Raw genomic sequence first — 57,671 nt, 5'->3', positions numbered from 1 at the left:
GGCGCGGTGCTGCCCGTGCGGATAGAAGAAGAAGAGAAGGAAATCCGCATCCAGCGCCGCTGACGCTGGTTCGCTCCCCTCCCGGGGGAGAAGGTGCCCGTAGGTCGGATGAGGGGACGAAGCAATAGTCTTGCGCGTCGAACAGATTCGCAGCCCGTCCTGCTTTTTTTCAACCGGACATGGGGTATCCATTTCTGCGTGCGTATGTCTCCCGACCGGTCGCGAAACTGCAACGCGACCCCGACCAACGCCAGCCGGAAGGGGAACACCATGGGGAACCGCAAGTCGCAAGTTCGCATCAGTACGTTGTCGCGCTATCTCATGCTGTCCCTGGCCGTCATGGCCGGCGGCACGGCACCGCTGACCAGCCTCCACGCGCAAACGCCGCAGCCAGCCGCCAGCGCGGTCGAGTTCGACATCCCGGCGGGCGAACTGGCCGCGGCACTCGACCGCTTCGCCGAACAGAGCGGCCTGCAGGTCGTCAGTGATCAGTCCTTGCAGGGCGTCAAGACGCCGGCCCTGCGCGGACATTACGCGCCAGAGGAGGCGCTGAGGCGGCTGCTGCAGGGAAGCGGTTTCGGGTACGAGCGGCTCAATGCGCAGACCCTGGTCCTGAAGAAGCAGCCGGTTTCAGCAAGGCCGGAGCCGCAAGCCAGGACACGCAATGCGCCCGCAGCTACCCAGCCGGCTGAACCTGCAACCCGGGATCTGGACAAGGTCACGGTCACCGGTAGCCGCATCCGTGGCGGCAGTACGCCGTCGCCAGTGATCACGATCGGCGCGGAGCGTATCCGGGAAGAGGGCTTCACCGACCTTGGCGAGGTGGTGCGCAGCATTCCGCAAAACTACAGTGGTGGGCAGAATCCCGGAGTCACTCTCGGCGCAAGCGGCGGTGGCTTCCAGAACCAGAACATCACCGGCGGTTCGGCGGCCAACCTGCGTGGCCTGGGGCAGGACGCCACGCTGACGCTGCTTAATGGCCGGCGCATGTCCTACGGCGGCTACGACCAGGCGGTCGACATCGGCGCGATCCCGGTCGAGGCCGTGGAGCGCATCGAGATCGTGACCGATGGCGCGTCGGCCATCTATGGTTCCGACGCCGTCGGCGGCGTCGTCAACGTGATGCTCAAGCGCGACTTCGACGGCGTGGCCGTGGGCATGCGCTACGGCGAGGCCACGGAGGGCGGCATGGCCACCCGCGAGTACATCGCCACCGCAGGTGCCGCCTGGTCCACCGGTGGCCTGATCGCGACCTGGAAGAAGGCGTCCAACGATCCGATCTACTCGGACCAGCGCGACTACACACAGGGCATGTACGGTCAAACCACACTCTATCAGGGAGGCGACGTGCTCAGCGGGCTGTTCAGCATGCATCAGTCCTTGGGCGATTCGATCGAGTTGCAACTCGATGCGCTTCGGACTGAGCGCGAGAAGATCACGCAGTACGGATACGCGACCAACTACATCCGGTATCCGACCGATACGACGACGAATCTCGTGTCCCCGAGCCTGATCGTTTCCTTGCCGAAGGATTGGACGCTGAATCTCAGCGCAGCAGTCGGCAGGGACAGGACCAATTTTCTCGCGCACCGGATCGACAGGGCCACCGGCGAGACGACTTTGAATCGTCCGTTCAGCTACGGCAACAAGAGCCGCACGTACGAAATGGGCGCCGAGGGTCCACTGTTCGCAGTGCCAGGTGGCGATGCGAGGCTCGCGGTTGGCATGGGCTACAGACACAACGAGTTCCTGTACCTGTACGAGCAAAGATCCGCTGCAGACGGCGACGAAAGCAGTCGCTTCGCGTATGCCGAGCTGGACTTGCCGCTGGTGGGTGCGGACCAGGACGTCGCGGGCGTCCACCGGCTCGGACTGACCGGTGCGGTACGTGCCGAGGATCACGACAGCTACGGCCAGGTCACCACGCCGAAACTCGGACTGATCTACTCGCCAACCGCCGACTGGACGCTGAAGACGTCCTGGGGCAGGTCGTTCAAGGCGCCGACGCTTTACCAGCGCTACATCGGCCAAGGCGGCTATCTCTATCCCGCGACCACCTTCGGAGGTGCCGTTGGCGACATGGTGCTGTATCTCAACGGCGGCAATCCCGCATTGGCGCCGGAGCGGGCGCGCACCTCAAGCGCATCGCTGGCGTTCCATCCCGAGTCGCTGCCTGGTCTGGAGACGGAACTGACCTGGTTCTATGTCGACTACACCGAACGCATCACCCAGCCGATCATCAACTCCAGCCAGGCGCTCCTCGATCCTGTCTTCGAGGGGTTCATCGGTTACTACCCGACGCCTGAAGAGCAAGCCGCACTCATTGCGAGTCTTTTCGAGTTTGCAAACTACACCGGCGCACCCTACGACCCCGACAGTCTGGCAGCAATCATTGACAACAGGTTCGTCAATGCGTCGCGGCAACGGATGAAAGGTGTCGATCTGTCCGGTTCCTATCGATTCGATCTTGCAACGGGTCGAATGACAGTCCGCGGTTCGGTCAGCTGGCTCGACAGCGAGCGCGCCCTGACCTCGACATCGGGTTATTCCGAGGCGAGCGGCATCCTGTTCTACCCGGCAAGGATCGCCGGTCGGGTGGGGACTGTCTGGAGCCAGGGCGGCTTCACCGCCTCGCTGTTCGGCAACTACAAGAGTGGCGTGACCGATACGGTGAACGGGATGGAAGGGGGGGCGTTCGTCACCTTCGACACCACGTTGCGTTACGACACCGGCGCTGGCGACGGCGTGTTTTCCGACGTGGCGTTCGAGTTCTCGGCCCACAACCTGCTCAACCGGGCGCCTCCGTTGTATGCGGCCACGGTGTTGCAGAACGCCCCCTACGACTCGACGAACTATGCCGCGATCGGACGGTATCTGAGCCTTTCGGTGTCGAAGCGCTGGTGAGGACGGCGTCGTCGTCCGACGCACGTGCTTCGAATCCTGTGATGCCAAGCCGAGACGATGGCGGCCAATGCTCCGCTGCGCCCGCGTGGCCTGTCGAAATCTGTTCCGGGAGAACTGAATATGTCGAGTCGATCGTCGCAGCACGTCTTTCGGACGCGACGCAACATCCTGCTTGGATTCGCAGCCTGCGCGTCTGCCGGCGTGGCATGGCGGGCGCTGGGTTCCGATCGTGATGTGCCGGACGCTACCCTCCTGGGACGGGATGTTGCCGACCGGTCCGGGACGGGCACCGATGGGCGCCGCCCGTTTGCCTGGACGGATGCGCTGAAACGCGAGGACATCCATGCGGCCGAGGTGTCGGCCAGGGGCGATGTCGCGCTGGTGACCATCCGAGCGCTGGGCGCCGAGGGGGTGCATTTCGGCAATGCACGAACAGCGATCGCAAAGCGCGGTGAAGTCTGGCTGTGCAATGCCGACCTGTCTTCCTGTCGCAAACTCGATCTGGATGAGCGTTGGGTCTGGGCGCCGGTCTTCTCGCCCAGCGGCAAGCAGCTCGCGGCCCTGACGACTGGTGGCGATGGTCGGGTCGGACTGGTGGTCTGGGACGTGGCGACCGGGCAGGCGCGGCTGCACGACGGTGTCAATGTCGACATCTACGGCAGGCTCAAGACCATGGATCGAGAAGATCAAGCGCCACTGGGCTTTGTGCAGTCGCCGCTGCAATTCGCCTGGGTCGGCGAAGACCGTATCCTGTTCATCGCTGCGGGCGAAGACGAAACCCAGTTCGAACTGGACGGCCCCTCATCGGCGGCGACCTATGGCCGACTGCGGAGCAAAGCATTCAGTGGCGAGGCCTCCGTCCGCACCTGGTCGCCACAGGGTGAGACCTGCTTCATCGGTCGACGGCTGATGTGGCTGGAGACGGCGACCGGTGCGACGTCATCGCGGTACGTCGGCGACATCCGCGGCGTTTCACTGTCCGGCGATGCGCAATGGGCCGCCATACTGAGGGCGGATGGACGCGTCACGATCGATGCCGATGCACGGCAAAACCCTCCTCTCCGATACACCGGTCCCGCCGATGATCCGATGGTGTCGTGTTCGCTGGTCTGCGTTCGGCTGGAGGATGGCGCGACCTTCGACGTGCCGGAGTTCGTCGCGGTGGGGAATGCGGCGCCGAGCCGGCTGCCGGTCTGGTCCTGGGATTCACGGCGGATCGCCATCGCCTCGCGGCTGAGTTATTCACCCGCACCCTCGACCGGCGACGATGCCTGCTTCGAAGTGGATGTCGATACCCGGTCGATCCGACGATGGCCGGCGGCATCGGCAGCCGATGCCGAGTTCGTCGCTGCGCTGGTTGCGGCGAACGACGCAGTGGATGTCGAGCGGGTGATCCGGGGTCGAGTGCCGGTGGTGAGTCCGCCCATGGGTTCCGTGGGCCAGATCAGCGCCCGGTCCTGGGTGCTTGCGCCGGGGATCGTAGTGAAGTGGGTCGGAGACTCGTTGCATCTTGTGCAAGGGGCGGACGAGCACCTCCTGGCCGACAACTGCAGCGCCGTCGCATCGCCGGTGACGCTGTCCGACGGCAGCTCCCTTGTCGTCGTGCCGCGCCAGGATGGAAGCTTCGAGGCGATCACCCTGGTCGATGGGCGTCATCGGACGCGCGTGATCGATCTGCCGACAGGTGCGACCATGTTGTGCGCGGCCGGGGATGGACGCGTGCTGTGCAAGCAGGATGCGGACGATGGCAGCAGGATTTACGTTTCCGCGTCGGGCCGGCCGGCAGCCGCGTCGCCGTTCGTCCTGAACCGGCATCTTGCCGAGGTCCGGCGCCCGCACGCGCGGGAGGTCGTGCGGATCCTGCCTGACGGAAAGCGTCTGGTCGGGATTCTGCTGACGCCGACCAACAAGCCTGCGGGCGAGAAGTCGCCCGTGATCCTCTGGGCCTATCCCAACTCCACGCCCTCCCTGGAGGGGTGGATGACCCACATCAATGATTCCACTGCCGTGATCTATCCGTTCCAGCATCTGCTGGCGCAGGGCTTTTCCGTGTTCCAGGCGCCGCTGCCGATGAGGGAACGCCCAGACGATGCGGATCCGCTGGACTATGTCGCGAACGCGATCATTCCGTGGCTGGATGTCCTGGACCAGCAGCCCGAGATAGAACCCGGACAGTACGGGGTCTGGGGCCATTCCGATGCCGGCTACGCAGCACTGGCGCTCGCGGCGACGACCGACCGGTTCAAGGCGATCGCCGCTGCATCCACCTTTCCGGATCTGGGCGCCACGATTTATTCGGCGAACATGTCCATGCAGGCGCTGGACTGTGCAGCCCACATCATCCAAGGCAGCCGGTTCTATTACGAGGCCGAACAAGGCCAGCCCTATCGCGTGGGCGGCAACCTGTGGCGGAACCCCGAGGGCTTCGTCCGCAACAGCGCACTCTTCCGGCTGCAACACGCGGTCACGCCCACGCTGCTGATGGTGGGCGAATACGATGCCGCGCCAAGGTCGATGGAGCAGGTGTACTCGGTGCTGCACGGCAAGGGCGTGCCCGTGGAACTGGCCTATTACTGGGGCGAAGGCCACGTGATCACGAGCCCGGGCAACCTCCATGACCTGTGGACCCGTAGCGAACGTTTCTTCCGGCGCCATCTCCTGTCGGGTTGAACACGAACATCGGGTTCTGCGGGGCCTGGCAAGCCGTGCATGTCGAAAGTGAATTGCAAGGGGTTACATGAAAAATCAACTTCGTACCATCGTGTCTTTCAGTCTGGCGATGTCATTGCTGCTGTTCACCAGTGCAGCGGTATCGCAGGATGAACCTCGGCAGTCGGTTTCCGATCGGACGGTTGATAACTCTGCCTCTTCCGAAGAAAAGACCAGCCTGCCGCTGCGGCCTGAACGCTCGGTGGAGTTCACCACCAGCGAAGGCACGTGGACGTCGCTGGATGTTTCCCCGGATGGGCGCACGATCGTGTTCGACCTGCTGGGCGATCTCTACACGCTGCCCGTCGAAGGCGGGCGTGCCACACCACTCACCCACGGCCCTGCCTACGATGCGCAGCCACGTTTTTCGCCGGATGGTGGCCAAGTGGTGTTCGTCAGCGACCGGGCCGGCGCCGAGGACGTGTGGCTGGTCGGCGTGGACGGACGCGACCCGGTGCCAGTCACGCGCGATCCCTACAGCCGCTTCATTTCCCCGGGTTTCACGCCCGATGGCCAGTCGATCCTGGTGTCCCGCGCCGCGCCGCAGACGTACGGCAAGTCGATCGAACTCTGGCTCTATCATCGCGCCGGCGGCAAGGGCGTCGCGGTGCTGCCGACCGAGTCCACGCCCGGTATGCCGCGCGACGAATGGAACAACGCGGTGGGCGCGGTCGCATCCAAGGACGGGAGATTCTTCTATTACGCGTACGCGCGCGGCAACCGGACCAACTTCTCCACCACCGCGGGCACCTTGCTGGCCAAGCCCTACTGGCAGGTCAAGCGGCGCGATCGCCTTTCGGGCGAGGAAGAGACGCTCACTGCCGCCCAGGGCAGTGCGATGCGGCCGGCGTTGTCGCCGGACGGGCGCTGGCTCGCCTACGCGACCCGCAACCACGCGGTCACCGATCTCCGCTTGCGAGACCTGCGCACCGGTGAGGAGCGCACATTGATCGCCGGCGTGCAGCGCGACGACCAGGACTCCTTCAACCCCGGCTCCGACCTGTTGCCGGGCTATGCCTTCACGCCCGACGGTGCCGCGGTCATCGCCGCCTACGACGGCAGGATCCACCGGATCTCCGTGGCGGACGGCACCGCCCGGGCGATCCCGATGGAGGTCCCGGTGTCACTGTCGCTGGGCCCCGACATCGCAGTGCAGGCACGCGTTCCCGAGGGGCCTGTCGAGGCTCGTATCGTGCAGCGCCCCGCGTTGTCTCCGGACGGTGGGAGGCTGGCCTTCACCGCTTTCGGGCAGTTGTACCTCCAAGCATGGCCGGGCGGCGTCCCGCGGCCACTGACCAGCGGTACCACGGGTGGCTATCAACCGGCCTGGTCGCCGGATGGCAGGTGGCTGGCATACGTCACCTGGTCGGGTACCAAGGGCGGCGCGCTCTGGAAGCGGCGCGTGGATGGCACCGGCGCCCCGGTCCGGCTCACGCGCGATGACGGTTACTACCGCGACCCGGTCTGGTCGCCGGACGGCAAGCGCCTGTTCGCGTTGCGGATGTCCCGGCAAGATTTCCTGGGACGGCATGCGGACCTGGAGATGAGCGGTGACCACGGCGACGGGCATGCGCATGGCCGCGAGGATGCGGCGGACGATGGCGCGGCTTCCACCGGGCCGGACCTGGTCCGGATCGATCATGACGGCGGCGGGATGCGGATCCTCGGCCGTGCACAGGGCCTGACCCGTCCGCACTTCGGTCCGGATCCGGGCCGCATTTTCTTTTCCGGCGGTGGCGGCAATACCCTGGCGTCGATGCGGCTCGACGGCAGCGATCGCCGTACCCACCTGCGGATCAGCGGCCCCGCGATCGGCAGCGAGTACAGCCGCGACGAGAAATCGACCACGCTCCTCAGCCCCGACGGTCGCCACGTGCTGGCGCGCTACCGTAACCGCGCCTACCTGCTGCCGATGTCGTGGACGGGGCTCGCCATGCCCCTGGTAATCGATCTGAAGGGGGCTGCGCTTCCGCTGCGCGCACTTGATCGCTTGGGCGCGGACGACATCGCCTGGGCCGCGGACGGTCGTCGTGCGAACTGGGTGCTGGGCAATACCCTGTTCGAGGCGCCGGTTCTGGATGATGGCGGGTTCGCGGGCGCGGACGCCGGCACGATCAAAGCTTCGTCGACGGCGATCCACGTCCAGCGACCACGTGCGCATCCGCGTGGCGCGGTCTTGCTCAGCGGCGCGCGCGTGGTGTCGATGAAGGACGACGAGATCATCGACGATGCCGACCTGCTGATCGTCGACAACCGCATCGCGGCACTGGGGCCGCGCGGCCGGGTGGAGATTCCGTCGACGGCCGAACGCATCGATGTCTCCGGCACCACGATCGTGCCCGGATTCATCGACCTGCATCCGCACATGCTGCAACTGCGACGCGGCGTACTTGACATGGAGGCCTGGCCGCTCCTGAACTATCTCGCGTATGGCGTCACCACGGGGCGCGATCCCCAGACGAACACGGTGGATGCTTTCGTCTACGAGGACCTCGTCGAGACCGGCGATATTCGCGGCCCTCGATCCGTCTCGACGGGACCCGGCATCTTCAGTACCAACGATTTTTCGTCCTACGACGATGCGGTGGCGATGGCCACGCGCTACCGCGATTTCTACCGGGTTGACACCATCAAGTCGTACTTGGTTGGCAATCGCCGGCAGCAACAGTGGATGGTGGCGGCCGCGAAGCAGGTCGGGTTGATGGCTACGACCGAGGGCAGCAGCGACTTCCGCATTGGCCTCACCCAGCTGCTGGATGGGTTCAGTGGTCACGAGCACATCCTGCCCTATGCGCCGCTATACGACGACGTGGTGCAGTTGCATGCGCGATCAGGCATCGTCTACACGCCCGTGGTGCTGATGACGTACGGCGCGCCTTTCATGCAGGGGTTTGCGCCGTACCTCCAGCAGCCGGGGCTGTACGAAGACGACAAGCTCAACCGGTTCTATCCGCCCGCGATGATCGAGCGCAGGAAATACGCCAGCTACTGGAGCCCGCCGGAAGAGAGCTACACGCAGCCGCAGGCCGAATCGGCCGCCGCGATCGCACTGGCCGGTGGACAGGTGTGCGTCGGCAGCCATGGCGACTTCTCGGGCCTGGGTTATCACTGGAACCTCTGGGTGCTGGTCGACGGCGGGCTGACGCCGCACCAGGCGCTGCGCTCCGCCACGACATGCGGCGCGCGGGCGCTGGGTTATGAGCGTGACCTCGGCAGCCTGGAGCCGGGCAAGCTGGCAGACCTCGTCGTGCTGGATGGCAACCCGCTGGACGACATCGAGCACACGGCAGCGATCCGCTACGTGATGAAGGACGGGCGGCTTTACGACGCGAACACGCTCGATGAAGTGTGGCCGAATGCCGTCCAAGCTCCCCGGATGTGGTGGCACGATGAACAATGAGTTTCCCCACCCCAGGGGTGTATCGCATCTTTCGTAGGAGCGGCCCATGACCGCGATGCTTTTTTACGGCGGTCCGAAGCCAGTCCATGGCGATTTGGCAGCAGGTGACTGTGCAAGTGGTCGGTGCGCTGCCGACCTTCGAGGTGCGCCTGCGCGCACCGGCCTCTCTGGCACCGGACGGCCCCTTACCGCTCGACACTCCGTTGCTCGTGGTAGCCGACACGCATGGCGAGTACGGGATCCTTGCCGCGCTGCTGCGCAAGCAGGGTATCGTTGATGATCGACTGCGCTGGACGTTCGGGACCGGGCATGTCGCGTTCCTCGGCGACGTGTCGACCGCGGCGCGCACCAGACCGAGATCCTGTGGCTGATCTACAAGTTGCAAGCCAAGGCGGCCGAGGCTGGCGGCGCGGTGCATCTGTTGCCGACTTTCGTGATGAAGTCCTCTGGGCCACTCAGAACGCCGCAGGAATACACCATGTCCATCGCCGCTACCAAGACCATCAACTTCCGGGCGCCCGCCGCCAAGCAGGCGTTGATCGACCGTGCCGCGGCGCTGTCGGGCAAGAGCCACACCGAGTTCATCCTTGGCGCCTCCTGCGAAAGCGCACGCGAAGTGCTGGCCGATCAGACCCACTTCGTGGTCAGCCGCGACGTCATGCGGCGCTTCAACGCACTGATCGAAGCCCCTCTGGCCAAGCCCGAGACGCTGCGCCGGCTGCTGAGTACGCCGGCGCCTTGGGAACGCTGAGCGTTGGCAATCAGTCCGCCCAGCCCGCTGAACGACACGCACTGACTGGACGACTTCCGCTGCACGCGGCCTGCTCAAGGATGCCGTGTTGCGAGACGCAGTCACCGCGCAGGCGCACATACTGACTTCTTGAGGATGTCACGCCCGGCGCCGGCCGCATGAAGAATCGCACACCACTGCCGGAAAGCTGTGCTCGGCAGGACAGGCCTGACTGGCTGTCGGCACATCTCCGCGCCACCGCGATCCCCCCCCCCCGGAACGACGCTGCCATCGGGCAACTTTTCCCGCGAGTAGAGATAAATCAACGCTTGTTGTCCCGGAATGTGACGACGATCGTTTGGATGTACACCGATCACATGAGAAATTCGGGTCTGCGCCTCGAGAGCAAGCCATCGGCCCACCAGTCACACCAACGCCGTCATCGAGCGCAATCCACCGCCTCATCCTGTTCTGGAGGAGGCCACGCTACGCAGACACGGAGTCCGGCGATGTGTGCAGACCGCTCCAAAACCGCTTTCCTCTACGGCCAGGTCCGACGTGGACTTCAATCGGGAATTTACATTCCCGGGCAGCGGATCGATCCGATTGAGCTCGCAGCGCAATTCAATATCAGCATGACACCGGCCCGACTCGCGATGCATCGTCTTATCGGCGAACGCCTGATCTCCGACCACGCGCGCAACGGCATGCAGGTGCCGCTTCCCAACGAACTGGCCCTGTGGGAGCTCTATGACGTGATGCAATACCTGCTGCAGATCGCCTGCGACCTGATCAAGACGCGCCGCCCTGCCGGCAGCGGCCTGCCCCTCATCGCAACGATCGAGGACGATTTAGTGAAACTGACCTGGAAGCTCTTCGATGCGATCGCCGCCGAGGCAGGACATCGGGAGCTTCACCAGCACGTGAAGCTCGCCAATGATCGCCTCGCGTCGATCAGGCGCGCCAAGCAACACATGATCAGTGACGCCCACCAGGAACTCTCGGAGCTGCTCCAGCATTGGCATCGGCGCGACGTCCCTAGTCTCGAGTCCGCACTCGCGGCCTATCACGAGCGCCGCAAGCAACTTGTACCCAACATCGTGTCCGCGTTGAACGTGAAGGCAGAACGCCTGCATTGAACCTGCAGAAGAACTGGCATTTATGCCTCGATTCGCCGACTCACGTCACAGTCCCAGATGATTTCCTGGTGATCACCTAAAGATCACTTGAAGATCAGAAATCACCGCTCCTACGCTGCAATTGCCATGGAATCGCCATGGCGCAACCAGCAGGAGAAGGACATGAACGTCAGAAACGACAACACCGCACGTCCGGAAGTGCAGGACGACATCATCGAGCTTGGTGTGGCGAGTGTGGACACGCATGGTCCCGGCCTACGCGGCGAGGACGACGGGGCTCCCATTTTTCCAGGCATCTCGGAAGAATGAGCCCTCACTGCATGCATGAAACGAGGCGCACCGAAAGGTGCGCCTCTCAGTGGTGAATCCGAAATGTTCTACAGGCTGCCGGACAACCTCTCCTACTGCCAGGTGGATGATCACCTGGTCTTTCTCGACACGAGAAAGGACCGATATTTCCGCCTCTCGAGCGCTATGGAGCGCGCATTCCTCGCCTACATGAAAGGTGGCCCCGATCCAGGAATCCCCCCATCCGTGCTGATCGACCACAACATCCTCGTTCCATCCTCGGATGCCACTGTAAACGTGCCTGCTCCTTCAGTTCCTTGCCCCACCCGCAGCGCGGTGGAGGAATCACGAAGCAACGACCCGGTCGATATCTCAATGCTCCTGGATGTGTTCTCTGTTGTCTGTTCGATGCGTGCCCAACTAGCAGCACGAAACCTCAATAACATTCTCAGTTCGCTGTCCGCTTACCGGCAAAGCAGAGCACATAGCCCAGCCGTCGCCGCAACCCATACCGAGGCAGAACATCTTTCGCAGGTTGCCGTCATGTTCTGGCAGGTACGTGTCTATGTCCCTGTCACGCCGCGCTGCCTGGTCGACTCACTCTCTCTGGTCAAAGTGCTCGCCCGTCGAGGCTTGTACGCGAATATCGTTTTTGGCGTTACTAGCGATCCGTTCGCGGCCCATGCATGGGTTCAGGCCGGCGATCTTGTACTGAGCGATACGGTCGGCCACGCGACCTCCCACACGCCGATCAGGATTGTGTAATGGGGTACCGATACATTGCGCTGATACAAAGTCCAGGCCGGAAGTCTGACGTCAGCCTTGCCATCGAGCAGTCACTTAGCCGGTCGGGGCTACAGCGCCACCCAACGGCAGGCGCCATACAGCTGTTTGCTGCCCCGGACACACCCATCCTGACACTCGCCGACGGTGTGATCATCATTGGTCATCTGTTTGAACGCAGCGGCACGCGCATTGTCGACGGGCTCCAAGTCCCGATCTGCCCGGGAACCGCCCGACCATTCAAATCGTTGCTCGACGATTATTGGGGTGAGTATCTGGCTATCCAGTCGATCGCCGGTCAGGAGACTGCGGTGGCCGTCATTCGAGATCCATCCGGGGGTATTCCCTGCGTTTATTCGACCCTTCAGAACGGCTCCGCCTTTCTGACTTCCGACGTCTCTCTTGCGGAGAGCATCGGCCTGTATCGCAGGCGGGTCGACTGGGACAACATCAGACACAGCCTGAGCTATCCCAATCAAACGACGTCACGCACCGGACTAGCAGACGTCAGCGTGCTATTGCCAGGCTGCATGCTACGGCTCGCTGGCGAGAGAGTGTCCACTGATCAGGACTGGAACCCCTGGGACTTCGTTTCCCCAGCCCGCCGACACACCAACCATCGGGAAGCCTCCGCCGAGCTCCGGCAGACGGTGGAATCCGCAGTCAGAGGCTGGGCCGATGTCGATGACTCCATCTTGCTGGAGCTGTCTGGAGGACTTGATTCATCCATTGTCGCTTCATGCCTGCGAGGCACGTCCGCGCGTATCACATGCTGCACGCTTGTGACTCCCACTCCCGGAGCGGACGAGCGGCAGTATGCCTCGCTGATAGCAGATGAGCTGGGAGTTGAGCTCCAGACGGAAATGCTGGATTTCGAGCAGGCAAGATTCCGCTTTGTTCCACCATGCAGTACGGTGTCGCCACGGATCGGCGCGCTTCAGTATGCGATCGACGGTGCCATGAGCGCTGCGGCGGACCGCAACGGTGCCACAAGCTTCTTCAGCGGATCAGGTGGCGATACCGTGTTCTGCTACTTGACCAACGCCGCACCGGCGGCGGATGCCCTCAGGGAAAGAGGTCTCGCCGCAGGATTCTCTGCAATACGGGATTTGTCCACACTGCATCAATGCACCTTGTGGAACGCTGCGAGATTGACCCTGAAGAAGCTCCTACGTCCACCGAAGGCGCCACGCAGCCCTTCCAGCACATTCATCCATCCGTCAAGCATCGCCGCTACTCCTGACGACCATCCCTGGTTCAATGCGCCCGCCGGCGCGCTGCCCGGAGATCGAGAGCGCATAGCGGGTCTCGTCGATACCCATTTATTCAGGGAAACCGCTCCCCGCGCGGTGCATCGGTGGCGACGGACGCCATTGCTCGCCCAACCGGTTGTCGAAACCTGCCTCAGGACGCCGTCCTGGATGTGGATAGCGGGGGGTGAAAATCGCGCCGTCGCACGCGCCGCATTTTCGGACGTCTTGCCAGAAGCAGTTCTGAAGCGCCGGAGCAAAGGAAACTTCATTAGCTATCTCGGTGGTGTCTATCGGCGGAAGAAGGTTGGAATGCGTGACTTCCTGCTCTCTGGATTGCTGCAAGAGCACCGACTTCTGAATGCCACGGCACTGAATCGCTTCATGGATCGAGAGGACCTGCCGATCCGGGACGGATCGTTCCTCGAGATCTTCGACCTATGCACGATCGAGAACTGGCTGCGCCATCAACGCTGACTATCCGCCCGGCTGATTCGCCAGACCCGCCCTTCCGTCGCGCCGGGCTTTCATCTCACGCCACCGCGTGTACTGTTCCTGTTTTGAGAAGGCAGGATCCTCGTGATCGAGCAGCCAGAATTTGAACCAATCAAGATTTCTCTCATAGACAGCAAGTTTGTGCCTCGGCTGGAACTTGAGATGGCCCTCTTCCGGAAAAACGTGGAGCTCGGCCTGGCGGTTCTTGATCAACGGGATGGCGTAGTCCATGGATCGGACGTACTCATGCTCCGCGAGTTGCATCAGGATGGGGGCATCAACCGTCGCAAGATTGTGCGCCATCGACTGCTTGCGCCACCGCTCAGGCGTCTCATCGGGACTACCCAACTGCCTGTACTTACGCACTGCCGAGTCGAATGAACCATCATGAAGATGGCGCAGCGCGTATCCCAATGGGGTCAGGGCTACTGAACTGACCGACGCCGCCGAGAGCAGATCGGAGTTGACGACCGTCCACAGTGTCACTTCAGTGCCCAGGCTGAGTCCGCCCATCCCGACTCGGGTGCGGTCGATCTCTCCTGCTGAAGACAACAGCTCCACTGCGCTCCTGACCACCGCGAGCCCTGACTCATAACGTTCCACTGCATCCAGCTTGAGCGGAATGTGATTGATGCAGAGCGCTGAGATTCCGCTTTCAGCCAGCGTCACCAGCGGCCATTCATCGCCAAGGCCGCCGCGGACGAATCCGGAACAATTGTAGTAGTTGACGAACAGCGGAGGCAGCGCACCATCGCTGCGCCGCGCTGCAAAAAACTGTCCGGTGACCGTTTGTCCGCTCTCATTTGTCCAGCGAAGAAACCGAGCCGGCACGCTGGCTGCGATCTCCAAAGCCAGGCCGGCATTCGGTTCAAACAGGACACGCCGTTGGCCGCTATCCAGATCGATCCGCTCCAGGCGCGGCGGACGGTCCGCTTCAGCGGCAACGCAGACCATCACCTGCGCGGAAACACCACAAGGACTACGCTCGTCACGCCCTCCGTTGATCAGACCGCGAGACGCTGCAACCGGATGTACGGTATCGGTCTCGAAATTCCAGCGAAAGATCGACTGCGCCGAGCCCTCGTCGCGATCCGTGACAGTGAATAGCACCTCCTGGTGATGGGGCCGCCATAGGGCGCTGGTAATCGCCTTGTCAGTACATTGCTCGTTCCCACATCTGATCGGCTCTCTGCCCAAGCCCAGCTGGACGGCGAGCGTCGCATAAGGCTGCCCATACATCCCCCGCCCATCGCCCGCACCCGTCAGCGTCGCGATCCGCCCAGTACGCGGGTCGCGCATTCCCTCGGATGCCTCGGCTTGCCCATCGGGCTGGGCAGGGATCACCCACGGAAGTGACGGCGCCTCGGAAGGTGCAAGCTCACGCCGCTGCCCTGTCACCAGATCCACCACCTTCCATCGACTTGGGACATCTGACAGCAATGAGGCGCGATGAAGCTCGATCCCATCGCGGTACCGCTGGGTCGCCGGCCGCCCCAGGATGTAGCCGGAGCGGAGGAGAGGCGGCCCGATAGGCACGGTGTCGTCGATGCGGATGCCATGATCGTATTCCGCTTGTTCCGCTGCACGCTCCTGTTCGCGGGTCGCGCCCACCGCGTAGCTCAACGTGCGGCCATCGGCGCTCAGTGAGAACGCCCGGACATCAGCGGGATCCAGCGTGACGGGCTCTGCCCGCGAGCCGTCAGCAGCTGCACGCCAGACATCGATGGCGCCGTTGATCATGGCCCCGTAATAGATCCAGCGCCCATCCGGCGACCAGACTGCAGGCGCCGGCGCGGAAACACCCCAGACCTCCTGCATGGCGAAGCCTCCGTCGCCTATGCGGCGCGGAGGCGCCGCGCCTTCAACATCTTGCACATACCAGGACGTCTCCAATGCATTCCGTTCGACGTGGGCGCGCTGCAGCCTGAATACCACGCTGTCCCCGTCTGGGGACATGACCACATTGGCGAGATCAGCCGTCTCCAGCAGCTGGCGGGGCGCCACCGCCTGGACAGGTTGCGCGCATGCGAGCACCCCCAACAACAACCCCCATACAGAGCGCTGAGGCTTCTGCCCGCTGTTCGATGTCAGTTCCATGCCAGTGCCCCCGTATCAAGACCGGATGGTTCGGTCGAAGTCACCAAGATCACCATTGCTTGGCTACCGACAGGCTCAGGAAGCGCCCGATCGCCGGGTAGTTCGTCGAATCGTACGGCGCGACGAAATCCGGATCTGATGTGGCATAAAGCGGAGGATTCCGGTTGAGCATGTTGTTCGCAGTCAGCGCAAACTGCAGGCGGGACCATGCATCGCGGCGTTCTCCTGCGTCGTATCGCAACGTGGCGTCGAAAGATGTGAACGAAGCTCCCTTCACGCCATCGCTGCGGTTACGCACTCCACTGAGGTAGCTGGCAAACGCCGAGGCAGAAACTCCACCTCGATTCCAGATGACACCCAGGCGACTGTTGACCTTTGCCGGGTTGTGCAGCGTGCCCGCAAGATCATAGGCGGACGGCATCCCCAAGGTCTGCTGGGTACTGTCGAGCCAGCTCGTGGAGCCCCGCAGCGTGAGCTGACCGGCGGGCAGCATGAACCGATACGAGCCGGACAGATCGATACCCTTGATCCGTTGCGTGGTGGCATTGACGAATCTCGCGTAGAACAGTGCGAAGACCCTGTCCGGATCGAAGAGTCCACTCGTGGTGTCGATCAGCACATTGGCCCCTGCGATTTCATCCAGCACGGTCGCGGATCCTGGCGAGAACACCACGAACTCCGCATAAACAGGATCGCGCAACACGTCGGCATAGTTGTTGATCGGCTGCACCACGCGATCGCCGTACGCGATGTAGAAGCCTGTCAGCTCCGCCTCCAAGCCCGGCAGCGACCGAGGATGCCAAGCCACAGAGGCGGACCAGGTGTCGGCTCGCTCCGGCGCGAGATCCGGATTTCCGCCACCAATGGCAACCACCGTCTCATCCGGCTGATAGCCGGTTCCGCCGAAGGGCCCCGGGGTGCCGATCTGGGCAAACGACGTACTGAAACGCTGGTGCAACGTGGGTGCCTTGAAGGACTTCCCCCAGGACGACTTCAGCGTGAAGCTCGCGCCCGGCCGCCAAATCAGACCAACCTTGGGGGTGGTGACGCTTCCGAAACTGTCGTAGTGCTCATCCCGCAATGCAGCCGTTGCCACCAGCCGCTCCGGTTGCGAATCGGCTGAGCCCGCGCCGATCAGCGGCAGGTTCAGCTCTGCGTAGGCAAAGCGGCTCCCTTCCCGGCCGTCGATGTCCATGACGCCCGTTAGCAGATTGACGTTCTCGAACGCGTTGTTCCGGTATCCAGTGCCAATCGCGAGACGCGCCTCTCCTGCGGCGGTTTCGAAGACAGGACCTTCAGCACCGATCTCGTACATACGGCTTTGGTTGCAGAAGCAAGCTTGGCGGTCCTGCACCAGAGCGCCAGTCACGCGATCGAGTCTTTGGGTGATGGTCCGGTGCTCGTCCCTGCCCCAGGATCCGCTCAACGACAGCGTCCAGCCATGCGGCAGGACGACATCGATGCCTGGCGCCACGAAGCGCGATGTCGTCTCCGGCGTCAGCCGGTTGTATGCGCTGTGGGAATTGAAGTAGTAGGCATAGTCCTGCTCGCGCCTGCTGCTTGACGCGTCCAGGCGCAAGTCGACGATTCCCTTCAACGACTGGTGCGCGCTGAGCAGGCCGCTGCGCAAGTCGCTGCCTGGGTAGATGGTGGTTGGCGCGGGCAGATGGCGGGTGTAGTCACGCTGTCGCGCATGGATGGGATCAATGGACACATTTTTGTAGGCCACCATCAGGCCACCGCTGTTCCATGTGGTCCCGGCAGTGCCCGTGTATTCCCGCGTCCCCAAGCCGCCCCCCGTGGCGGCGCCATAACGCGCCCCCAGGCGAACACCTTCGAAGTCACGCCTGAGCATCACATTGCCCACGCCGCCGACGGCATCGGATCCATAGATCGCCGAGGCGCCATCGGCCACGATCTCGATTCGCTCCACGGCTTCCACCGGGATCGCACTGATGTCGACCGCCTGCACAAAGCCGCCGTAGGACATACGGCGGCCATTCAGCAGCGTCAGCGTCGCGTCCGCCCCCAGACCACGCAGGTTCAGACCGGAGCCGCCTGTCACGTTCTGATTGGCAAGGCCTCCGCCGGTCACATTGCCCATCAACACACCCGGATTCTGCCCGCCAGAGAAGTTCTGCGGCACGCTGCGTATCACCTCGCCCAGGTCGGTGAAGCCTTCTTCTCGGATGCGCTCGGATCCAATCGCGATCACTGGCGAAGGCGTTGTACCGCCGCGGATACGCGTGCCAGTGACGGTCACCGACTCAAGATCCGTCGTGGGAGGCGTCCTGTTTGATGTCGTCGTAGGTGGAAGTGCTGGAGCGGGAACCGGCAGGGCTTCTTGCTCCGCATTCTCTTCCTGGTCTCCGGTCACGATGGTCGTGTCCGCGGCCGCTTCCTGCGCCAGAGCCATTCCGACCGTGCCGGTAACCATCGCGAGTAAAGCGATCGAAATGGCGTTGCGTAAGGTGCTTGTCTTCATGTGATGTCTTTATTCCCCATGGTTGCTCGTTCCCGTGGAATTCGGTTCTTCTCTACCCAGAAAACTCCCGATCTCGATGCGTCTCAAGTGCGCACGATGGAGTTCTGTTCGCTTTCCGCGATTGATCACGACAATGCGACCGTGATCGTTCTGAGCAGTTCAGAAAATTGACTCTTGTTGCATGCCACCAAGCCTGCCGGCTTAGCTCCTGATGTTCTACAGAATATGAATCTACTGGCTATCACTCTCTTTATTGATCTTGTCTTTGCAAGATTTTCTGATCAGCCGTTCTCAGCCGATATGACGAGTGAATAATTCGAGGAACTCGTTGTTTTCCGCTTGTCACCTGGCATAGATCTGTTCGAATCGTCGCCAAGTCCTGATTGGGAGTTTCGTAATTCTTTGGTTGCAGCTTCCAGGCGGAAGGCTCTACTCGACTAGCAGTCATGAAACCACCTACTCACATCGAGGCTGCAGCAGTTCAGTGACGCAAACACCGAGGGCCTTAGCTAGGCGCTCAAGGCGGTCAATGGATATGTTGGTGACGCAGCGTTCAAGCTGGGACACATACGTGCGGTGTAACTGCGCTTTCTCAGCAAGTCGCTCTTGACTGAGATTCTTGGATTCGCGCAGGCGACGAATGTTTGCCCCGATGTGGATGCGGGCACTTGGCGCGGATGATGTCGATGGATTTGCATGCATCCATCAAGTTTGTTCGAGCGTCATCCTTCGTTCTACAGATTATAAATCTACTGCTTATGTTCTACATTCAAGATTAGCTGTTCGAGCATCCTAGAAAGGAACCCGAGCTCGGGCGCATCAAGTTGACGCGATCACTTCATGATCGCCTTGGGTCTTAGCTCAAGTCTTCTGTATTTTTCTTTGTCGCAGCCAAGGCGCCCGCGAACACGTTTCAGCCGCCCAGGTGCGAGAGGCAAGAGAGCTGTCTCAGAAGCGGATAGCCAAAGCAGCTGAATCCGATCAGATTAGGCATCGCAGCATTGGCTCCGCATCTCTAACGCCTGATCAATGAACCTGTACGGTAGGCGTTAGTATTGAGATTCGCTATGGTGGAACTTTTGCAGTCTCTATGAGACAAAGAAAAGCCCCTAATTTCTTAGGGGCTGTCGCTCCAGCGCTTGATGGTGTGGTTTCCCGAAAACACCGACCCCCAGTCGGAGTCCTGCCTGACGATTGTCGGCGAGGATGTCTCTCTTCTTTATTGCGCTTTCGCGGGTGTCATGGCTTGGGCGACGGATCGATCTTGCGTCAATGCCCGGATCAGGTCTTTAGGGAAAAGTCCCTGCGGCTTGTAGGATTTTTCCTCTTCGTACAGAGAGAATGATTGGCAGCGGCACTCGACCGGCTAGAGCACAGCATTCGCACTACCAAGGACGCGCGTTCAACGCCGAAGCAGGTGATCCCTATCCTTGGACATGGAAGACCTACAACCATCGCGAAGCGATCACCCCAATCGGGCCGAGGTGGCCAACGCTTGTGAGGCATTCCATACAGAGCAAGCATGCCCGCTTTCGACCCAAAGCGGACGCGCCGAGCACCCTACGCTTCATCCTCAGGAACTGTCCCTGACACCATTAATCAACGACCATGCAGTGCGAAGGCCGCGTTTCGAACGGGTCGATGGGCGGCTCAAGATCCCAGAGAGACAAGCCATGCCCGAGGGAGCCACGTGGGGCTGGCACACTGGCTTTCTTGATTCATTCACCAGTACTGGAAGGATGCAGATGCAGGATCCCGCCAATCGCCCCACGCCGTCGCAATTCATGCGCATGTTGCGACCGGAGCTGTATTCGGACTCGGCGTCGCGGATCCGGTACCGCCTCAACGCGGAGGTACTTTCGCACCATCTGGAAACCATCACCGAGCGAAACCAGACGCAGGACTTCGAGTTGTTCTGCCGGAAGCTGTGCGAGCGAACGATTTGCCCCCATTTGCGTCCCGCAACGGGCCCCGAAGGCGGCGGTGACAGCAAGGCTGATACCGAAACGACACCGGTCGCGGAGGAAATCAGCAAGCTCACCTACGTTGGCACGGCCAACAGCGGCAGCAAGCGCTGGGCGTTCGCGTTCAGCGCTAAGAAGAAGTGGGCCGAGAAGGTCCGATCCGACGTGGCCGGCATCGCCGCCACCCATCGCGGCTACACGCGGATCATCTTCGTGACCTCGCGCGCGGCCCGCGCCAAAGACCGGGCCGCGCTGGAAGACGCCCTCTCCAACGAATACTGCATCCCAGTCACGATCCACGACCGCTCCTGGATCATCGAGGAAGTCGTCGAAAAGGACCGTCGCGACCTCGCGTTCCACTACCTGGGGATCGGCGAGGAAACCAGTGACAAGGACCTGGGGCCGTCAGATTACTCGCGCTCCCGGCAGCTGGACGAGATCGAACGGGAGCTCGCGGACCCGACGGCGTTTGTCGGCATGCCCATGCAGCGAGCCGCCGACGCCTTGGTGGCTGCCAAGCTGGCGCGCGGCGTGGAGTTGCCCCGCACCGACGTCGAGGGCCGCTTCTTGCGGGCGATCCGACTGTCCGATGACGGCGGTACGCATCGCCAGCAGCTGGTGGCCCGCTATGAGGCGCTCTGGACCGGAGTTTGGTGGTACGACGACATACCCTCGCTGCTGTCGGGCTATGACGCGTTCGAGGCCCTGGTGCTCGACGACAACCAGGCGTCAAATTTGGAATTGCTGTGCAATCTGGCGCAGGTCCTTTTCACCACGGTGATCACCGGCCAGATGACACCAGAACAAGTGCAACTGGAACCGCGAATCCGGCGGCTGTCCTCCAGGCTGGATGCGCTGGCAAAGGACGCGGAGCGACCGAACAACGCCCTCGAGGCGACGACGTCGCTCTTGGTCGTCCGGGTCAATCTGGCGATGCTCGCGCAGGATCGGACGACGCTCGCATCGCTGTGGCCCCAGTTCTGCGATGTGCTGTCAAAGGCGGAAGGGCTGGGTGAATTCGACGCCGCACGGCTGTCGCAGTTGATCGAGCGGTTCGGCGATGTAGCCGGTGACGATCAAGGCTATCGCGATCTGGTCGATCAGTTGGCAGACTTCACCACCAAGCGCACGGGCGAGAGCGAAGGTGCGTTGGTCCTGTTGCGCCGCGCCCGGCAGCTCGACTTTGACCAAAACATGGAGATGATCCGATTGCTGGGTCGTGCGGCGCGGCTGCTCTCCAAGAAGGAGCATGCGCAGGAGCAGGTGCGGGCGCTAGCAGAGCTCTCCGTGGCGTACAAGAGCGCCGGGTTGGCGTGGGCCGCCCGGGCGAGCGCGACGTCCGCGGCGGTGACGATGTTCGTGGACGCGGAGGATGGGAGTGAACTTCCCGCCAGCGTCTTCCCGATACTCATGAACGTCGCGTGGATGGCACTAGCGCTGAAGTACCTGCCCGAGGTGCTCGACACCATTCAGGTGGCTCGCGGCTGTCTGGCCGCACTGCCGTTTGACGAGGAGGCCGCGGTGCGTGCCCGCGAACAGCTGCAGGAGTTCGACCTAGTGCTTGCCTGCCAACTGGGCACACTGTCGGAGGCGGAACTGTCGTGCTTGCCGTCGATGCCGGACGTCCTACGTGGGCTGGACTTGCTTCACAGTTGGTCTGCCTTGATGTACCGACTGGGCTACGAGGACAAGCTCCGGGCGGAGGGGTGGATTCCCGCCAGTGAATCGGCAGACGACGTTGCCAAGCTCTTCGCGCAGATGGCCGCGCAGCCCACGGGCGTGGCCCGCTGGCGGCCGGCGGTACTCAATGACGAGCCCACACAGACGTGTGCCACGGCCGTGTTGGGCGTGCGAATCGATGTGTCGCACGAGCCCACCGACACCGCCATCATTGTCGCCGAAGCCATCGCGGGCTCGATCGAGGGGTTTTTCGCTACCGCGTTCGAGTTGGAGGCCTTCGGCCACGTCGAGCGATTCAATGTGTGCGTTGTGGAATCGGACACCCGCAACTTCGTTGTCGAGACCGATCTCGACCACATGAGAATGACCGTACATTGCCCCCAAGGGGTGTTCCCCGGGTCGCCCGGTGTCTATGCGGACTTCCAGCGCATGTTGTTCGAAGTGGCAACGAGGATTTTCTGGGCGACCTGCCACACCCAGAGCCACGGCGATGCGGGGGATCGTCTCTTGGGGGGCGATTCGGCAGCAGACAGGCTCGCCACGATTGCGTCCTTATGCTTGAGCCGGCATCGCATGTTTGGGGGGGTCGCGCGGCTGAAAAAATGGGACCAGCACGATCCGCACAAGTACGAGCTGCGCTCCGATCGTCCCACCGTGGTGGCGCAAGCACCATCAGCGCGTCCAATCGAGAAGGACGGCACTGACAAGGATGTGCCTCCGAAGGTCACCAACCACGACGACGTCGCGGTGCTGTCGGTGATCGATGTGCGCTTGTGGGATCAGGCCGGCTGGACAGGCACAGCGTTCGGCAGCTTTGGTGATGCGGTGCCGCCGTTCCTTGCACTGATGTTCAAGAACCAGCACGCCGCGACCAAGCTCTTCGAGCGCTGGCGGGAACGATTCGGAAGCAGGGATGAGTCGGAGGAGATCTACATCGGCATCGTTCGACGGTACTCAGCCGAGCATCCGGCGCACTACGGCATGGTAGTAACGTCTCGGCTACCGGACGATAGCGACTCGCGGACGCAATTCTCCACCCTTGTCTCGCGATCACAGTCGATGACGCCGGACAATGACGTCAACCTCAACCGGTTCCTGAAAGATTACGAGCGCATCGGTGCTTACTTGCTGATGCCGATGGTGTTGCAGGACGGTCAGGCGCAGCCGACGCTTCTCCGGAATATGTTCGTGCTCAAGCGCACGCTCCATGTAAAGCGGGCTGCCGACGTGGGGCCCTTCGACCCCGAGAATCTGTTCCTGGGGCCGCGGGGTCTGAGTCCACTGAAGCGATGAATCGACGTTTCGGGCTGGAACCGACCCGAAGTGGACGTTAATCTGCCTACAGGCGCGCGGCAGTGTCCAAGTCACTCTGCCTTTCCGTATAGCGAGGCGATCAAACAGCCTACTTCAGGCATCTCTGCCAAGATGCCCAGGGGAAATAGCAATGTCCATGCAGCGATACGTCGGTCAAAGGCTGTACCACTTGGTGGGTAGTCGGCAACCAGATGCCGACGAAGCGAATTTCGAGACCCTATGCGCGATCCTGCGTTCGATGGAGCTGAGGACCTGCGAGGTCGCGGGCCAGCGTGGAGGAATCCGTACCGTTCGAGACCCGAGTCGCCCGATCACCAATGGAGAACCGATCCAGCAGTCCGTGGTCTGTTTGTGCGACATTCCGAGGGAAGATCTACCGTTTCATGCGCGGCGCTATGGCCGTTTCGGTCTTGGCGTTTGTCGATCTGTGGTCGCCCAGTGGGGCGGCCGCCCAGTCATTTACATCCCGTTCTCCAGAAAATCTCACGGAACTTGGGGCGCCCGATTTCCGGCCCTAATTAACTCCATACTTGAGGGGCTCGATCGCTTCTTCCCTGACTCGCCGGACACTCGGTCGAAGCTCGAGGGTGCCCCGGCCCAGGACGCTCAGGAGGCAGCGGATGAGGCGAGTAGCCTGATTACTCGAGACGTCCAGGCTTTCCTAAAGTTCTGGGACGTCGATCTCCCCGAAGACCACCCTGAGAACTTCTACATGGAGCGGGAATGGCGCAAGTTCGGGAACCTTGGGCTAGCTTCGTGCCTTCAGGAGATAATCGCACCTCCTCAGTACCACGACGCGTTGCGATCAATCATGGAGAGCCTAAGAACTGGCGGGAGGTACCTCATCGGAGAGCTCGAATTCACGAGCGTTGCTGCCCGAGCATGAGTACTGGGAAAGCCGTGGCCGACAATTGCCGGGGGAAGAACTGGCTCAATCTCAATGAATGTGAAATCGAGCTTTAGACTATCTGCGGAGCAGGTAATCATCGACGTCTCAGCGAGACGGCACCCATTCCGGGTTCAAAATAACTTGAACAAGTACGACGATATTCCGACGCTGACAGACGACGATCGCTGGATCGTGGAGCTGTTGCGTCAAGAGAAGAACGACTGGAGTCGAAAGGGATTTGAATCCGCGTTACTGCACCTATCGTGCGCACATCGGATCGCCAACGTGGATCCAGAAATGGCGATGTTCCGCGCAATCACTGCAGAAGAAGAAGCGGCGACCGCATTGCTCAGGGCAGTCCAGTCTCTCGGCTATACCAACGCGTCCCGGCTGCGGGTTCGCAACCACGTTCACAAGGCCGCTGTGTTCCCATTTATCGCGTCCATCTCCAAGCATGCTTCTAATCTTAAGTTCAATGGTATTAGTGAGATTCGCCTTGGCGTGCCGAAGGAGGGAGAACGACCACGACTTACTTTGGCCTTTGTTCTGGACGGCGCCCGAGCTGGGCAATACGCACATCCGAACCCACCGCTGAATCTTCATCTGCGGGAAGGGGACGAGAAGTCCTTTCCGGACTACCGGCGCTATTTTCTGGAGGCGGTGGGACGTACTGGATATGAAGATCTGCGAAAGTACTTGGAAGTCAAGGCAAACGAGCGGAATCTGATCCTCTACGCGTCACAGCAAGGCCTCTTGAGGCTGAGGGAACTGCCGCCGGACTACCTGAGGTTCCAGAAGGTTCGCGTAATGGCAGTACTCAAGGCTGCGCTGCTCATATGGCCATACAACGAGATCCAGCCCTTCGTCGAGGAGGCTATCGAAGCCTTTCTAGGCTTGGTCGAGCGGTTGAGGGCTGAGCGAGGAGCTGAATTTGGATAGTACTAATGTGAGAGTAGTTGCGGGGAGCAACCTCAATGCGTTTCGTTGAAGCAGGCCCTGACATTCCAACCGATCTTATCGTTACCCAAGAACGGGGTGAAACCCTCTTTGTCTGTGGGGCTGGGGTATCGCGTACTGTCGGCCTTCCATTGTTTGGCGGACTGGTGGAGGGCGTGTATCGACGCCTGGGGGAAGACTGGGCGCACCATCTGGCCGAACGAGAGGGCATGGATGAAGGCGGGAGATTGCATGGCCAGTACGACAGGGTTCTGCGGTGCCTGGAACGTCGGTTGGCTGCATCTGAGGCGCCACGCAACCGAAACATGCAAGCACGCATCCGCGCTGCGGTTCGCGATGAACTCGCACCGCCGGAAGATGCGGACTTGTCCAACCACTTGGCTCTCTTGGACTTGTCACGAGATTCCCAAGGCCGCTCCCGATTGCTCACCACTAACTTCGATACGCTGTTCGAACGTGCTTGGATGAATGAATACGACGAGACCACGACAAGCTACGCTGGCATGGCGTTACCACGCCCGATGAGCGAAGGTTTTACCGGAGTGCTGCATCTGCACGGCAGGCTTGCTGATCCCTTGGTCGGCACTGTCGAAACGGATTTCGTCCTCACGAGTGCCGAGTTTGGCGATGCCTACCTCCGTACCGGGTGGGCCTCCAGATATGTCTACGACCTAGCTCGAACGCACACGCTTGTTCTTGTCGGCTATCAAGCGGACGATCCGCCCATGCGTTATCTCCTGGAGGCACTGGAAGCAGATCGTGAGCATTATCCTGATTTACGGAAAGTCTATGCCTTTGGCGATTGTTCTGCCGAAGATAGGGATCTCATGGATGCGATGTGGCGAGCGAAAGGCATCGAACCCGTTCTGTATCAGGTGGACAACGGCGATCATGTCGCGTTGTATGACACGCTGCGCGAATGGAAAACCTATGCAAGGGATCCTACCGCCTGGAGACGCGAGCGGTTGCGTAGCATGCTTGCAGACGATCCGGCCCCGTCGTCCGAAGGTCACATCGACTGCTGTCTGAAACTACTGGATCGCGGGGATGCGATCCAGCTGCTGGGAGAACTGTCGCTCGACACGGCTTGGCTCCCTGTCATGGTTCAGCGCGGCATGTTCCAGAAACAGTTGCCAGATGTGTGGATCGCAAGCCGGGTCGACGATCCAGAGATGATTCGCGCTTGTGCCGCGCTGACGCCTTTGGACGAGCAAACACGATGGCGCGTACAACGTGCACTGGATCAGATCGGCAACGGATTGACGGCCGTTAGGGAAAGGGCATGGCGCTTGTTTCTTAGCGTGCGGGCACCTGCCTCCAACCCTATGTTCGACGGCGGTTGGTACGGCTGGCGAGATCAGATTCGCCGCGGCCGGATCGACTTCCAGGCGCGCAATGTTATCGCCAGCATACTGACGCCGCGTATCAAGCTGGATAGACCTTTTTGGTGGCCGGACGAAGAAGAGGAGTCACCGGAAACCTTGCACAAGCTCGTCCGGGTCGATCTGGAGCCAGCCGATCATCCGCCACCGTCAGAGATACTGCAGATATGGCCGGATACCATGGACGCAGGGCTGGCCCTCTTCAGGACACTGGATCGATCCCTCGTCGAGGCTTTGGAGCAGGCATCGGATCTGGACATGACCGGTGGCTGGGATCGGCCCAGCCGGGACATTCCCTCGATCGCGAAGCACCATCAGAACACCCATCGTGGTGGATTCCGGCCCATCGTTCGAGCATTGGCGGATCTGTGGCAGCGCATCGCAGCGCACGACCCTGAGCGAGCACGGCTGTTGATTGGGCATTGGCGCGAATCGCCCTTCCTGTTGCTTAGGCGATTTCACATCTTTGCGTTGGCAAACGGATCCTGGCCGGCAAACGACGCCGCGCGGGCTGTACTTGCGCTCAATGACGATGATTTCTGGGACGACGACACCCAAGTAGAAGTCATGCGGCTGCTGGCAGGCCGGTGGGCCGAGTTCGGCGATGAAGAGCGCATCGCACTGGAGGATCGTTTGCGTACAGGAGTGCCAAAGACGCTGTTCCTGGACGAGGCGACGGCGGATGAGGATCGATGGCAATCGATTGTCGACAGATCGAGCTATCGCCGACTGCATCGAATCGCTTCCGCGGGCGGAGATCTGTCGCAGGAGTCGCGAGCGTTGCTAGCTGACATCGCGGCACGGCATCCGAAGTGGCAGCCAGAATCCGGTGATCGCGACGACTTCTCCATTTGGCACACCTCCAAAGTTGGACCCGATGGCCATCCCGAGCTGCTTGCCGGAATCGATGACGATCGGCTCGTGCAGGAAGCGTTTCGCCTTCAGCAGGAACGCCAATACGACGAAGGCGATCTCTGGCGAGTCTTCTGTAACGCCGACCCCGAGCGGGCATTACGGGGATTGAGGCACGAGGGCGATGCCGATCGCTGGGATCCGGACGCTTGGCGCTACTTGCTCTGGGCAGCAAGCGAGCAGGGAGATGACGGTTTCCAGCACGAACTGGCCGAACTGGTTCTCAGGATGCCCGATGCGACGCTGAAAGAGATTCTGCACGCTGCCGGCTCCTGGATGGTGCGTCAACGCGAGACCCTGGCGGAAGCCATCGAAGGCGGCGAGCCGCGCTTTCTGTCGGTGTGGGATCGGCTTGCCGGTCTGGCGTATGAGGATCAGGATGGCGCGGAAACAGAGTCTGGCTTTGACGGCGACCTGATCAACGAAGCGCTCAATCGGCCGGGCGGCGATCTGGCATCTGCGTTACTGGACGCGTTGGCGGCTACGAATCCAGCCGACAACAGCGGCTTGGGCGATGTGCTCGGCCCACGATTCTTGAGGCTTGTGGCGGCTTCCAATCGTGCAGGTCTTCTGGGGCGCGTCTATATCGCGCGCGCGCTTGCATACTTGGATGCCATTGATCCGGACTGGACCGGCGAGCACCTGGTTCCGAGGCTGGATTGGGCGCATGAGGAAGCGTTGCCATTGTGGCAAGCCTACGCTCACGGGCGGATAGGGCATGCGAGGCTCTTCAATGCGCTCAAGCCTGCCATGCTGCAAGCCTTTGAACGCAGGAGTCTGTCCGCCCGGGCGCTCGAAGGCGTGTTCGTGAAGCTGTTCTCCGTTGCTGCTTGGCATCTGAAGGGCCAGGGTGCGGAGTATGCGCTGGCCCCTACGGAGGTGAAGCGGGCACTTGCCGTCGCGCCGGGAGAAGTGCGGCAGAATGCGGCATTGCACCTATGGCGAATGATGAGCGACGACAAAATTGCCGACAAGGCCGCGCATTGGCGGGATCTCGTCAAGCCGCTACTGCAGGGGATCTGGCCGCTCGATGCGCGGGCCAGGGGAAAAGGCACTTCGGAAAGACTCGTTCTGATGGTGCTGGAGTGCGGCAGTGCGCTCCCGGACGCAGTCGAATCAGTTCTTGATTTCGTCGTGCCTTACCAGTTTCCCAGCCTCACGCATGCGTTGCGGCTCGAGAAGCGTCATCAAGATCTCTATCGGGAGTACCCGGGTGCCTTTCTACGGCTTGCGAACGCAATGATCGATCCTGACGTGTTTCAGGTTCCCAATGATCTACCGAAGTTCCTGGAAGAGTGCATCGCCTTGGATCCGGAACTGGAGAACGATCCGGCCTATATCAGGTTGTATGGGCTGCGGCGGCAACAGAATGCATAGCGACTGTTCGGGTAACGTCTGCGTTTTGGGTACGCCCGATCAAATTATATTGCCAGCACCCTGATCGTAGACGGCTGTAACAGAAGGTCGCCGAAAGACGGAAGCCGTACGGCCGCTTTTGGCCGCTAGCGGCCACTGAGCCAAGATTCGTTCCAGAAATGTTTGATTGCACACGTTCGTGAGCGCGCGACCGACATGTCAGGAGCAAGAGCCGCGGCAGGCACGGCGTTCTTCAGAAGGTGGTGGCAAGCGCCCGGGTGCGGGTGCTCATAGGGATTTTCTAGTCGGTCGGGGTGGACGCCTGCCTCCCCATAATCGCCTTTCCGGCCGTCTCCACGACCGTCGAGCGTCGGGTCGCCGGATCGAAGATCGCCACATGTGTCTCCGAAGCATCAATGATGTAGCCGGTGAATAGCAGCTCTCCATCCATGACGATCTGGCTGCAGCGCATGGCGGCATCTAGTTCATCTCTGTCGCAACCCGACGCGAACCGTGCCAACTCCTTTGCGGCGACGTCCTTGCCAATGGTTTCGCCTACGACAGCCGGCAGCAGCAGGATCATCATCACGAACATGATTGCGATCGGGATTCCGACGAGCACGAAAGTGCTGGCGAAGAGGTTTCGGAGCAGCTCCGATGCCCATGCTGGAAGTCCGGCAAGCCTGGTTGCCGGATCCTTGGCCCGCAGCCATGCGCCGAGTTTCTCCATGCCGTACATGTAGAGGCTGAGCGCTAGGATCCACAACGCAATCTGCCATTTGTGCTCGGAGAAGGCTTTAACGAATACCAGGAACAACTCAGCCAACGTGTAGTAGCCATTGATGACGAACCAGTCAGTCGTCTTGGGGAAATGCCCTGCGCTAACACCCATCTGGTACAGGTGGACGCGATGGGCCGCCTGACCCATGAGATGTAGCGACACGCCGCCAACGGCTGCGGTGATCGCGCCGAGCTTGGCAAAGGCGGACCAGTTTGGTTTGAGAGTCGGCATACCGTTTGCGTCAGGTTGGTTCATCGGTACTCGTCTTCGTCATGGTAGCGAGAGAGGTGGCTCAGGCCTTCAGCCGCGATCGGCGAATCCGCGCTCGATCAGTATCTCCGCCAGTTCTCGGAATTCAGCGTCGGTCAGGATCGGAAACAGCCGCGATGACATCCGCTGGCTGACGGTACAGTTGTTGTTGCCGTTCCAAGTGGCGGACGTTATCCCTAGCGCATCCCAGAATTGTGCGAGTCCGCGGTCCGCAGTGCACAGTCCGAGCGCTTCCTGCCCCAACGGGGCGCCCGCGGCCAGTATTTCCACGGCGCGCACGTCCGACACGGCATTGTGCGCGGCCTTGTGGCCATACCTCGGCGTGGGCTTGATGACGCCCCTCGCCGCCGACGCGGTTTCGTTTGTCGCACCTTCGTACAGACATGACAGAGTGGCAATGAGCACGAACGAAGCGCCTAGTCCCCTACGTTGCGCGGCGTCGAGAATCCGGTTCCGAATCGCGACGAGCTCACGGCGCGGCCGCCGTTCGGCGACCTCTGGTGCGATCTCGCACAGGAAGTCCACTTCGATGCGATGCCGCGCTTGCAGATCGACGACATTCTGGTAAACCTGCAGGAAGTCGTCGTCCCGGTGCCGGACGACCCTGGCGTGGTGGAAGTACGCGCCGATCTTGTCGCAGGATCGCCGATACTCGTTCTTAAATTCGTCCAGTGTTGGGATCCGAGCCTTATTGCCCTCGAACGCACACAGCATCGGGTTGATCGAATGGGTCGCTTTGTCCAGGAAATCCAACCACCAGCGCATGGCGGCGTCGCGTGGGATGTATGGCTTCTTGCGCGGCTCCTGGCCGATCCAGCTGACAATGTTCCGATCGAGCAGGTGGATGACGGCGCTTGTCATGGCCAATGGTGAGACGCCACCGGCCACCAGCGAATAGACCGTGAGCGGATGTCTGAAATTCAGGCTCATCGACAGCTGTAGGGTGCGTTCTGAAGTCACGTGCCTCGATTTCGCCAAGGGGGATTTTGAGGATATCAGACAGTCTGGAACCGGCGGGTCGCATAGTGCGATATTCCAGGCACCAACCTTAATTCGAGAGGACGCCTTAAGACGTTAGCAATCACCACTTTCCCGAAAAGGCAGGTTTCAATGTGAATCGCCTGGGATGTAGGTTCTCCTTTGCTTTCAGCGGCATCCGGTGAAGAGTTCCCCGGGGTCATCCATTGCCTGATCGTCCATGGGCAGCCTCGACCGCTGCAGGATGCGGGTTGATACTACCGAGAAAAATCGATTTCAGCGCGGCTTTGGTCATCATGCCAACGCTGCCATGTTTCGCGCTCAGCCTCGCAGGCCTCGGGAGAAAAAATGCGTGGGCGAATGGAATAAATATCTCCGCGGTCCATGGCGAAAACATAGCGATCCTCATGCTCGATGATAATCCGCCGGATGAGCAGCGCTTCGCTTGTGTCCAGCGTGGTCCACGTTGCGATGGCTTTCTCCCAATGCAGGTGTAAAGCAGGTGCCTGGGGCTCAAGGGCAGAAGGATGTCTCCATTCTGCATGTCCATCCGCCGCCGAAGTTGTAGTTAAAGAGGTCGACGGAGTTCAGCCGCACAAGCGGATTGTCGGTCGTCGGCCAAGATACACTCTATGGCGCGTGAAGGATTGTCCAGCGAGTCGGCGGCAGCTTTTCGCCCGTACTCGTGAGCAAATGCCGCAGGCTCCATATCCACATCTATCTTCCTACCAGCGTGGTGGCCGTCAGGTCCCCGCCGCCATCAGGTTCGTGTTCAATCGCAGCACTCTTTCCCGTCTCGATTAGATATTGCATCAAATTTCAACTATGGAACGAAACTTGAGACACAATCTAATCAAGCGGTCCAAGCTGAGCTGCCCCGCGGCGCACCGTTCGACTTGGATGCCTTGGCCCATCTCGGGGTCCCGTCCCAACCGGGCGCCCAAGACACCAAGGGCAGTTGGCTGGTACGCCTGTGGCGACTGGTTTTTGCCGTCTGCACGAAGGGGACCAAAGCACCTAGGGACATTGGCTTCGCGCCCTCGGCGATCAACATCAGGGAGGAGTGGATGTGAGCAGAAAACTCTGGAAAGCTCTTGCCCTTGGCATCGCGGCCGCGATCATCGGTGTCATGTACATGCAATGGCGGTCCATCAAGGTCGATGACACCGAAACACTTGCGCAAGAGCACGGCGACTCCGCGCATGTCCTGGAGCCAGCGGGTCGCGCCCGGTCGGTCGCGCCCGAGTCTGCGGTAGATGAGTCTTCCACAGGCGCTGATCTGGCAGCTTCAGCGCGTGCACCCTTGGATGGTGCCTTGCATACGCCTACGCCAATGTCTGCAGAGAACGCTCGGCGCGTTTCAAGATTCTCTGAGGGTCTCGCGATGAATAGCGAGCGGCAGAAGGAGTTTCTGACCCTCGCGACGAATGAGGAAAAGGACCCGCAATGGTCTCCGCAGATGCAGAGTGCGCTTACCAACGCTTTGAACAATCATTACGGACAAAGAAGTGGGCTTGAGGTCAGCGATGTCCACTGCACTCGCTCCATCTGCACGATATCCGCAGTCGTCAAGGATTCCACTTCGGTAGGCCAGGCCAGCGACTGGCAGGCATGGATAGGCCCCGTCATGAACGAACCCTGGTTCGGCGATCAGTTCTTCGACGCAAGTACGACGATGGGAACGGACGATAAGGGTCTTATCTATGTCACGTACTTTCTGAGAAAGTCGGATTAGTCAGGTCATCCGACCGTTGATCACCGAAGCGGCCAGAACGCGCTGATGACGTTCGCTTTGGGTCCACATCTCGGCCGGACTTGCTGACCGGGTGGAGGTGCGGTGCTCGCCTTGATGTTCAAAGCGGTATTGGTCTGGCGTTGGTGATGGCGGGTCGAGACCCGCCCTACGGACATGCGGGGGGTGAGACCCGTAGGGCGGGCCTTGGCCCGCGCGAACGATGACCGCCACGCAGCATGCACGGGTCTTACGCATCGCAGCAGCAAGGCCACGGCAAGCGCCACACGGCGGTATCGGCACGCGATCGCATGGTTCGGGCCTGATCCTGGCCTGTCCCGGGACACGCGGCAGCGGGGGCTCACCTTTCGCCGACTCCCCGGACAGGCGACAATGGCAGGCACGCGCGCCGGTCGGCGCGCCTGTTCACGGCTGCATCCCGCCTGCGGATGATCCGGGCTTGCAGCCGCTGGCCCCAGGCCCGTGGCGTCTTCCCCGCCCGCTTGCACGAGACAACGCCTCCATGTCCGAAACACCGAAGATCCTCTACACCCTGACCGACGAAGCGCCGTTCCTGGCCACGCAATCGCTGCTGCCGGTCGTCGAAGCCTTCACCCACACCGCCGGCATCGCCGTCGAGACGCGCGACATCTCGCTGTCGGGCCGGATCCTGTCGCAGTTTCCGGACCTGCTGCGCGACGACCAGAAGATCAGCGATGACCTGGCCGAACTGGGCGCGCTGGCGACCACGCCGGAAGCCAACATCATCAAGCTGCCCAACATCAGCGCCTCCGTGCCGCAGCTGAAGGCCGCGATCAAGGAACTGCAGGCGCTGGGCTTCGCGCTGCCGGACTATCCCGACGCGCCGGCCGACGATCGCGAACGCGACATCCAGTCGCGGTACGACAAGGTCAAGGGCAGCGCGGTCAACCCGGTGTTGCGCGAAGGCAACTCCGATCGCCGTGCGCCGCTGTCGGTCAAGAATTTCGCCCGCAAGCACCCGCACCGCATGGGCAAGTGGAGCGCGGACTCGAAGTCTCACGTGTCGCACATGGACGCCGGCGATTTCTACGGCAGCGAGCAGTCCACCACGCTGGACGAGGCCGGCAGCCTGAAGATCGAGCTGGTCGGCAACGACGGCAAGGTCACCGTGCTGAAGGAAAAGACCGCGGTCAAGGCCGGTGAGATCGTCGACGCGTCGGTAATGTCGCGGCGCGCGCTGGCGGCCTTCATCGAGGCCCAGATCGCCGATGCCAAGGCTCGCGGGGTGCTGTTCTCGCTGCACCTGAAGGCGACGATGATGAAGGTCTCCGACCCGATCATGTTCGGTGTCGCGGTCGATGCGTTCTACCAGGACGTGCTGGCCAAGCATGCCGACGCGCTGCAGCAGATCGGCTTCGATTCCAACAACGGCATCGGCGACCTGTACGCGCGCATCGGCGCGCTGCCGGCCGCCCAGCAGGACGCCATCAAGGCCGACATCGACGCGCTGTACGCGCAGCGCCCGGCGCTGGCGATGGTCAACTCCGACAAGGGCATCACCAACCTGCACGTGCCCAGCGACGTCATCGTCGACGCCTCGATGCCGGCGATGATCCGCGACTCCGGCGGCATGTGGAATGCCGAAGGCAAGCTGCAGGACGCCAAGGCGGTGATCCCGGACCGTTGCTATGCCGGCGTCTACCAGGCCGTCATCGACGACTGCAAGGCCAACGGCGCGTTCGATCCGGCGACGATGGGCTCGGTGCCCAACGTCGGCCTGATGGCGCAGAAGGCCGAGGAATACGGCAGCCACGACAAGACCTTCCAGGTCGCCACCGATGGCACCGTGCGCGTGACCGACGCCAACGGCAAGCTGGTCTTCGAGCACGCGGTGGAAGCCGGCGACATCTGGCGCATGTGCCAGGTCAAGGACGCGCCGATCCAGGATTGGGTGAAGCTGGCGGTCAACCGCGCGCGGCTGTCGAACACGCCGGCGGTATTCTGGCTCGACAAGGACCGTGCGCACGACGCCCAGGTCATCGCCAAGGTCGAGCGTTACCTCAAGGACCACAGCACCAGCGGCCTGGACATCCGCATCCTGGCCCCGGTCGACGCGACCCGCTTCTCGCTGGAGCGCATCCGCAAGGGCCAGGACACGATCTCGGTCACCGGCAACGTGCTGCGCGACTACCTGACCGACCTGTTCCCGATCATGGAACTGGGCACCAGCGCGAAAATGCTGTCGATCGTGCCGCTGATGGCGGGTGGCGGCCTGTTCGAGACCGGCGCCGGCGGTTCGGCGCCCAAGCATGTGCAGCAGTTCGTCGAGGAAGGCTACCTGCGCTGGGATTCGCTGGGCGAGTTCCTCGCGCTGGCGGCGTCGCTGGAGCACCTGGGCCAGCGTTACCTCAACACCCCGGCGGCGGTGCTGGCCAAGGCGCTGGACGTGGCCAACGGCAGGATCCTCGACAACAACCGTTCGCCGGCACGCAAGGTCGGCGAGCTCGACAACCGGGGCAGCCATTTCTACCTGGCCCAGTACTGGGCGCAGGCGCTGGCCGACCAGGACGAAGACCCGGCGCTGAAGGCCACGTTCGCACCGCTGGCCAAGGTCCTGACCGACAACGAGGCCACGATCCTGGCCGAGCTGGTCGCCGCGCAGGGCAAGCCGGTCGACATCGGCGCCTACTATCGTCCGGACCTGGCCAAGGCCGGTGCGGCGATGCGTCCGAGCGCGACGTTCAACGCCGCGCTGGCAACGCTGTCGGCCTGATCCCTGTCCACGATCCTCCTGCGCTGGCCATCCGGCTGCGCTCGCGACAGATCGTGAACGGGCGAGGGGGCCGGTCGAACCGGAGCGATCCGGTTCGATGCCGCCCCAAGTGTGTCCATGCAGACCCGGCTCCGGCCGGGTTTGCTGTTTTTGGCGTAAGGCGCCGACGCAGCGTGCCGATGCTGCACGGATGCCGCACCGGTACCTGCCCCCTGTGATCGCGTCGCGTAGCGCCTGGTTCTCCTGTCTCGTGGATCGACGGTGATCGCAACACCACAGTTCCCGACGTCATAGGCACGGAGACGCTGCGGCCGATGCGGCCGATGCGGCGGCATCGTGGTCGCCACTGCATGCGCCACGAACTGTGACGCATACGACAAAGCCGCGACACGAATAACCTCTGATCCTGCTGCGCGTGCACGCCGCGTGATGATTTTGCGCGCTGCATCACCGTTCGCCTGCGAACCCGCCCTTAACATCCATGCAAGCGCACGTGACGCCTCCCGATGGCAATGACCATGGGCCCGCCATTGGACGCGCTGGTAAAGGAACAGGGGAACAACTTGGTAATGCACGCCACGACCTCCGCCGACAACGGAGCGGTCAGGGTCTTGATCATGGGCACGGACATGCCCACCGAACATGCGCTGCTGCAGCGCCTGCAGTCGCTCCCCCCTGCTTCCTCCTCGAACACCGACGCATCGTCGTCCAACACGGCGATCGCCAGCTGCGACGACCTGTGGACCTGCGATCTGCTGATCGTCGCCGGCAGCAGCGCGATGTCGCGGGTCGGACTGCGCATGGCGCAGACGCGACCGTCGCTGGCCTTTTGGATCCTCGACGACGACGGCAGCCTGCACGATGGCCGCAGCCCGATGCGCGCGGTGCTCGACAACGAGGCCATGCGGGCGGTGCTGGTGGGAGCGACGACGGACGGCGGTACTGCCGATGCCGTCGATGCCATTGATCCCCCCGCTCCCGTTGACCCCGCCGACCCCCTCGCACCCGCTGCCCCCGCGCGCACGGCGCGTGCGCCGGAAGCGAGTGCGACTGCGGCGCCAGCCGCCGCGCCTGCAGACGATGCGAGCCTCGCGCAAACACCACCACACCCGGTCGCCGTCACTGCGATCGCACCAGGAGTCATGTCCGACGAGGCCGCGGCACCGATCGCCGGCCTGTTGCGCGAACGTGTCGCCAATGGCGATGGCCTGGCCACGCTGACGCGCGACGGAGAGGCCCTGCTGTTGCTGGATTTCGACCGCCGCCTGGCCGCCCCGGTCTCCGGCATCGACAAGGATATCGCCAGCGTGCTCGCCACCGATTTCCATCGGCTGCGGCTCGAACCGCTGTCGGCGCGCGACTTCAATACCAGCGCCTCGGCCGCGCAATCAATGCCGCTGGCGCCGCTGCTGTGGAACATCGCACTGCGGATCGACGGGCCGGTGCCGCTGCTGGACCCGATGGACCGGCGCACCGTGCTGTCGCTGCGGCAATGGCCGGACTTCCGCGCGCTGGCCCATCGCCACGACCATTTCCGCCTGTGCTGCCTGCTGCTGAAGCGGCCAAGCACAACCGCCGAAGCCGCCGACCTGCTGGAACTCGACGCCGCCACCGTTGACGGCTTCTTCAACGCCGCCTACCTCAGCGGCTACGCGCAGGTCAGCCGGCCGGTCCCCGCCGCCGCCCCCGCGCCGGGCCCGGCGGTGACCGAACGCAAACGTGGCGGCTCGGCACTGGCGCGGATGTGGCGTTCGGTGCGCCAGGGCATGCAGGCCGGCTCATGATCGAGCACAAGATCGTCATCCTGGGTTCGATGGGCGCCGGCAAGTCGACGCTGGTGCGCGCGGTCGCGCAGAGTCGCGTCGTCGATACCGATGTCGACAACACCGATGCCTCGTCGGCAAAGCTCGCGACCACGGTGGCGATGGATTACGCCGACGTCGCGCTGCCCAATGGCGATCGCATGCGCCTGTTCGGCACGCCCGGGCAGACACGCTTCTCTTTCATCTGGCCGATCCTGCTCGAAGGCGCGGCCGGTGCCCTGGTGCTGATCGATGCCAGCGGCGAGGACGCGAGCGCCGAGCTCGACCGTTACCTCGACGTGCTGGCCGAACACGCTCCGACCGTGCCGATAGCGATCGGCGTGACCAAGCTGGACCTTGCCACGGACACCGCGCTTGCCCCCGGCACGGCGATGGACACGGCGATGCAGCGGCTGTCGGCACGTGCCGATGCGCGCGGGCAGGTCGTGCCGATCGTGCCGGTGGACGCGCGCGACGCGACACAGATTCTCATGTTGATGGATGTCCTGATGACCCAGATCGACACCGCCGACCTGGTGGCCGCGCATGGCTGACGCATCGTTGCCGAGCCGTCCAGTGACCGACGCGCGTATCGCGCGGATCCGCGCCGAGCTCGATGCCTTCGCGACCGCGATCCCCGGCCTGCGCAGCGCTGTGGTCGCCAGCGTCGACGGCTTCGCGCTCGCCGAAGCCAGCGGCCAGGGCGGCAACGGCGAGCGCCTCGCGGCGATGACCAGCTCGATGCTCGCACTCGCCAAAGCGGTCTCGCGCGAACTCGCGCTCGGCAACATGGAAGTGCTGATGCTCGAAGCCGACGACGGCAAGGTGCTGATGCTGTCGATTCCCGTGCCCGCCAGCCCGCTGCTGCTGATGGCGGCCTGCACCCGGCGCAGCGTCATCGGCAGCGTGCTCTGGAGCGCACGCGAGTGCAGCCAGAAGATCCTGTCCGCATGCAACGACGGCTGACGCCACGTCGCGCATGTCCCGCACCGAACACTCCCGCCAACCACAAAGGAAACCGCAATGGCCAGCCTGAAACAATCCCTGGATGAACTGATGACGATCGACGGCGCCCAGGCCGTCTCCCTGGTCGACTACAACAGCGGGATGCTGCTGGGCGAGGCCGGTTCCGGCGTCGACATGGAAGTGGCCGCCGCCGGCAACACCGAAGTGATCCGCGCCAAGCTCAAGACCGCCAACTCGCTGAAGCTCAACGACAGCATCGAGGACATCCTGATCTCGCTGGGCAAGGCGTACCACATCCTGCGCCCGGTGGCCTCCAAGCCCGGTCTGTTCTTCTACGTCGTGCTCGACCGTAGCAAGTCCAACCTCGCCCTCGCGCGCCGCAAGGTGCTCGACGTCGAAGGCGCGCTGGAACTGTAATCCGACACGGTCGGCAGAGGGCGTTTACGAGCTTCGATCTGCATTACGATCCCCTGCCGGCCAAGGCAGGGGATCGACTTCAGTTCTTTGGAGCGTTGCTTTTGATTGCGTCCACAAGCGCCGCTCAATTTTGCGTTCGCACAATCAACTGAAACCTCATACCCAGACCATTGCATGATCCTTCGATTCGATTCGAATTTGGCTCGGCAAGTTGATCATGGAGCAGTCAAAGCCACATAGCCAAGAACTCCTTCGAGCGCGGATGGTGAACCCTCGCATGTCGAGCTGAATGAGTCGAAATGATGAGGATGCCCTGGCACGAACAAGTTGCAACGATACAAAGGGACGAACCCGGCTCTCGGCTGGGTACTCACGTAGCCTGTAAAACCGTGCAAGGTATTCGGATACCCAGCACCCGGCTCGCAATTGGGATCGACAGACGTAAACGGGCTTGGTGATTTTCCTGCAACAGGAACAAGACAATTGTAGATCGCATGCGATCCAGCGAAGGGAGTAACTGACACGAAACCTAGCGTTCCTTCCTCGACATATCTCGTTTCCCACGTATTGGGCAACCACCATCCGGTGAAATGGTAACCAGACGTCCCATTCTGTTTCCAGAAATGTCGTCTTAGTTGCATCGGATTGAAATCCGGAATGTAGCTGGCGGCCACCACGCTATCTGCTGTATTGGATGATCTATTTTCTGTGTTAGCAGTCGGCGCAAACACTAACAGAGAGATCAGGGAAGAAAGAACTACGCACTTCGATGTGCTCATTGGAACCTCCAGATTTACGCAGGTTGTTTCGGCAAACGACCGGTATCCAGGCTTCTCTCTGCACTCTACTTTTGAAGACATACGATGAGAGATTGCCGACACTCTTGATCCCACATGTAGCACCGGCTTGCAATCTGAAGATGCGTACTTCGGAGCCTCTCTCACCTGACAGTTTGAAATTCGCACTTGATTCTTCATATGCTTACCCGCCATCGCAACCCATGGTGCTGCCTTACGTCACTATTGGTGACGTCCTGAGAATATTTGAAGATCCATAGGCTCTCGTCAGGTTGTAGAATCGTTTGTCAGGCGCTCTACGCATTTGGGAACGCAGGCATGACGCTTAGTGCACGGATAAGGAAGTCAAGAGTACACAAGGGGTTCTCTCAGTCGGAGCTGGGCAACAAATTGAGAGTAAGTCGGAGCGCAGTTGCAAACTGGGAGTGCGGAGACAAGGCTCCCAGCAGTGTTCGGTTACAGCAACTTGCACTCGTAGCCGAGGTTTCGTACGAGTGGCTTGCCACTGGGCGCGGGTCCCCAGAACTTCAGGACGATTGGATTCCTACCCTTGATGCAGATATCGTTGATGATCCCGAAGAGAGAGTACTTTTACTGGCCTACAGAAATAGCTCTGGGGTGAATAGACGGAGCATCTTGGAGTTCATCGCGTCTACGTCATCGAGCGCTCGACAAATAATTTCCCGCGCCAGGTCGTCGCGGCAAAGAAGTCGAACAGATCGTGTTCTGGGATGAAATGCTCTTGAACAGGAGTTCTGCACGTGTTCACGTCTAGCTCCGGAAGATTCAATCCTTCTACGAGCTCTCACAATAGAGCGCTTGACATTCTCCTCCGAGAAATTTTCGAGCTACGTGTCGCAAGTAAGGCTCACCCACGCATGTGCGTGGTGGGTGTTGTTTACCCGCAAACTACCCACAGAAAATCGCTGCGCGCACGCCATCAATCCCGGATGCGCACCAGCCGCTTGCCGAAGTTGTCGCCACGCAGCAGACCGATCAGGCCCTGCGGCGCATGCTCGAGGCCTTCGATGATGTCCTCGCGATAGAGGATCCTGCCGTCACGCAGCCAGGCGCCCATCTCGCGCAGGAATTCGGGATACAGCTTGATGAAGTCGCGGACGATGAACCCGCGCAACGTCAACCGCTGGCGCAGGATCTGGTTCAACAGGGCCGGCGCGCGGTCGGGACCGGGCACGGGCTCGCCACGCTGGTTGTAGCTCGAGACCGTGCCGCAGACCGGCACGCGCGCGAAATCGTTCAACAACGGCAGCACAGCGTCGAAGACCTTGCCGCCGACATTCTCGAAATAGACATCGATGCCGTCCGGACAGGCGGCCGCCAACTGCGCCGCGAAGTCCTCGGCACGGTGGTCGAGCGCGACATCGAAGCCGAGCGCGTCGCGCAGATAGGCGACCTTGGCGGCCCCCCCGGCAATGCCGACGACGCGCGCACCCGACATCCGGGCGATCTGTCCGACCGTCGCGCCGACCGGGCCACTGGCGGCGGCGACCACGAGGGTTTCCCCGGCCATCGGCTTGCCGATCTCGCGCAGGCCGGCATAGGCGGTGAAGCCGGGCATGCCGTAGACGCCGAGCGCGGTGCTGGGTGGCGGACCGTCAGGATCGAGCTTGCGCCGCAACTGGTCGCCATCGACGACCGCGTGCGTCTGCCAGCCGGCGTGCGACAACACGAGGTCGCCCGGGGCCCAGTCGGGATGCAGCGACTGCACCACCTCGGACACGGTGCCGCCTTCGATGACGTCGTCGATCTCGACCGGCGCGGCATACGAGCGCCCGGCATTGAGCCGGCCACGCATGTACGGATCCAGCGACAGCCAGCGGTTGCTCAGCAGCACCTGGCCGTTGCGCGGCACCGGCAGTGGCACGTGCTCGAGCCGGAAGTTCTCGGCCACCGGTTCGCCGGTGGGGCGCGAGGCCAGCACGATGCGGGTATTGATGGCGGCGCTCATGCGGTGGCTCCGGTGCGGGTGCGCTGGCTGCCGGAGCGTTCCGGGCCTGGGGCTGGCGTTACCGATGATGGCGTGCTGCCCGCGACTGCACTGGCCGCGTCCAGCGCGGCGATCTGTGCTGGCGACAGGACCAGCGTGCGCGCGACGGCGATGTCGCGCAGCTGGTCGACGCTGGTCGCGCTGACGATCGGCGCGGTGATGCCGGGGCGGGCGATCAGCCAGGCCAGCGCCACCTGCGCAACCGTCGCCGCGTGCGCACTGGCCACGTCGTCGAGCGCCTTCAGGATCCGCAGGCCGCGCGGGTTGAGGTACTTGTCGACCACGCCGGCGCCACGCGCGCTGCTCTTGCCGGCGTCGCCGGCCACGCGGTACTTGCCGGTCAGGAAGCCGCTGGCCAGGGCGTAGTAACTGATGACACCGAGGCCGGCGTCGCGCACCAGCGGCTCGAGCGCGTCCTCGTAGCCGGCGCGATCGTAGAGGTTGTATTCGGGCTGCAGGGTTTCGTAGCGCGGCAGGCGGTGTTGCTCAGCCACCCGCAGGGCTTCGGCCAGGCGCGGCGCACTGTAGTTGGAGGCGCCGATCGCGCGCACCTTGCCCTGTTCGATCAGTCGCGAGAACGCGCCCAGCGTGTCCGCCAGCGGCACGTCGGGATCGTCTGCGTGCGCCTGGTAAAGATCGATGACATCGGTCTGCAGGCGACGCAGCGAATCCTCGGCGGCGGCCTGGATGTTCAACGGCGACAGCCCCGGATGCCGGCTCCATTTGGCGACCTTGGTGGCGATGACCAGCTGGTCGCGACGTCCGCTGCGCTTGAGCCAGCGCCCGATGATGGCTTCCGATTCGCCGCCCGCATTGCCAGGCGCCCATGCCGAATAGACGTCGGCGGTGTCGACCAGGTTCAGGCCGAGGCCGACGCAGGCGTCGAGCAATCCGAACGAGGTGGCCTCGTCGGCGCTCCAGCCGAAGACGTTGCCGCCAAAGGCGATCGGATCGACCCAGAGGCCGGATCGGCCGAGTTCTCGTTTCGACATGTCGTGTCCACTACCGCATCGGGTCCTTCAGCTTAGCCCCGGGGTGCGACGGCATTGCCTGCGGATCCGCAAAGCACTGTTGCGTCTCAAGTCGCGCCGGTCCGCACTGCAACACGCGGTCGCGACGGGGATGTGGCACCCTGCGCACACCTTATGACGGAGACCACCCATGCGCGACCTGATGATCGGATGCAGCCTGTCGCTGTTGATGCTCGGCGCCACCGCCGCCGTTGCCGGCCCGCAGCAGAAGGCCAACCATGACGCCCATGCCGGGCATGGCCAGGACCAGGCCGACCCGCTGGCCGCGGCGATCGCCGGCAGCTGGCGCAAGCCCGAGAACAGCGCGCGCGACGTCTACCGCCACCCGGCGCAGACGCTGGCGTTCTTCGGCCTCAAGCCCGACCAGACCGTCATCGAGATCACCCCCGGCGGCGGCTGGTATGCCGAGATCCTGGCACCGTACCTGAAGGGACACGGCCAGTACATCGGTGCCGTCGTCGATCCTGCCAGCGTGCCCGAAGGCCGCGGCCGCGATTACCAGCAGGGCGCGAAGGATGGCCTGTCCAAGCTGTTCGCCGCCGCGCCGGCGCAGTTCGACAAGGCCACCCTGGTCGACTACAACCCGACCGCGCCGCAGTTCGGCGCCGCACGGTCCGCCGACCTGGTGCTGACGTTCCGCAACGTGCACAACTGGCGGATGTCCAAGCAGGCCGAGGGCATGTTCAAGGGCTTCTTCGACGTGCTCAAGTCGGGCGGCGTGCTCGGCGTCGTCGAACACCGCGCCAAGGCCGATGTCGGCGACGACGACCGCAGCGGCTATGTCGGTGAAGCGCAGGTCATCGCACTGGCGGAAGCGGCGGGCTTCAAGCTCGACGGCAAGAGCGAGATCAACGCCAACCCGAAGGACACCAAGGACCATCCCAATGGCGTCTGGATGCTGCCGCCGGGCAATCGACACGATGCCGAAGATGCCGCCAAGTACCAGGCCATCGGCGAGAGCGACCGGATGACGCTGCGTTTCGTGAAGCCGTGAAAGGCCGGGCGCGGGGCGTCGGGAAACCGGCGTCTTGAGAGCGGCGGAACGTCAGGCATGTCGGCGATGTCGGCATCTGCAGGCACCTGCCGCTCGACCGATGCTGCATTGCCGGCCCCGCTTCCCGCGCCCACGCTCTCCGGATCGGCCCTCCGTCGTCCTCCGTCCTCACTCCCTGCGCCGCATGCTGATCGCGTTCAACAAACCCCATGGCGTGCTGTGCCAGTTCACCGACCGCACGCTGCCGCCACGGCCGACGCTGGCCGGCTTCGATCTTCCGGCCGACGTCTATGCGGCCGGCCGGCTCGACCATGACAGCGAAGGCCTGTTGCTGCTGACCGACGATGGTCCGCTGGCGCACCGGATCACCGACCCGCGGCACAAGCTGGCCAAGACCTACTGGGTGCAGGTCGAGGGCCTCGCCACCGATGCCCAGCTGCAGCAGCTGCGCGACGGCGTGATGCTGAACGACGGCCCGACGCGGCCCGCACAGGCCCGCCGGCTGGACCCGCCGCCCACACTGTGGCCGCGCGATCCGCCGGTGCGCTTCCGCAAGACCGTGCCCGATGGCTGGCTGCAGCTGACGATCCACGAGGGCCGCAACCGCCAGGTCCGGCGTATGACCGCCGCCGTGGGTTTGCCGACTTTGCGGCTTGTGCGGGTTGGCATCGGCGCGATTTCGCTGGATGATCTGGCCCCGGGGCGCTGGCGGACTTTACCTGCGGGCTGGGAATCGGGTATTCAGATAAACAGCGGGGGCTCAGCCGGTTTCTGTTAACGTCCCGCCCCCGGGACAGGCAGCCTTTTGCCCGCCCACAACCAAGGGTACGGACCGCTACTGCATGCCCAACTCCAGCAACATCCAGGGACGCATCCTGGTCGTCGACGATCAACCCGCCAACCTGCGGGTCGTCAGCGCATTGCTGTCGCGCAACGGCTTTTGCGTGCGCACCGCCGAAGGTGGCGAGCAGGCGCTGGAGATGTTGACCGCGCCGGGCGCCGAGCCGATTCCCGACCTGATGCTGCTGGACATGCTGATGCCGGGCATGGACGGCTTTGCGCTGATGGCGCAGATCAAGCAGCGCCCCGAGCTGCTGCGCCTGCCGGTGGTGTTCCTGACCGTCGCGCAGGATCGCGACCTGCTGCTGCGTGCGTTCGATTCCGGCGCGGTGGACTACGTCACCAAGCCCTTCATGCCCGAAGAGCTGCTGGCGCGCGTCAATGCGCACGTCGGCCTGAAGATGGCGCGCGACCGCCTGGAGCGCGTGGCGCGCGAACGCCAGGAGCTGGTGAACCTGGTTGCGCACGACCTGAAGAATCCATTGTCGAGCGTGTTCTTCGCGACCGAGATGCTGCTGGGTGGCGGGATCGCCGCCGAACGCGTGCCGCGCTACCTGCAGATCGTGCGCGAGAGCACCGAGGATGCGCTGGGCTACATCCGCCGCTACCTGGAAACGCAGTCCGCGCAGAGCCGTGGCCGTGCTGGCGACGCGGACGCGTCGGCATCGTTGCCGCAGGTCCTGGGCTGGCTGGACAGCCGCTATTCGCTGCAGATCGAGGATCGCGGTTCTGCGTTGCGGATCGCCTCGGCCGACAACGTGCCGCCATTGGCGATCGATCCACTGGTGCTGCGCCAGGTCTGCGAGAACCTGATCAGCAACGCGCTCAAGTACGCGCCGGGCAGCGACATCGACATCCTGGTGCAGGGCGCGGGACCGGGCTACTGGCAGCTGCGCGTGGAAGATCGCGGGCCGGGGATTCCGGCCGCCAAGCAGGGTGGCCTGTTCAAGCCGTTCGTCCGGCTCGACGACAGCGTCGGCGGCGACGATGGCATTTCCAGCGGCCTGGGCCTGTCGTTGGCGCGACAGATCATCGTCAGTGCCGGCGGCCAGCTGTGGTACGAGGGTCGCGAACAGGGCGGCGCACGCTTCATCATCGAGCTGCCCGAAGCGATCGTGCTGCAGGGCCCTGAGGTCGACGAAGAAGAAGACGTCGACGCGCGCGCCGAGAGCTGACCGACAGGCCCCGCTGTCGCATCGCGATAGCGGGGCAGCGATTACCGCACTGCAGATTCCGTCTCACCGGATGTCGGCGCTACGTTCCCGCCGATCTGGCGCCCGCGAGCCTTGGTATTGGTATCTGACAAAGAGTGGCCGGGTGAAAAGCCCCGCCGCTCAACGACAATGCGCGCGAACGCGGGTCCACACCCACCACGCGCGTCGTGATTGCGATATGCCCGGGATTTGCCCGGGTCGTCGCGATCACGCCCGACGACCCGGCACGATCAACCTTGCGGGTGACCGCCTCAATCCTCGACGGCAGGCTTGCTGCCCGACTTGCGGCGCGCACCAGCCGGTGCGCGTGTCGCGCGCCGTGCGTCGACCCGGGTCGACTTGCCTTCGATCGCAGCGCCATTGCCGCCGGCCAGCGCCCGCTTCTTGGCCTGACGACGCGCGAGATACCAGATCGCGCCGGCACCGACCGCAGCGGCGACGGCCACGGCAGGATTGCGACGGATCAGCGTGCCCACCGCGCGCGTGCCGGTGCGGGCCACGCCCAGCGCGGCGCCGGTCTGCAGCCACTTGGTCGCGGTGTCGGGCAGCGAGGTACGGATGTTGTCGCCCACCTGGCCCACCAGGTCCAGGGCGCGGTCGGAGAACGAACTGAGTTTGGTCATGGTCGCAGGCTCGTGGGGGCGCAATGGCGCGATGGGATAAAGCCTGCCAGAAATCCGCGACGCCGGTGTCGAAGGCGTGTGAGGCTTCAGCTGCCGCACAGCGCGGAGTGAACCTTTCCACGCTGCGGCGAGAGGGATCCTCCGCGACGGCCATCCATCACCGCGCCAGGTGACACCCTCCGCAACTGCCATCCACCACCGCGCCGAGTGACACCTTCCGCGACTACCAACCACCACCGTCGCCACGGGTCCATGCCGCTGGCCACCGGCTGTTCGCTTGTTACCTGGTCGCCCCTCACGTCCCTCTCGGCTTCGCCCGATGGGTCGCTACCGCATTCCATGGATCCTCCGGCCGCGCCGAGTGACACCTTCCGCGACTGCCAGCCATCACCGTCGCCACGGGTCCATGTCCGGGGTTGCCGGCTGTCCGCTATGACCTCACGTTCCTCTCGGCTTCGCCCGATGCGTGGCTACCGCATTCCATGGATCCTCTGGCCACGGATGCCGCGGGTACCGCCCCTTCATTTCCCTGCGCACTTCCGGCCAGGTGCGCTCCCAGAAGCCGCGCAGGTCCTGGGTGACCTGCAGCGGGCGACCGGCGGGCGACAGCAGGTGGATCGTCAGCGCGATGCGGCCGTCGGCGATGCGCGGTGTCTCCGCCAGGCCGAACAGTTCCTGCAGCTTGACCGCCAGCACCGGCGCGGCCGGCATGCCGTCGTGTTCGACCGCGTACTGGATCGCGCGCTCCATGCCAGAGGGCACCGTGATCCGTGCCGGCGCAAGCTGGTCGAGCTGCTGGCGTTGCGACCAGTCCAGGCGCGACTTCAAGGCATCCGACAGCCGCTCTTCGCCGAGCGCATCGAGTCGCGTGCTGCCGACGAAGGCCGGCTGCAGCCAGTCGTCCAGGGTCGCCAGCAGGGCCTCGTCGCCGAGATCGGGCAGGCCCAGCTCGGGCCGCCAGTGGCGCAGGCTCTGCACGCGCGCGCGCCATTGCTGCAGGCCTTCGCGCCACGGCAGCACCTGCAACCCGGCCTCGCGGACCGCCGACGTCAGCGCCCGCGCGGCCTGTTGCGGATCGACGCGGCCGGCGGGCCGGGCATCGAGCACGATGCCGTCGAAACGGCGGACGCGTTCGCAGACCAGGGCCGCGCGCTGGGCATCCCAACGGGTCTCGTCGCGCTCGATGAAATGGCCGGCGAACTGCTGGCGCAGCCCGGCCTCGTCGACCGGCGCGCCGCGCAGCAGCAGCGCCTCGCGGGCATCGAAGCGCAGGTCGCTGGCCACCAGCCAGGCTTCGCCGAGCAGTTGGCTGTCGTCGAACAGCCGGGCCATGCGGCCATTGCTGAGCTGGTAGCGCAGACGGTCGCGCGGATGCCGGTAGGCGATGCGGTCAGGGAAGGCATGCGCGAGTGCCTCGCCGATCTGGTGCGCGCTGGCATGCGCCGGCGGCGCGGCATCACAACGCAGGCGACGGCGCCATTGCCGGGCCGCGGCATCGATCGCCGCCAGCGCCGAGCGGTTGGCCTCGGGCGGGGTGCGACCGGCACGGAACGCGGCCAGCGCCTGCCAGCGTGGGCTCCAGGCATCGCCGCGCGGTTCGCCGGGACGCATGCGCAGCGGGTCGCGCGCATCCAGCAGCGCAGCCAGGTCGCAAGCCAGCGCGCGCGCGGCCGGTTCGCGCGCCGCCAGCAGCATCGCCGCGATCCGCGGCGGTGCGCCGAGCTGCAGCATGCGCTTGCCGGTCGCGGTGATCGCAGCGCCGGCATCGAGGCCGTCGAGGCGTTGCAGCAGGTCGCGCGCGGCCGACCACGCGCCCGCCGGGGGCGGATCGACGAAGCGCAGGTCGGCACTGCCCCAAGCGGCGAGTTCCAGCGCCAGGCCGCTGAGTTCGACCTGGCCGATCTCTGCGCGGCGCTGCGGTTCCAGCCGCTGCGACTGCGGCCAGAGCCGATACGCCCAGCCCGCGGCGACGCGACCGGCGCGACCGGCCCGCTGGTCGGCCGAGGCCTGGGATACATGCACGGTGTCCAGCCGCGAGAAGCCGCTGTTGGGATCGAAGCGCGGCTCGCGCGCCAGGCCGCTGTCGATGACGACGCGCACGCCGGGCAGGGTCACGCTGCTCTCGGCGACATTGGTCGCCAGCACCACGCGACGGCGCCCCTGCGGATCGGACTGCAGCGCCTCGGACTGCTTCTCGACCGGCAGCTCGCCATGCAGCGCGAGCACGACGACCCCCGCATCAGCAGCGGCGTGCGCGTCGCTGTTCGACGCAGGTGCGGTAGCGATCGGCGCGGCGGCATCGAGCGCGGACTGGAGGCGCGAGATCTCGCGCACGCCGGGCAGGAACACCAGCACGTCGCCCGGATGCTGCTGCAACGCGTGCGCGATCGCACGGCGCACCTGCGGCTCCAGCGCTTCGTCGCGGCGCGCCGGGAAGTGCGCGACATCGACCGGGAAGCTGCGCCCCTGACTGGTCAGCCGCGGCGCATCGAGGACGCCGGCCAGCCGCTCGCCATCGAGCGTCGCCGACATCAGCACCAGGCGCAGGTCCGGGCGCAGCGATGCCTGCACGTCCATCGCCAGCGCCAGACCCAGGTCGCCGGCAAGATGGCGCTCGTGGAATTCGTCGAACAGCAGCACGCCGACACCGCCGGCGCCCTCGCCGCCGAGTTCGGGATCATCCTGCAGCATGCGGGTCAGGATGCCTTCGGTGACGACCTCGATGCGCGTACGCGCCGAGGTCCTGTTCTCGAAGCGGATGCGGTAACCGACAGTCTCGCCGACCGGTTCACCGAGTTGCGCGGCCATGAAGCCGGCGGCAGCGCGCGCGGCGACGCGACGCGGCTCCAGCATCACGATCCTGCGACCGGCCAGCCAGTCGGCCTGCAGCAGGGCCAGCGGCAGTTGCGTGGTCTTGCCCGCGCCGGGCGGCGCTTCCAGCAGCAGGCGCGGATGCGTGGCCAGGCTGGCGAGGATGTCCGGCAGCAGTTCGTCGATGGGAAAGGCGGGGCGCGACATCCGGCAAGGATACGTGGCCGGCGACGGACGCAGTGCTTTGGCCGTCCCCGGCGATCACGTGGGCGCCTGGAACCTGTTCACGCGCTTGCCGCGCTTGCCGCACTTGTCACGCGGGCTGCGTTCGCGACAGATCGTGAGCAGGTTCTTACAATCGCGTCTCCCGTTCCTGCAGTCCCCGGCCACATGATCGACATCGGCGCCAACCTGACCCACGACAGTTTCGATCGCGACCGCGACGCGGTGCTGCAGCGCGCGCGCGATGCCGGCGTCACGCAGATGATCGTCACCGGCGCCAGCCGCGAACATTCGCCGTTGGCGCTGCAGCTCGCGCAGCAGCATCCGGGCCTGCTGTATGCGACCGCCGGCGTGCACCCGCATCACGCGGCCGAGTACACCAGCGAATGCGATGCCGAACTGCGTGCGCTGCACGCGCATCCCGAGGTCGTCGCCGTCGGCGAATGCGGGCTCGATTACTTCCGCGATTTCTCGCCGCGCCCGGCGCAGCGCAAGGCCTTCGAGCGCCAGCTGCAGATCGCCGCGGATCTTGCGGCGGAGGGTGTGGTCAAGCCCTTGTTCCTGCATCAGCGCGACGCGCATGAGGACTTCATGGGGATCATGCGCGAGTTCGACGGCCGTCTCGGCCAGGCGGTCGTGCACTGCTTCACCGGCGAGCGCCGCGAACTGTTCGACTACCTCGACTGCGACTGGCACATCGGCATCACCGGCTGGCTCTGCGACGAGCGCCGCGGCCAGCACCTGCGCGAGCTGGTGCCCAACATTCCCGGGCATCGGCTGATGGTCGAGACCGATGCGCCGTACCTGTTGCCGCGCACCCTGAAGCCGATGCCCAAGGAGCGCCGCAACGAGCCGGCGTTCCTGCCGCATATCGTCGAGGAACTCGCGCGCGACCGTGGCGAGGACGTGGCCACGACCATCGAGGCGACCACGGCGACCGCACGCGCGTTCTTCGGCCTGCCTGCGTTCTGAGGCGCCTAAGGCCTCAGCGACCATCGCCTGCCGCCCAAGCGGCGTCCAGGCCTTCGACATAGCTGGGATAGCGCAGTGTCCAGCCCAGTCCGGTCTTGCTGGCGCGGTTGTCGATGCGCTTGCTGCCGGCGTAGAAGCGCTGCAGGGCCGGCGAGATCGTCGGATCGTCGTCGGCCAGCGGCGGCGGCAGTGTGCGCCCGCTCAAGCGCGCCGCATGCGCGAGCACGTCGCGCGGCGATGCCGGCAGGTCGTCGGCCAGCAACCAGGTCGCATCGCCGGCCGATGCCGCGGGGGTTTCGAGCGAGGCCAGGATCGCGCTACAGACGTCCTCGACATGCACGCGATTGAACAGCGTGCCGGGACGATCCAGGTAACGTGCACGACCCTGCGCCAGTTGCACCAGCGCGTTGCGTCCCGGACCATACAGGCCGGCCAACCGGAACACCGCGCAGGGCACGCCGCGCCGAAGCGCCAGCGCGCGCCATTGCGATTCCGCGACCCGCCGGGCGTGCGCGGTGGCATCGTCGCCATCGGCGTGGCTGTGTGCATCGACCACACCGCCGCCACGATCGGCATAGATGCCGGTCGACGACAGGTAACCGAGCCAGCGCAGTCGCGGCGCCTGCGCGATGGCGTCGGCGAACACGCGCGCCGCGGGATCGCCGGCAACATCGGGCGGAATCGAGGCCAGGATCGCGTCGGCGTCGTGGATCGCCTGCAACAGCGCGGGATCGCTGGCGTCGTCGGCAAACCGGTACAGCCTGCTGGCGCCCGATGTCGTGGCCTGCGGGGCAGGCATCGCAGGATTGCGCACCGTGCCGGCGCAGTCCACGCCCAGGCCCTGCAGCCGCGCCGCCAGATGCCGGCCGGTGTAGCCCAGCCCGAACACCAGCACACGTTGCGGCAGGCCGGACCCGGCAGCGGTGGCGTGGCCGGTCGACGGCATCAGCGCTTGACCAGCTCCACGCGCCGGTTCTTCGCGCGCCCCGGTTCGTCGTCGTTGCCGGCGACCGGCACGGCCTGGCCCAGGCCCTTGGCCTGCAGGCGCGAAGCGTCGATGCCGGCACCGGTCAGCGCGGCGACGACGGACGCCGCGCGCGCTTCCGACAGGGCCTGGTTGTGCTCGGCGCCGCCGGTGTTGTCGGTATGCCCCTCGATCGACAGCCGCAACGCGGGATCGTTCTTCAGCAACGCCAACACCTGTTCGATCTGCGGTTGCGCATCGGGCATGAGGTCGGCCTTGTCGGTCGCGAAGTTGATCTGGATGGCGACGCGGCCATCGGCATCGAGTTCGCGCTTCAGCGCATCGGCGGGCAGCAGGCCGGCGGTCTGCACGAAGCCCTCGCGCTCGGCGACGACGATGCCGGCACTGAGATAGTGCAGCTTGGCGAAGACCCAGGCCTGCCTGCCATCGGCGCGGTCGATGCGGTAGACCTGGCTGTCGTAGTCGTCCCAGCTGTAGCCGGCCGCCGAGCTGTAGGTCTGCTTGACCGCCTTGTCGACGCTGTCGGATTGCGCCTTCCCGATGCGGCCTTCGAACACCAGCACGCCACCGGCCTCGGCCATCATCGCCGCGAGGTTGCGGCGCACTTCATGCAATGAATACTCGCGCTCGCTTTTGTCGAAGTCGATCGCATAGGTCCGGCCTTCGACCTCCTCGAACGCCTGTCTGGTCCAGAACGGGAACATGTCGAAGTCGCGCTGCTCGATGCGATTGCGCTCCTTGTAACCTGCCGGCAGCGTCACGTACGGGAACGCCTGCGCCAACGTGGCGGTGGCGCGGAACGGCACCTCCTCGACGACGACCATGCCCGCGCCATGGGTATCGAAACTCAGCTGGACCCAGATGTTGCGCGCGACCTGACGGATCACGAACACGCGGGTTGGCGTGTCCTGTTCGAGGTTGACGGCATCGATGAAACCGCCGCCGATCTCGTCCTCGAGCTGCGGACCGTAATAGATGTCGCGCAACAGCGGACCGTCGAAGACCTGCTTCGCGCCGGCCTGCGTCAACACCGCCTCGAGGTTGCGGCGCAGCTCCAGCGCCGAATAGGTCTTGTCAGGCGCGACGTCGCGGTCGATCGCGATCCGCGCCGACCAGCTCGGGCCCTCGACCCAGTGCACGCCATCGCCGAGACGGAACGGGAAACGGGCGTAGGCACGCTGATGCACGCGATTGAGCGGGCCGTAGCCTGTCGGCATCGAGAAGAACGGCAATGCACCGAGGGTCTGCCCGCTCGACGGAACGCTGTCGATGTCGAACGCGAGCACCGGCACCGGACTGCCGTCCCTGGCCTGCAAGCCCGATGACGATGCGGCCTGTTCGCCGGTAGCGGTAGGCTCGCCCGTGGTGGTTGCCTCGCCTGGCACGTCGCTTGCGGCATTGCCGTCGGCAGCGGTCGTGGGGCTGGTCGCCTGCTCGCCAGCGTCCGCCGCGGGCTTGCCACCGCACGCCGACAGCAGCAAGGCGAATCCTGCTCCGATCACCGATATCTGCATCCGCATGCCTGGCACTTCCTGCGTCGTTGGGAGCGCAGAGATTAACCGATCGATGCGAAACAACCGCGACGGTTTCCGGCACGCGACATCGCCTGCAACCGTTCCGACCTCCGTCGAATCAGGCCTGCGCCGACCGCGCGGCTTCGAGCACGCCTTCATATGCCTGCAGGTGCACCCACGCGGTCTGCAGCAATGGTGCGTCGACGCCGGCCTGGCGTGCACGCTGCAGCATGTCGCCGACGATCTGCGCGGCTTCGACGCGTTGCCCCGCTTCGAGATCGCGCAGCATCGATGCCTTGGTGTCCGATCCGGGTTGCACCAGCGTGGCGCGGGCGATGTCGCGTGCCTTGTCGGGCACCGCATGCCCGGCCGCGGCGGCGACCGCCAGGCATTCCTCGTGCAGGCCGGCCATGAACGCGGCGCCGCCTTCGCTGGCGACGATGCCGCCGACATGGCTGCGCATCAGGCAGGTGCCTGCCGCCAGCGCGGTCAGGAAGCTGTACTTGATCCACTGGTCCAGCGCGATCTGCGTCGACAGCTTATGGTCGATGCCAGCCTGTTCGCACAGCGCCGACAGGGCGCGCCCGCGCGCACTCGTCCCCTCGCCACTGCTGGCCGCGCCATCGGCCGGCGCGGCATCGCGCTCGCCGAATGTCATCGACGCCGGCTTGCCCAGGTGCAGGATCTCGCCCTCGGGTCCCTTGGTCGCGCTGATGAAGCACAGGCCGCCGAACACCCGGTCGCGCCCGAAGCGCGCATCGAGCAGCGGATAGTGGCGCAGTCCGTTGAGGATCGGCATCAAGGTGGTCGCACCGGTCATCGCCGGCGCGATCGCGTCGACCGCCGTGTCGAGGTCGTAGGACTTGCAGCTGAGGATCACCAGGTCGAACGGCTGCGCCGCCACCCGTGCCGGCAGGGCCTCGGCGGTGACGTGCGCCACGTCGATGCGCGCATCGCCGAGCGGGCTGCGGATCCGCAGGCCGTCGCGATCGAGCTCCCGCGCGCGCGCCGGGCGCACAAGGAAGGTGACATCGGCACCGGACTGCGCCAGGCGGCCGCCAAAATAGCCGCCGGTCCCGCCGGCGCCGAGAATCAGGATTCGAAGACTCATTGCATCAACTCCGCAGGCCCACGCCACGCTTCAACAGCCACAGGCTCAGGCTGCCCATCGCAAGCACGAAAGCGATCATCAACGCGTACGCGATCCAGAGCGGCACGTCGGAGGTGCCGAGCAGGCCGTAGCGGAACGCGTTGACCATGTAGAAGATCGGGTTGGCGTGCGTGGCGGCCTCGGCCCAGGGCGGCAGCAGCTTGACCGAATAGAACACGCCGCCTAGGTAGGTCAGCGGGGTCAGGATGAAGGTCGGCACGATGGTGACGTCGTCGAACTTCTTGGCGTACGCGGCGTTGATGAAGCCGGCCAGCGAGAAGATCGTCGCGCCCAGCAGCACCGTGGTCAGCGTCACCAGCGGATGCGGGATGCGCACGGAGGTGAAGCACATCGCGATCAGCAGCACGATGATGCCGACCAGCAGGCCGCGCGCGACCGCGCCGGCGACATAGCCGCCGAGGATCACCCAGTTCGGCATCGGGCTGACCAGCAGCTCTTCGATGTGGCGGCCGAACTTGGCGCCGAAGAAACTCGACGAGATGTTGCCGTAGCTGTTCTGGATCACGCTCATCATCACCAGCCCGGGCACGATGAACTCCATGTAGCTGAAGCCGCCCATGTCGCCGATGCGCGATCCGATCAGACCGCCGAAGATCAGGAAGTACAGCGCCATCGTGATCGCCGGCGGCAGCAGGGTCTGCGCCCAGATGCGCAGGATGCGCACCACTTCGCGGCGCACGATGGTGCCGAGCGCGACCCAGTTGCGCGAGGCGGTGCTCGGCGGCGTCGCGACAGGCCCGGTATCGAGGGATGACGTACTCATGCTGCGTTCTCCGTACCGGTCCGCGCGGGCGTGGTCTGCGCGCCCGCGGCATCGCTGGCTGCCAGCTCCTTCGCCGCCAGCGCCTGCGCGGCCTGGGCCGCCCCCGGGCCGGTCATGCGCACGAACAGTTCTTCGAGGCGGTTGGACTTGGTCCGCATCGAGCGCACGCGGATGCCGGCGGCGTCGAACGCCGCGAACACGCGGTTGAGGTCCATCGCACGCGGCATGTCCAGGTCCAGGGTGTGGTCGTCGGTGGCGTGCAGCGTCGCGCCTTCGATCCCGGGCAGCACCGGCGGCAGCCCGCCTTCGACGTCGAACAGGAAGCCCTCGATATCGAGCTTGGCCAGCAGCGCACGCATCGGGCCCTGCTCGACGATGCGACCCTTGTCGATGATCGCCAGCGTCCGGCACAGGCTCTCGGCTTCTTCGAGGTAGTGCGTGGTCAGGATGATCGTGGTGCCGGCGGCGTTGATCTCGCGCAGCGTGTTCCACATGTCGCGGCGGATCTCGATGTCGACGCCCGCGGTGGGCTCGTCCAGGATCAGCAGCCGCGGTCGCGTCATCATCGCGCGGGCAATCATCAGCCGGCGCTTCATGCCGCCCGACAGCGTCCGCGACATCGTCGTCGCCTTGTCCCACAACTGCGCGCGGCGCAGCTCCTGCTCGGCACGCTGGATCGCCTCGGACCGCGGAATGCCATAGAAGCCGGCGTAGTTGACGAGGATGTCGAGCGGCTTCTCGAACAGGTTGAAGTTGATCTCCTGCGGCACCAGGCCCATCAGCCGCATCGCGGCATCGCGCTGGGTATGCAGGTCGACACCGAACAGGCGGACGTCGCCGGAGGTCTTGTTGACCAGCGACGAGACGATGCCGATCAGCGTGCTCTTGCCGGCGCCGTTAGGGCCGAGCAGGGCATGGAAGTCGCCGGGCTGGACGTCCAGCGAGACGCCTTTCAGCGCCTGCACGCCGGTGTCGTAGGTCTTGCGGAGATCGCGGATGCCCAGCGCGGGCGCACCCGCGACGGGCTGGGTTGCTGCGGTCATGGATGGCCTTCACAGCCACGGTGGGTGTGGCGAAACGCTAGTATAGGCGCCTCTCGGGCAGCGGCCCGGTAACGCATTGTTTCGCCCGTGCCTGTTCATTTCACCTTGAAACTCACCGCGCGCCGGATGCTGGCCCCCAGCGTCGCGCACCTGGTCTTCGTCCGCGACGATGGCCAGCCGCTGGACTTCATTCCCGGGCAGTTCGTGCAGGTGCACTTCCAGTACGCGGACGGCACCGCGACCAAGCGCTCGTATTCGCTGGCCTCCCTCCACGACCCTGCCAACGGCCCCGGCGATACTGTCGAGATGGCGGTCAGCTACGTGCCCGGCGGCTCGGCGACCGCGCTGTTCGAGGGCCTGGCGCTGGGCGACACGGTCGAGGCCAGCGGTCCGTTCGGGCGCTTCTGCCTGATGCCGACCGACGCCAACCGCCGCTACCTGCTGATCGCGACCGGCACCGGCGTCACGCCGTACCGGGCGATGTTGCCGCTGCTCGACACCGCCATGCGCGAGCGCGGCATCGAGGTGCTGCTGCTGCTGGGCGCCCGCACGCCGGCCGAACTGCTGTACGGCGACGAGTTCCGCGCATTCGCCAAGGCACATCCGGGGTTCCGGTTCGTGCCGTGTTTCTCGCGCGAGTTGCCGGCCACCGACGGCCCCCAGGCGCATGCCGACGTCCGCCACGGCTACGTGCAGCAGTTCCTCGCGGAGTTCGCACCCGACCCCGAAGGCGACATCGCCTACCTGTGCGGCAACCCGGACATGGTCGATGCCTGCTTCGAGGCGCTGAAGGAACACGGCCTGCCGATCCCGCGGATCCGCCGCGAGAAGTACGTCAGCAGCAAGTAGCCGGCGCGTCCGCTACGCAGCTCCGCTGCTCCCACTTGCGCCGTCCCTGGCGCGTGTCCCGCATTCCCTGCGCTGCGTGTCTTGCGCTGCGTGATGTCCAGCCAACGCGCGTCGCCTGCAGGTCCGAGTGCCGGCGACGCGTCTAGCGCGTGGCCGCCTCCGCGACGTAGCGCCCGCGCACAATGCTGCCGGCGATCTGCTGGGGATCCTTGAGCAGGTTGTAGACCGGGCAGGTCGCCTCGACCGCATCGCGCAACCCTTCGATCTCCTGCGCCGACGCCGGCGATTCGATATGCACCGTGTACTGGATGTCCCGGTAGCGCGGCGGCGACTGCGCGCCCGCACCGATGCGCGGCGTCAGCGTGGCCTGCAAGGTCAGTTCCAGCCCGTCGAGCACGACCTCGCGGGTCGCGGCCTGGATCTCGAAGATATGGGTCAGGCAAGTGCCGAGCACGCCGAGCTGGTGCTGCTCGACCGTGGCTGCCAGGCCATGGCCGCCGAGCTCGCGACGGCTGTCGTGGATGAACTGGAAATTGCCGTCACCGGTGCGGATCTCACGCAACCCGGTCCCGGGTTCGACGCGGGCGTGCGCGCGCAGGGCATACGGTTCCGATGGCCGGGTCTTCGCCAGCTGTTGCCGGCGCAGGATCGCGCTGCGCTTCTCGACCAGGAAGTCGCGCAGGCCCGGTGGCAGCCCGGGGTCGCGTTGGGCGGGGCTGACGGTATGCACGATGCGGCCGTGCCCGACCGGCTGCGCCTCGGCGATCAGGTTCAGCACCGGCGACACTCGCTCCACCGCCTGGCGCAGCGTTTCCAGTTCGACATCGCTGGCCGGCGAATCGATATGCGCCACATAGCGCAGGTTGCGCGGATAGCGCACGCGAGTGTCCCTGGCGGCGGTCGATGGCGCATCCGGATGGCTGGTGAACACCACGTCCAGTGCGTCCAGCGCGATCCCGCCGGCCGCGGCCTGGATCACGAACTCGTCGGCGACGGCGCTGGCCAGCACGGCGACCTCGGTATCCCAGGAGCCGGCGCCGAGGTTGTAGCCGCCGAAATCCCGACCGCTGTCGCTGAGGTACTGGAAATCGTCGATCCGCAGCCGGCGCACGCCCGACCGGCTTTCCGCCGTGACCCTGGCCTGCAGGGCCTGCGCCTCGGCCTCGCCAGCGGGACGCGCGGCCAGGCGATCCAGCGCGGCGCGCTTGATGGCCAGCTGTGGGCGCAACGACTCGCCGCGCGGGGCTGCGCCCGATGTCGACGCGGCGGAGGTGCTCCGGTTCGCCGCCGACTGGGCCAGAGCGGGAGCCAGCGGCAGGCTTGCGCCCCATGCGAGGGCGGCGGTGATGCCGAATGCCAATGCGCTGTTGCGCAGGCGCTTGTGTGGGATGGCCATAGT

At 64.1% G+C, this 57,671-nt stretch carries 40 protein-coding genes and 1 pseudogene (1 of these 41 running past the window's edge); 26 read left to right on the top strand and 15 right to left on the bottom strand.

The genetic code is table 11. The features are described from left to right. The 10 genes from ACYX7E_RS02630 to ACYX7E_RS02585 all read left to right on the top strand — a co-directional run. Positions 1–63 carry the 3' portion of a FecR family protein gene (locus ACYX7E_RS02630; RefSeq protein WP_462078978.1) on the top strand. Its footprint begins 918 nt before the window's first position, so 63 of the gene's 981 nt are visible here — the last part of the coding sequence; its start codon lies off the left edge, out of view; it ends in the stop codon at positions 61–63. Between the two features lie 207 nt (positions 64–270). Further along, positions 271–2,904, top strand: a complete 2,634-nt coding sequence (locus ACYX7E_RS02625; protein WP_462078977.1) for a TonB-dependent receptor domain-containing protein — start codon at positions 271–273, stop codon at positions 2,902–2,904. Between the two features lie 57 nt (positions 2,905–2,961). Beyond that, positions 2,962–5,574 carry a S9 family peptidase gene (locus ACYX7E_RS02620; RefSeq protein WP_462078976.1) on the top strand — a complete coding sequence of 871 codons (2,613 nt, stop codon included), beginning with the start codon at positions 2,962–2,964 and terminating at the stop codon, positions 5,572–5,574. 67 nt (positions 5,575–5,641) lie between these two features. Further along, positions 5,642–9,013 (top strand): amidohydrolase family protein, encoded by a 3,372-nt coding sequence (locus ACYX7E_RS02615; protein ID WP_462078975.1) that lies wholly within the window; start codon positions 5,642–5,644, stop codon positions 9,011–9,013. Between the two features lie 86 nt (positions 9,014–9,099). After that, entirely contained in the window at positions 9,100–9,384 is a 285-nt protein-coding gene (locus tag ACYX7E_RS02610) for a hypothetical protein (protein ID WP_462078974.1), read from the top strand. 107 nt (positions 9,385–9,491) lie between these two features. Next, positions 9,492–9,764 carry a type II toxin-antitoxin system TacA family antitoxin gene (locus ACYX7E_RS02605; protein WP_462078973.1) on the top strand — a complete coding sequence of 91 codons (273 nt, stop codon included), beginning with the start codon at positions 9,492–9,494 and terminating at the stop codon, positions 9,762–9,764. Positions 9,765–10,252: 488 nt separating this feature from the next. Next, the gene (locus ACYX7E_RS02600; protein ID WP_462078972.1) at positions 10,253–10,882 is read left to right on the top strand and encodes a GntR family transcriptional regulator; all 630 of its coding nucleotides are present in this window, start codon (positions 10,253–10,255) and stop codon (positions 10,880–10,882) included. A gap of 87 nt (positions 10,883–10,969) precedes the next feature. Then, a complete protein-coding gene (locus tag ACYX7E_RS02595) occupies positions 10,970–11,191 on the top strand; it encodes a benenodin family lasso peptide (protein ID WP_462078971.1) in 222 nt (73 codons plus the stop codon). A gap of 63 nt (positions 11,192–11,254) precedes the next feature. Then, positions 11,255–11,935, top strand: a complete 681-nt coding sequence (locus tag ACYX7E_RS02590; protein WP_462078970.1) for a lasso peptide biosynthesis B2 protein — start codon at positions 11,255–11,257, stop codon at positions 11,933–11,935. Next, on the top strand, positions 11,935–13,680 hold the full coding sequence (locus ACYX7E_RS02585; protein ID WP_462078969.1) for an asparagine synthase-related protein: 1,746 nt from the start codon (positions 11,935–11,937) through the stop codon (positions 13,678–13,680). Before ACYX7E_RS02590 ends, ACYX7E_RS02585 begins: the two co-directional genes overlap by 1 nt. On the opposite strand, the gene ACYX7E_RS02580 is transcribed toward ACYX7E_RS02585, so the two are convergent. The 3 genes from ACYX7E_RS02580 to ACYX7E_RS02570 form a co-directional block, all read right to left on the bottom strand. Then, the gene (locus tag ACYX7E_RS02580; RefSeq protein WP_462078968.1) at positions 13,681–15,795 is read right to left on the bottom strand and encodes an Atxe2 family lasso peptide isopeptidase; all 2,115 of its coding nucleotides are present in this window, start codon (positions 15,793–15,795) and stop codon (positions 13,681–13,683) included. It abuts the gene before it with no gap. Between the two features lie 49 nt (positions 15,796–15,844). Continuing rightward, on the bottom strand, positions 15,845–18,280 hold the full coding sequence (locus ACYX7E_RS02575) for a TonB-dependent receptor plug domain-containing protein (RefSeq protein WP_462078967.1): 2,436 nt from the start codon (positions 18,278–18,280) through the stop codon (positions 15,845–15,847). Between the two features lie 456 nt (positions 18,281–18,736). Continuing rightward, the gene (locus tag ACYX7E_RS02570; RefSeq protein WP_462078966.1) at positions 18,737–18,982 is read right to left on the bottom strand and encodes a helix-turn-helix domain-containing protein; all 246 of its coding nucleotides are present in this window, start codon (positions 18,980–18,982) and stop codon (positions 18,737–18,739) included. Positions 18,983–19,953: 971 nt separating this feature from the next. Here ACYX7E_RS02570 and ACYX7E_RS02565 point away from each other — a divergent pair. The 4 genes from ACYX7E_RS02565 (at position 19,954) to ACYX7E_RS02550 (ending at position 28,755) form a co-directional block, all read left to right on the top strand. Then, positions 19,954–23,217, top strand: a complete 3,264-nt coding sequence (locus ACYX7E_RS02565; protein WP_462078965.1) for a tetratricopeptide repeat protein — start codon at positions 19,954–19,956, stop codon at positions 23,215–23,217. Positions 23,218–23,368: 151 nt separating this feature from the next. Next, entirely contained in the window at positions 23,369–24,124 is a 756-nt protein-coding gene (locus ACYX7E_RS02560) for an abortive infection system antitoxin AbiGi family protein (protein ID WP_462078964.1), read from the top strand. A gap of 144 nt (positions 24,125–24,268) precedes the next feature. After that, a complete protein-coding gene (locus tag ACYX7E_RS02555) occupies positions 24,269–25,066 on the top strand; it encodes a hypothetical protein (RefSeq protein WP_462078963.1) in 798 nt (265 codons plus the stop codon). A gap of 35 nt (positions 25,067–25,101) precedes the next feature. Beyond that, positions 25,102–28,755, top strand: a complete 3,654-nt coding sequence (locus ACYX7E_RS02550) for an SIR2 family protein (RefSeq protein ID WP_462078962.1) — start codon at positions 25,102–25,104, stop codon at positions 28,753–28,755. Between the two features lie 280 nt (positions 28,756–29,035). On the opposite strand, the gene ACYX7E_RS02545 is transcribed toward ACYX7E_RS02550, so the two are convergent. Together ACYX7E_RS02545 and ACYX7E_RS02540 are read right to left on the bottom strand one after the other, a co-directional pair. Further along, positions 29,036–29,770, bottom strand: a complete 735-nt coding sequence (locus ACYX7E_RS02545) for a hypothetical protein (RefSeq protein WP_462078961.1) — start codon at positions 29,768–29,770, stop codon at positions 29,036–29,038. A gap of 45 nt (positions 29,771–29,815) precedes the next feature. Then, positions 29,816–30,715: a hypothetical protein gene (locus ACYX7E_RS02540; RefSeq protein ID WP_462078960.1), complete on the bottom strand. Its 900-nt coding sequence runs from the start codon at positions 30,713–30,715 to the stop codon at positions 29,816–29,818. A 1,117-nt stretch (positions 30,716–31,832) separates the two neighbouring features. Here ACYX7E_RS02540 and ACYX7E_RS02535 point away from each other — a divergent pair. The 7 genes from ACYX7E_RS02535 (at position 31,833) to ACYX7E_RS02505 (ending at position 39,967) form a co-directional block, all read left to right on the top strand. Next, a complete protein-coding gene (locus ACYX7E_RS02535) occupies positions 31,833–32,498 on the top strand; it encodes a hypothetical protein (protein WP_462078959.1) in 666 nt (221 codons plus the stop codon). Between the two features lie 520 nt (positions 32,499–33,018). Continuing rightward, a complete protein-coding gene (locus tag ACYX7E_RS02530) occupies positions 33,019–35,250 on the top strand; it encodes an NADP-dependent isocitrate dehydrogenase (RefSeq protein ID WP_462078958.1) in 2,232 nt (743 codons plus the stop codon). Positions 35,251–35,879: 629 nt separating this feature from the next. Beyond that, on the top strand, positions 35,880–37,034 hold the full coding sequence (locus ACYX7E_RS02525; protein ID WP_462078957.1) for a hypothetical protein: 1,155 nt from the start codon (positions 35,880–35,882) through the stop codon (positions 37,032–37,034). Next, the gene (locus ACYX7E_RS02520; protein WP_462078956.1) at positions 37,031–37,606 is read left to right on the top strand and encodes a GTP-binding protein; all 576 of its coding nucleotides are present in this window, start codon (positions 37,031–37,033) and stop codon (positions 37,604–37,606) included. Before ACYX7E_RS02525 ends, ACYX7E_RS02520 begins: the two co-directional genes overlap by 4 nt. Beyond that, complete coding sequence (locus ACYX7E_RS02515; RefSeq protein WP_462078955.1) at positions 37,599–38,018, top strand: roadblock/LC7 domain-containing protein; 420 nt, start codon at positions 37,599–37,601, stop codon at positions 38,016–38,018. The genes ACYX7E_RS02520 and ACYX7E_RS02515 overlap by 8 nt, the downstream gene beginning before the upstream one ends. A 57-nt stretch (positions 38,019–38,075) precedes the next feature. Continuing rightward, the gene (locus ACYX7E_RS02510; protein WP_462078954.1) at positions 38,076–38,435 is read left to right on the top strand and encodes a hypothetical protein; all 360 of its coding nucleotides are present in this window, start codon (positions 38,076–38,078) and stop codon (positions 38,433–38,435) included. A 1,115-nt stretch (positions 38,436–39,550) separates the two neighbouring features. Beyond that, the gene (locus ACYX7E_RS02505) at positions 39,551–39,967 is read left to right on the top strand and encodes a helix-turn-helix domain-containing protein (protein WP_462078953.1); all 417 of its coding nucleotides are present in this window, start codon (positions 39,551–39,553) and stop codon (positions 39,965–39,967) included. A 205-nt stretch (positions 39,968–40,172) separates the two neighbouring features. Here the strand turns inward: ACYX7E_RS02505 and ACYX7E_RS02500 are convergent, their stop codons facing one another. Continuing rightward, positions 40,173–41,201, bottom strand: coding sequence for an NADP-dependent oxidoreductase (locus ACYX7E_RS02500; protein ID WP_462078952.1), 1,029 nt, complete (start codon positions 41,199–41,201; stop codon positions 40,173–40,175). Between the two features lie 74 nt (positions 41,202–41,275). Beyond that, positions 41,276–42,232 (bottom strand): annotated as a pseudogene (locus ACYX7E_RS02495) (aldo/keto reductase); the annotation flags it as partial. A gap of 169 nt (positions 42,233–42,401) precedes the next feature. Between ACYX7E_RS02495 and ACYX7E_RS02490 the strand changes: the two are divergent. The 3 genes from ACYX7E_RS02490 (at position 42,402) to ACYX7E_RS02480 (ending at position 45,280) form a co-directional block, all read left to right on the top strand. Further along, entirely contained in the window at positions 42,402–43,265 is an 864-nt protein-coding gene (locus tag ACYX7E_RS02490; RefSeq protein ID WP_462078951.1) for a class I SAM-dependent methyltransferase, read from the top strand. Positions 43,266–43,449: 184 nt separating this feature from the next. After that, positions 43,450–44,043, top strand: coding sequence for a pseudouridine synthase (locus ACYX7E_RS02485; RefSeq protein ID WP_462078950.1), 594 nt, complete (start codon positions 43,450–43,452; stop codon positions 44,041–44,043). A 64-nt stretch (positions 44,044–44,107) separates the two neighbouring features. Next, positions 44,108–45,280, top strand: coding sequence for a hybrid sensor histidine kinase/response regulator (locus tag ACYX7E_RS02480; RefSeq protein ID WP_462078949.1), 1,173 nt, complete (start codon positions 44,108–44,110; stop codon positions 45,278–45,280). A gap of 290 nt (positions 45,281–45,570) precedes the next feature. On the opposite strand, the gene ACYX7E_RS02475 is transcribed toward ACYX7E_RS02480, so the two are convergent. Beyond that, positions 45,571–45,942, bottom strand: coding sequence for a hypothetical protein (locus tag ACYX7E_RS02475; protein ID WP_462078948.1), 372 nt, complete (start codon positions 45,940–45,942; stop codon positions 45,571–45,573). 438 nt (positions 45,943–46,380) lie between these two features. After that, the gene (hrpB, locus tag ACYX7E_RS02470) at positions 46,381–48,960 is read right to left on the bottom strand and encodes an ATP-dependent helicase HrpB (protein WP_462078947.1); all 2,580 of its coding nucleotides are present in this window, start codon (positions 48,958–48,960) and stop codon (positions 46,381–46,383) included. A gap of 183 nt (positions 48,961–49,143) precedes the next feature. Between hrpB and ACYX7E_RS02465 the strand changes: the two genes are divergently transcribed. Then, positions 49,144–49,947, top strand: a complete 804-nt coding sequence (locus ACYX7E_RS02465; RefSeq protein ID WP_462078946.1) for a TatD family hydrolase — start codon at positions 49,144–49,146, stop codon at positions 49,945–49,947. A gap of 13 nt (positions 49,948–49,960) precedes the next feature. On the opposite strand, the gene ACYX7E_RS02460 is transcribed toward ACYX7E_RS02465, so the two are convergent. The 5 genes from ACYX7E_RS02460 to ACYX7E_RS02440 form a co-directional block, all read right to left on the bottom strand. Further along, positions 49,961–50,893, bottom strand: coding sequence for a Rossmann-fold NAD(P)-binding domain-containing protein (locus ACYX7E_RS02460; RefSeq protein WP_462078945.1), 933 nt, complete (start codon positions 50,891–50,893; stop codon positions 49,961–49,963). Continuing rightward, positions 50,893–52,452, bottom strand: a complete 1,560-nt coding sequence (locus ACYX7E_RS02455; protein ID WP_462078944.1) for an OmpA family protein — start codon at positions 52,450–52,452, stop codon at positions 50,893–50,895. Before ACYX7E_RS02455 ends, ACYX7E_RS02460 begins: the two co-directional genes overlap by 1 nt. Positions 52,453–52,564: 112 nt before the next feature. Then, entirely contained in the window at positions 52,565–53,557 is a 993-nt protein-coding gene (gene panE / locus ACYX7E_RS02450; protein WP_462078943.1) for a 2-dehydropantoate 2-reductase, read from the bottom strand. A 4-nt stretch (positions 53,558–53,561) separates the two neighbouring features. Further along, complete coding sequence (locus tag ACYX7E_RS02445) at positions 53,562–54,380, bottom strand: ABC transporter permease (RefSeq protein WP_462078942.1); 819 nt, start codon at positions 54,378–54,380, stop codon at positions 53,562–53,564. Then, the gene (locus ACYX7E_RS02440; protein WP_462078941.1) at positions 54,377–55,423 is read right to left on the bottom strand and encodes an ABC transporter ATP-binding protein; all 1,047 of its coding nucleotides are present in this window, start codon (positions 55,421–55,423) and stop codon (positions 54,377–54,379) included. Before ACYX7E_RS02440 ends, ACYX7E_RS02445 begins: the two co-directional genes overlap by 4 nt. Positions 55,424–55,510: 87 nt before the next feature. Between ACYX7E_RS02440 and ACYX7E_RS02435 the strand changes: the two genes are divergently transcribed. Beyond that, positions 55,511–56,272 (top strand): ferredoxin--NADP reductase, encoded by a 762-nt coding sequence (locus ACYX7E_RS02435; protein ID WP_462078940.1) that lies wholly within the window; start codon positions 55,511–55,513, stop codon positions 56,270–56,272. Positions 56,273–56,414: 142 nt separating this feature from the next. Here the strand turns inward: ACYX7E_RS02435 and ACYX7E_RS02430 are convergent, their stop codons facing one another. Further along, a complete protein-coding gene (locus ACYX7E_RS02430; RefSeq protein ID WP_462078939.1) occupies positions 56,415–57,668 on the bottom strand; it encodes an OsmC family protein in 1,254 nt (417 codons plus the stop codon). Between the last annotated feature and the right edge of the window lie 3 nt (positions 57,669–57,671).

Source organism: Luteimonas sp. RIT-PG2_3 (assembly GCF_054902115.1).
This window is presented reverse-complemented; position numbering and strand designations above follow the sequence as displayed.

What these genes read in the sequence shown, in the direction of transcription:
- ACYX7E_RS02625 (WP_462078977.1), top strand. Translation starts at nt 271, where the DNA reads ATGGGGAACCGCAAGTCGCAAGTTCGCATCAGTACGTTGTCGCGCTAT.
- ACYX7E_RS02620 (WP_462078976.1), top strand. Translation starts at nt 2,962, where the DNA reads ATGGCGGCCAATGCTCCGCTGCGCCCGCGTGGCCTGTCGAAATCTGTT.
- ACYX7E_RS02615 (WP_462078975.1), top strand. Translation starts at nt 5,642, where the DNA reads ATGAAAAATCAACTTCGTACCATCGTGTCTTTCAGTCTGGCGATGTCA.
- ACYX7E_RS02610 (WP_462078974.1), top strand. Translation starts at nt 9,100, where the DNA reads ATGGCGATTTGGCAGCAGGTGACTGTGCAAGTGGTCGGTGCGCTGCCG.
- ACYX7E_RS02605 (WP_462078973.1), top strand. Translation starts at nt 9,492, where the DNA reads ATGTCCATCGCCGCTACCAAGACCATCAACTTCCGGGCGCCCGCCGCC.
- ACYX7E_RS02600 (WP_462078972.1), top strand. Translation starts at nt 10,253, where the DNA reads ATGTGTGCAGACCGCTCCAAAACCGCTTTCCTCTACGGCCAGGTCCGA.
- ACYX7E_RS02590 (WP_462078970.1), top strand. Translation starts at nt 11,255, where the DNA reads ATGTTCTACAGGCTGCCGGACAACCTCTCCTACTGCCAGGTGGATGAT.
- ACYX7E_RS02585 (WP_462078969.1), top strand. Translation starts at nt 11,935, where the DNA reads ATGGGGTACCGATACATTGCGCTGATACAAAGTCCAGGCCGGAAGTCT.
- ACYX7E_RS02580 (WP_462078968.1), bottom strand. Translation starts at nt 15,795, where the DNA reads ATGGAACTGACATCGAACAGCGGGCAGAAGCCTCAGCGCTCTGTATGG.
- ACYX7E_RS02575 (WP_462078967.1), bottom strand. Translation starts at nt 18,280, where the DNA reads ATGAAGACAAGCACCTTACGCAACGCCATTTCGATCGCTTTACTCGCG.
- ACYX7E_RS02570 (WP_462078966.1), bottom strand. Translation starts at nt 18,982, where the DNA reads ATGCATGCAAATCCATCGACATCATCCGCGCCAAGTGCCCGCATCCAC.
- ACYX7E_RS02565 (WP_462078965.1), top strand. Translation starts at nt 19,954, where the DNA reads ATGCCCGAGGGAGCCACGTGGGGCTGGCACACTGGCTTTCTTGATTCA.
- ACYX7E_RS02560 (WP_462078964.1), top strand. Translation starts at nt 23,369, where the DNA reads ATGTCCATGCAGCGATACGTCGGTCAAAGGCTGTACCACTTGGTGGGT.
- ACYX7E_RS02550 (WP_462078962.1), top strand. Translation starts at nt 25,102, where the DNA reads ATGCGTTTCGTTGAAGCAGGCCCTGACATTCCAACCGATCTTATCGTT.
- ACYX7E_RS02545 (WP_462078961.1), bottom strand. Translation starts at nt 29,770, where the DNA reads ATGAACCAACCTGACGCAAACGGTATGCCGACTCTCAAACCAAACTGG.
- ACYX7E_RS02540 (WP_462078960.1), bottom strand. Translation starts at nt 30,715, where the DNA reads ATGAGCCTGAATTTCAGACATCCGCTCACGGTCTATTCGCTGGTGGCC.
- ACYX7E_RS02530 (WP_462078958.1), top strand. Translation starts at nt 33,019, where the DNA reads ATGTCCGAAACACCGAAGATCCTCTACACCCTGACCGACGAAGCGCCG.
- ACYX7E_RS02525 (WP_462078957.1), top strand. Translation starts at nt 35,880, where the DNA reads ATGCCCACCGAACATGCGCTGCTGCAGCGCCTGCAGTCGCTCCCCCCT.
- ACYX7E_RS02520 (WP_462078956.1), top strand. Translation starts at nt 37,031, where the DNA reads ATGATCGAGCACAAGATCGTCATCCTGGGTTCGATGGGCGCCGGCAAG.
- ACYX7E_RS02515 (WP_462078955.1), top strand. Translation starts at nt 37,599, where the DNA reads ATGGCTGACGCATCGTTGCCGAGCCGTCCAGTGACCGACGCGCGTATC.
- ACYX7E_RS02510 (WP_462078954.1), top strand. Translation starts at nt 38,076, where the DNA reads ATGGCCAGCCTGAAACAATCCCTGGATGAACTGATGACGATCGACGGC.
- ACYX7E_RS02505 (WP_462078953.1), top strand. Translation starts at nt 39,551, where the DNA reads ATGACGCTTAGTGCACGGATAAGGAAGTCAAGAGTACACAAGGGGTTC.
- ACYX7E_RS02500 (WP_462078952.1), bottom strand. Translation starts at nt 41,201, where the DNA reads ATGAGCGCCGCCATCAATACCCGCATCGTGCTGGCCTCGCGCCCCACC.
- ACYX7E_RS02490 (WP_462078951.1), top strand. Translation starts at nt 42,402, where the DNA reads ATGCGCGACCTGATGATCGGATGCAGCCTGTCGCTGTTGATGCTCGGC.
- ACYX7E_RS02485 (WP_462078950.1), top strand. Translation starts at nt 43,450, where the DNA reads ATGCTGATCGCGTTCAACAAACCCCATGGCGTGCTGTGCCAGTTCACC.
- ACYX7E_RS02480 (WP_462078949.1), top strand. Translation starts at nt 44,108, where the DNA reads ATGCCCAACTCCAGCAACATCCAGGGACGCATCCTGGTCGTCGACGAT.
- ACYX7E_RS02475 (WP_462078948.1), bottom strand. Translation starts at nt 45,942, where the DNA reads ATGACCAAACTCAGTTCGTTCTCCGACCGCGCCCTGGACCTGGTGGGC.
- hrpB (WP_462078947.1), bottom strand. Translation starts at nt 48,960, where the DNA reads ATGTCGCGCCCCGCCTTTCCCATCGACGAACTGCTGCCGGACATCCTC.
- ACYX7E_RS02465 (WP_462078946.1), top strand. Translation starts at nt 49,144, where the DNA reads ATGATCGACATCGGCGCCAACCTGACCCACGACAGTTTCGATCGCGAC.
- ACYX7E_RS02460 (WP_462078945.1), bottom strand. Translation starts at nt 50,893, where the DNA reads ATGCCGTCGACCGGCCACGCCACCGCTGCCGGGTCCGGCCTGCCGCAA.
- ACYX7E_RS02455 (WP_462078944.1), bottom strand. Translation starts at nt 52,452, where the DNA reads ATGCGGATGCAGATATCGGTGATCGGAGCAGGATTCGCCTTGCTGCTG.
- panE (WP_462078943.1), bottom strand. Translation starts at nt 53,557, where the DNA reads ATGAGTCTTCGAATCCTGATTCTCGGCGCCGGCGGGACCGGCGGCTAT.
- ACYX7E_RS02445 (WP_462078942.1), bottom strand. Translation starts at nt 54,380, where the DNA reads ATGAGTACGTCATCCCTCGATACCGGGCCTGTCGCGACGCCGCCGAGC.
- ACYX7E_RS02440 (WP_462078941.1), bottom strand. Translation starts at nt 55,423, where the DNA reads ATGACCGCAGCAACCCAGCCCGTCGCGGGTGCGCCCGCGCTGGGCATC.
- ACYX7E_RS02430 (WP_462078939.1), bottom strand. Translation starts at nt 57,668, where the DNA reads ATGGCCATCCCACACAAGCGCCTGCGCAACAGCGCATTGGCATTCGGC.